Source organism: Hymenobacter persicinus (assembly GCF_004167665.1).
In the GTDB taxonomy this organism is placed as follows: domain Bacteria; phylum Bacteroidota; class Bacteroidia; order Cytophagales; family Hymenobacteraceae; genus Hymenobacter; species Hymenobacter persicinus.
Genome location: NZ_SEWE01000027.1, coordinates 1 through 57671, shown reverse-complemented (window position 1 = coordinate 57671; position 57671 = coordinate 1). Strand labels below are relative to the sequence as shown.

Below are 57671 nucleotides of genomic sequence, written 5' to 3'. Positions count from 1 at the left end.
GCTGCGGGAAGTGATTCGCATGATTCGCAGCGTGGTATCCGAAGGCCACAAAGTACTCGTGTTCAGCCAGTTTGTCAAACACCTGGACATTGTGCGGGCCTCGCTCGACGAGAAGCAGGTGGAGTATGCCTACCTCGACGGCAACACCCGGGACCGGCACAAAGAAGTGCTGCGCTTCCAGGAGTCCGAGGACCTGCGCGTGTTCCTGATTTCGCTCAAGGCCGGCGGCGTGGGCCTCAACCTCACCGCCGCCGACTACGTGTTCATCCTCGACCCGTGGTGGAACCCGGCCGTGGAAGCCCAGGCCGTGGACCGCGCCCACCGCATCGGGCAGCAGCGCACGGTGTTCACCTACAAGTTCATCAGCAAGAACACGGTAGAGGAGAAAATCCTGGCTTTGCAGAACAAGAAGATTCAGCTCGTCACCGACCTCATTACCACCGACGAGGCCATTATCAAGAGCCTGACCAAGGAGGATATCGAGGAGCTGCTGGGATAATGTCTAGGTGAAGCGCCGTTTGATTGGTTTCCCGGTCTGCTGTGTCCTGTTTAAGCAGCTTGCCTTGGGGGTTAGTCAGAGCAGGCTCCATAGCGGCCGCTTTTCCCTCTGATCCTGCACTGCCGCAAAGACGCACACTACGGCGGCACGGCGGGCAGCGGCGGAATGAGCGAAACAACCACCGGCCGGGGCCGGTTGCTGAGGGCACTGGCTTCCCCGCGCGTTGGCCCTACTCTTTTCCGCATGCTCCTTACCCTCCGCACTCCCGTTGCCCAGCCGCCCGCCCAGGTTATGGCGGGCTTCACCCGGGAGTTATTTCTGGCTTTGGCCCCCCCGTTTCCCCGGTTTAGCCTCCGCCGCTTCGACGGCTGCCGGCGGGGCGACCAAGTGGAAATTGAGCTGGTAACGGGGCCGCTGCGTCAGCGCTGGACCAGCCTGATTACCGACCACGGCCAGCGGCCCGATGGGACCCACTACTTTGTCGATGAAGGCCAGGTGCTGCCCGCCCCGCTGCGCTACTGGCGGCATCGCCACCTGATTGAGCCCGGTCCGGGTGGGGGCAGCGTGATTGTGGATGCCATTGAGTTTCGAACGGCCTCGGTGTTGCTCGATGCCCTGCTCTACCCGGCTATGTGGGCCCAGTTCGCCTACCGCAAGCCGATTTACCGCCGCTATTTCGGCCGACCTGAGGCGCGCTGATTGCGGTGGCTTACGGCGCTGCTTCGGGCGTTGCCGTATAGAGAGCCCGGCTAGTCCGCGTATCTTGTTGCTCTCCCGGTTTTCGCCTATGCTTTTCAGCGCTACCTCTGCCCGCCGCGTGCGGCTTTCCGCCTCCCTGTTTCTGACCGGGCTTTCCCTGCTCTTCAGCAGCTGCGGAGCCAGCCGCACGGCCTTCCGGTTTCAGCTCGCCCCACCACTTACCATAGCTTCGGCCACTACGGCGGAGCCCGCTTTCGTGGCTGAAGCTCCGAAAGCCGCCCGCCAGGCCCCACGCGCTACGCCGGCCCAGGTAACTCGATCAGCGCGGCGCCCGCTCCCCCAGCCGGTCCAAGCCAGGCTACTGGCGCGGATAGTACGTGAGCCCAGCGCCCGCCCGGCCATTCAGAGCCGGGCGGCGCAGCCCGCTGTTGCCGCAAGGAAAGCTACCTTCGGGCAGCTAGTCCGGGCACCCCGGCACGGCGCGGAAGTCGGGCTGGGCACCACGGTGTTGGGCGTACTCGGGCTGGTGGTGCTGCCCATTGCCCTGCTAGGCCTGCTGATCTGGGGTGGACCGGTGTGGGCCGTGCTGGCGGGCCTGGCGGGCCTGGCCGTGCTCGTGGCCTACCTCGACCCGTTTAAGTAGCGGCCGGCCCGGGCTTTGGGCGACAAAATCCGGTTGGCCCGGCGAATCCGAAAAATCCGGGGTTACCTTTGCAGTCCGCTTTTACATTTTCCTCGCCATGACTGCCATTGTCACCCTCAAGCCCGGTAAAGATCATTCCCTGCGTCGCTTCCACCCCTGGGTGTTTTCGGGCGCCATTGGCCGGATGCAGGGGCAGCCGCAGGAAGGTGAAATCGTGCTGGTACAGGCCTCTAACGGCGAGGTGCTGGGCATGGGCCACTACGCCCCCGGCTCCATTGCCGTGCGCATGCTGGCCTTCGGCCCCGAGGCCGCCGCGCCCGACGCCGCTTTCTGGGAAGAGAAAATCCGCAATGCCTACGCCCTGCGCCAGAATCTGGGCCTGACCGGCAGCGGCAATACCAACGTGTTTCGGCTGGCTCACGCCGAGGGCGACGGCCTGCCTGGCCTGATTATCGACGTATACGGCGACGTGGCCGTGGTGCAGGCCCACAGCGCGGGCATGTACCACGCCCGGCCCCAGATTGCCGCCGCCCTGCAGGCCGTGCTCGGCGACAAGCTCCGCGCCATCTACGACAAGAGCGCCGAGACCGTCCCCGCCAAAGCTGCGCCCGACGCCAAGAATGGCTACCTGTTTGGCGAAAGCACCGGCTCCGAGCACATCGTGCACGAAAACGGCCAGCCTTTCGCCGTGGACTGGGAAACGGGTCAGAAAACCGGCTTCTTCATCGACCAGCGCGACAACCGCCAGCTCTTGGCCCGCTACGCCCCGGGCCGCCGGGTGCTCAACACGTTCTGCTACACCGGCGGCTTCAGCTCCTACGCCCTGCAAGCCGGGGCAGAGCTGGTGCACTCCGTGGATAGCTCCAAGCGCGCCATTGAGCTGACCGAGCGCAACGCCACGCTGGCCGAGGAAGCCGGGGCACCCGCCGGCCGCCACGAAGCCTACGCCCAGGACGTGTTCACCTTCATGAAGGGCAGCCAGGAGCAGTACGACCTTATCGTGCTCGACCCACCGGCCTTTGCCAAGCACCTCTCGGCCCGCCACAACGCGCTGATGGGCTACAAGCGCCTCAACGCCGCCGGCATCCGTCAGATTGCCCCCGGCGGCCTGCTGTTTACCTTCTCCTGCTCCCAGGTGGTATCGGCCGAGCTGTTTGAGGGCGCCGTGCTGGCCGCCGCCATCGAGGCCGGGCGTCCGGCCCGCATCCTGCACCGCCTCACCCAGCCCGCCGACCACCCCGTGAGCCTGTTTCACCCCGAAGGCGAGTACCTGAAGGGGCTGGTGCTGGCCGTGGAGTAAGCGCCGCGTGACGCAATATTTCAGGCAGTTTTAGGTTAAAAGACCAGCCCGCAGCGGAAGCGAACAATTTGGCTCATTGGGTCAAGAGCGCCGTGGCGAACTACACGTCTTTATACTCTTCCAACTGCCTGAGGCAGGCTGCACTATGCGTCATTGGCTTATCCCTTCCGCGCTGGTTATCAGCGTACTTTTTACCGGTTGCCCCGCAGCCCAGGCCCAGCACTTCACCCTGGAAGCGGGCAGCGGACCGTGCATTGGCTTTACCGCGCTGGCGGCGCCCAAGGGCTTGCCGCCCAAAACCCGGCTGCTGCACCGGATCAGCACGGCTTTCTCGCTGGGTTTGCGCTACGAAGCCGGCCACTCTCTGACGGTGCTGGCCGTCAACAGCGCCGGGCTCACCCGCGGCGTCCGCAACGATGCCCTGGTCTGGCAGCGGACGGCCAACGGCGCGGTGGTGGGCTCCAACAGCGGCTCCGGCTCCATCCGAAGCGCGCCGGCCCACTTCACGCTCGGCAGCGGCTACGTGACGGCCGTGGGCGAGAAGCTCAAGCTTAGCGCCCTGGGCGGAATAGGTTACATGATTTCGGTGTCTACCGTTCCGCCGCCCCTGACCAGCATTGACCTGAGCCCCTTACCCGAGGAGCGGGTCGACTATGTGCTCAACCTAGAACACGTCCGCCAAGGCAACTGGGGCGTTTTCGCCGAAGCCCGGGCTGAGCTCCAGCTGAGCCGCCGCTCCTCGCTGGGCGTGACCGGGCGCTATTACCACGGCTTACGCACCATCGACCAGCTAAAATCGGAGCTTTTCCGTTACGTCAACACCCGCACCAACACGGTGGAGGACTACGACGTGGCCTTGCTCAACAAGGGCCGCTACGTGGCGCTGCGGGTTTCCTACGGCTACTCCTTGTAGCTTGCCGGGGTAAACCTGAATCCGCAGGTGCCCGGTCGACACGACTGGCGAAACCGCGGTCCGCCGCCGCTGTTACTACCTCGTGACCAAAAAACGAAGCCCCGCTCCCAAACAGCCCGCCGCCGTCATCGGGGCCGGTATTGCCGGCATTGCCACCGCCGTGCGCCTGGCCCTGAAAGGCCACCGCGTCACGGTATTCGAGGCCCAGGACACGTTCGGGGGCAAGATGCACCAGTTTAGCCTGCCCGGCGGCTACCGCTTCGACGCGGGCCCTTCGCTCTTTACCCTGCCTGCCCTGGTCGATGAGCTGTTTCGGCTGGCCGGGCGCGAGCCCCAGGAGCACTTCCGCTACCAACGCCTCGACCCGATAACCCAGTACTTTTTCGCCGACGGCACCCACCTCACGGCCTGGGCCGACGAGGAAAAGTTTGCCGCCGAGGTAGAAGCCAAGCTTGGCACCCCAGCCGCCGATGTGCTAACGTTTCTGCGCCGCAGCGGCCGGGCCTACGCGGCCACCGAAAGCACATTTCTGCGCAAGTCCCTGCACAAGGCCGCTACCTACTTCAGCCCCGACGTGCTCAAGGCCGTGGCGGCCCTGCCCGGGTTGGGCCTCACCAGCACCATGCACCAGCGCCACGCCAGCGCCTTTGCCGACCCGCGCCTGGTGCAGCTCTTCGACCGGTTTGCCACCTACAACGGCTCCGACCCCTACCAGGCCCCGGCCACGCTCAGCCTGATTCCCCACCTCGAGCACGGCATCGGCGCTTTTTACCCCGAAGGGGGCATCTACCGCATTGCCCAGAGCCTGGTGGAGCTGGCCGAGGAGCTGGGGGTGGAGTTCCGCTACCAGGAGCCGGTGGAAGAAATTCTGACGGCCGGCGGGCACGTGACGGGCCTGCGCACGGCCCGGGACGTGTACGACTTCGGCCTCGTGGTCAGCAACATGGACGTGGTGCCAACCTACCGCCGCCTGCTGCCCGGCCAGCCCGCACCCGAGCGCACCCTCGGCCAGCCCCGCTCCTCGTCGGCGCTGATTTTCTACTGGGGCGTGGCCCGGGAGTTTGCCGAGCTGGGCCTGCACAACATCTTTTTCTCCCAGGATTACCAGCAGGAATTCAAGGCCATCTTCCAGGAAAAAACCGTCAGCGCCGACCCCACGATATACGTCAATGTGACGTCCAAGCTCACGCCCACCGACGCCCCGGCAGGCCACGAAAACTGGTTTGTGATGGTGAACGTGCCCCACAACGAGGGCCAGGACTGGGATGCGCTAATCCAAACCACCCGCCGGGCCGTACTGGACAAGGCGAGCCGCACGCTGGGCACCGACGTGGAGGCCCTGCTGCGCGCCGAGCACGTCTGGGACCCGCGGGGCATTGAGCAGCGCACGTCCTCATTTGGCGGGGCGCTCTACGGCAGCTCGTCCAACAATGCCCTGGCCGCTTTCCTGCGACACCCCAACTTCTCAAGTAAGCTAGACGGGCTGTACTTTTGCGGGGGCAGCGTGCATCCCGGCGGCGGCATTCCGCTGTGCCTGCTGTCGGCCAAGATTGTCGCGGACCTTATTTGATTTTTGAGTGCTGGGGTAAAGGCTTGCCGTAGCTTGCACCCACATCCGGATTCGGGCGGCCAACTCCCGCAGGGTACGCTAACCCACTCTGTACCAATCAGCATTCACCCCCTTCACATTCAGCATTTGCCTTAATGCCTGTTCCCGAATCAACCCAACACCTGCCCGTACCCCCCGTGGCGCCCGATGCCCAGCGGCGCCGGCTGCGCGTGGCCCAGGCCATTCTGCTGCTGTTTCACACCACGGGCTTTTTAGGGTTGGCCTTTTCCCAGAATCCGGGCTTCTACCTGCAGTTTGTGCCCCTGAACCTGCTGCTCACGGCCCTGCTGCTGTGGCTGTTCCAACCCGACCGCGGCCCCATATTCAGCGTGTTCAGCGTGGTGGTTATGGCCGTGGGTTTCTTCGTGGAGGTCGTCGGCATCCAGACCGGTAAGCTGTTCGGGGTGTACGAGTACGGCGCCACGCTGGGCACCAAGTGGCTGGGCGTGCCGGTCATCATCGGGCTCAACTGGCTGCTGCTAACCTACATGACCGGTATTCTGGCCCGCTTCCTGCCCGTGCCGGGCTTCGTGCGGGCGCTGGTGGCGGCCGGGCTCATGGTGGGGATGGACGTCTGCATCGAGCCCGTGGCCGTGCATTATGACTTTTGGAGCTGGCAGTTCAACCGGATTCCACTGCAGAACTTCAAGGGCTGGTTTGCCGTTGCCCTGATTCTGCAGGTGTATTTCAACCGGACCGAGTTTGTGAAGCGCAACCCGCTGGTGCCGTTCGTGTATTTGCTCCAGCTGTTATTTTTCTTCGGTCTTGGTTGGCTTATTCGCTAACTTTCGACAGTCCGCTCTCCCGCTCCCTTACTATGAATCAAACTTTACGCGAAACCCTCCTGGAGGAGGCGCACGCGCTTTTTCAGACCCAGGGCATCAGCAAGCTGCCCCTGGAGCAAATTCTGAGTACGCTCGACGTTTCCCCCACCACCTTTCGCGAGATGTTCCGCGACAAGGACGACCTGGTCCTCCAAACCACCCAGTACGACATCGACCGGCAGAAGCGGGAGCACGCCCAGCTCTACCAGACCGTAACCAATCCCGTGGCCCGGCTGCTGAGTCTGCTTGAAATCGGTATCCGCGACCTGCGCAAGGTGAAGGCCCCCGACTACTTCTCCGACCTGATTCAGCATTATCCCCAGGCCTGGGAGCTTGGCCAGCAGCACCTGACCCAGTACTCCCAGCCCCAGCTCCACGCCCTGATCAACGAGGCCATTGTGCTCAAGGCCATGCGCGGCGACATCAACATCACGCTGGTCAGCAAAATCATTGTCGAGCAGCTGTTTATGATGCTCAACGAGCAGATTTTTCCGCCCAGCCGCTACGACGTGGCCGAGGTTTTCCGCAGCGTCTACCTGTACTACATTCGCGGCCTGTGCACCGAGGAAGGTCTGAAAGCAGCTTCGGCCTATTTCGCCCGCATGTAGCCACCCAGCCGTCACAACAACAACAAAAAAGAGGAGCCCGTGGGCTCCTCTTTTTTGTTGTGCTATCTGGTTAGCCAGCATTAGCTGATTGAAACGCGCACCTTTTTGGTGTACTCGCGCAGGGCATCCTTGAACTCCGAGCCGTGGTCCTTCATGTGGTTGAGGATGAAGATGGCGGCAAAGATGTGGGTAAGCTGCTCGCCGTCATCTTCGCCTTCCACCTCGAAGCCGGGCTTGCGCTCATCGAGCAGGGCTTCTTCGGCTTCGACCAGGCTGGCCAGCGTCTGCGACTCAACCAGGCGCTTAATGGCGGGGATTTTCATGGCTCGGCTTAGTTGAGGCTGAGTTTGCTCACCAGCTCGGCTACGGCTTCTTCCTTGCTGGCCGACACGGTGTCGAGCAGTTCGCCGTTGCGGAAAATAGCGAAGAAGGGCAGGGTCGTCACGTTGGCCAGCTTGCGGGCTTCGGGGCTGGTTTCGGCATTCACGTCGAGGAAGGCCACGCCCTGATTGTGCTCGGCTTCGGCCATGCGCTTGTACTTGGGCGAAAACAGGCGGCAGTTGCCGCACCAGTCGGCGTAATACTTAACAACTACTTTCTCGTTCGACTCGAGGATTTGCTTGAAGTCAGCGTCAGTGGCTTTGGTAACGGACATTACGAAATGTGATTTGCTTGAAGAAAGGCAGCCAGATAAGAACAGTTCTTATCTGGCTGCAAAGCTAAAGCACTTTGGGGGCAAAAAAGTTTGGCAGCGCATTAATTTACGGGCTGCCCCGTGCCCGCCGATTTTCAGCTTCCTGCCTTCCGCTGCCGTATGCCTTACCTTCTTGCCCTCGGCCTGGGCCTGCTGCTCACCGCCTGCTGCCCCGCCGACTCTTCCCTTACCGACCACGCCCGGGTCTTGGCGCCCCGTCCTATGCAGAACATCATTTTCTTTGGCAACAGCCTTACTGCCGGCTACCAGCTACCCGCCAGCGCCGCGTTTCCCACCCTGCTTCAGGCCCGCATCGACTCACTGCAGCTGCCCTACAAGGCGCTCAACTACGGGGTGAGCGGTGAAACCACCGCCGGGGGCCGGCAGCGGGTGGGCAGCGTGCTGGCCCGGCAGCCCGTCGACGTGTTTGTGCTGGAGCTGGGGGCCAACGACGGCCTGCGCGGCATTCCGGTGCGCGAAACCACCCAGAACCTGCAGGCCATCATCGACCAGGTACGGCTGAAGTACCCGCAGGCCCGCATCGTGCTGGTGGGACTGGAATTTCCCTTCGACCTCGGTCCTTTGGGCGGCCACCGGATGGCCCGCTACGCCCAGGACTTCAAGGCCCTGTTTCGGGAGCTGGCCGATAAAAACAGCCTCGACTTGGTACCCTTCCTGCTCCAGGGTGTGCTGGGCCGCCGCGAGCTGAACCTGGCCGACGGCGTGCATCCTAACGCGGCCGGCCAGAAAATCCTGGCCGACAACGTCTGGGCCGTGCTGGGCCCGGTGCTGGAGAGGTGAGGTGGTGAGTTGATGTTCTGGCGGCGCGGCTTCGTTCGCACGTTCTATCATGGCGAGCAACGCGAAGCAATCCGTCCCGAGCAATGCGCTGAACCTTGTAAACAGAAAAGCCCCGGCGTATGCATACGTCGGGGCTTTTTGCGGAAAAAGAGCTGGCTACATTTCCGAGGACGAATTGCCTCAGCTGGCGCCTCGCAATGCCAGGGCCAGCGCAACGACAACTCACCAGCTCAGCACTTCACTACTCCGCCGTGTACATCTTCTCGTAGTACTCGGTGGCCATGCGGTGCGACTCAAACTCGGGCTCCACTTCGCGCATGGCCGTTTTGGCCACGGCCAGGAATTGCTTCGGCTGGCCGTAGTACAGCGGAATGATTTCGTTTTCGAGCACGTCGAGCACGCCGGTGGCTTCGAGGTCGTCCTTCACGTGCTCGGCCTCGTTGAGGTTGGCCAAGGGCAGCAGGAAGCCGTTTTCGCCGTGGCGCACAAACTCCGGAATCCAGCCGTCGGGAATGCTCAGGCTCAGGCTGGCGTTCATGGCGGCCGTCATGCCGCTGGTGCCGGAGGCTTCGCGGGGAAAGCGCGGGGTATTCAGCCAGATGTCGGAGCCCTTTTTGAGCAGCGCCGAGAGGCCCAGCTCGTAGCCCGTCAGCACGGCGCAGTGCTTCAGATGGCGGGTTTTCTGGATGATGTCGTTGAACATGCCGATGGCGCCGTAGTCCTTGGGGTAGGGCTTGCCGGCCCAAATCACCTGCACCGGCCGGTCGGCCTGGGTCACGAGGCTCACAAACCGCTCAAAGTGGCGCAGAATCAGGTCGGCGCGCTTGTAGCCGGCGAAGCGGCGGGCCCAGACCACGGTCAGCACGTCCGGGTCGAGCAGGGTGCCGGTCTGGTCGGCCACGAAGGCAAACAGCTCCTTTTTCAGCTCCCGCTTACGAGCCAGCAGGGCCGCGTCGTCGCCAGCCTCCAGGGCCGCGTGCAGCTGCTCGTCGCGCCAGTAAGTGCCGTTCTGGGCGTTGGTAATCGGGATAATCGGGCAGATGCCTTCGTAGTGGCCCCACATTTCGTTGGCCACGATGCCGTGCACCTTCGACACGGCGTTGGCTTTGCGCGAGAAGCGCAGGGCCGTGAGCGTGTAGTTGAGAATGTCGTTGTGCTCCACCCGGGCCACGCGCCGGATTTCATCGGCGGGCACGGTGCCGAAGAAGGTCATGTCGGTGAGCAGCTTCATGGGGTGCTCCTCGTTGCCGGCCAGCTCGGGGGTGTGGGTCGTGAATACCAAGCGCTTCTGCACTTCCTGGAGGTTGCGGCCGTGCTTTTCGTAGAGGTAAAACGCCAGCGGCAGCCCGTGGCCCTCGTTGAGGTGGTAGGTGTCCACGCTCACGCCCAGCAGGTCGAGCAGCTTGCCGCCGCCCGCGCCCAGCACGATGGACTGGGCCACCCGCGCCGCCTGGTCGGCGTCGTAGAGGTGGTGGGTGATGGTGCGCGAGATGTAGTCGTTTTCGGGAATATCGGTGGTCAAAAAGAACATCGGGGCCGTGCCGAACGTGTCGGGAGCCAGGTACATGGCCTTTACTTTCACGTCGGCGCCGTGGATGGTGATGGGGAACACCAGGCCCGTGTCCTGCAGGAAGGAGTAGTACTTGTGGCGGAAGTCGGCCCGCATGGTCTGGTCCTCGTTGCGGCCCTGGTCGTAGTAGCCGAAGGTCCAGAGCATGCCGATACCAATCAGGTTCTGCTTAAGCTCGTAGGCCGAGCGCATGTGGGAGCCGGCCAGAAAGCCCAAGCCGCCGGAGTAGGTTTTCAGGGCTTGGTCCAGGGCAAACTCCATGGAGAAATAAGCGGCCTGCGGGGCAAATTCGGGGGCGGGAGCGTATGGTTTGAACTCGAAGGGCATGAGAAAAGGAGTAGATGTGAGGCCTCAGCCGGCGCCCGCGGCGGCCGGTTCGGGGCGCCAAGGTCCGTACAATCCGGGCTAAAAAAAAACCGGAATGCCGTGACCGTCAGGGCAAACGTTTGCACTGAGCCCAGTTCTATCGGCCGTCGAAACCTGGTCCCAGTTCGGGCGCCGACTACCGCCGACCGAGCTTTTTCCCTCACCGCGGGCCGCGGTGGCGTCAACAAGATTTTGGCATCTGTCCCAGCCCGGCCGGCCGGCTCTGAGGCGCTACTGCGCAGCTTCCAACCAGAGGCCCATAGGCCAGCATTCTTACCAAAACCAGCCCGACCGCCGTGCAGACCCGGTTCGCGGCGGGTACCGGACTTTTCTGAGTCAGCGGCTAACACGCGCGGCAGCAGCTACGGCACTTATTACCAATATTCAAACCAAATGATGTTTTTATTAACAAAATGATAATTTACCCGGCAACTATCAGGCTTTCGTTGCCCGGTAGCTTTGTTCCATCCTTCTTCCCCACCAACCACACTCTATGAGATTTTTCCCTCGTCTCTGGGCGGCTCCCTTGCTGGCCCTGGCTGTTTCGTGCGCTCAGCACGACTCCCCCCAGCCCCAGCTTGCCCCCGCAGCGGCCACCGGCACGGCCGCCGTGTCGTCGGCCGGCTTTCCCGAAGGCTTCGAAACCGGCACCAAGACGGCCTACACCGTGGGCTCGGTCACGCTGGGCTCCGGCTCCTGGACCCTCGACGACGCCCTGCTCGGCAACACCACCGCCGATGCCAAAACTGGCGCGCAGTCGGCCCGCATCCGCAACGTGGGCTCGTTGGCCATGAACTTTGATGCCACCACCGGCGCCGGCGTCGTGACCGTGGCCCACGCCGTGTACGGCACCGACGGCAGCAGCACCTGGGAGCTGTGGGCCAACACCAACGGCGGGGCCTACGCCAAGGTGGGCAGCACCGTCAGCACGAGCAGCAGCACGCTGAGTACGGCCTCGTTTACGGTGAATTTGAGCGGCAACGTGCGCCTGCAGGTGCGCAAAACATCGGGTGGCACCAACCGCATCAACATCGACAACATCACCGTGGAGCAGTACGGCGGCGGTGGGGGCGGGGGGGGCGGCACGGCCGGCACCAAGTTCCTGTTCGACGCCTCCCACGCCGAGCTGGCCGGCAACGCCGACTGGGCCCCGGACGTGGACGGCGGCCTGACCCCGCGCTTCCCGACCCCGGCGGCCTCGGGCATCACCGCCTCGACCTCGGAAACCTACTGGAGCGGCGCGCTGTCGGCCTGGGGCGTGGCGCTGGTGAAGCTGGGCAACTCGGTGGAAACCCTGCCCGCGGGCACGGCCATCACCTACGGCAACGCCTCGAACCCCCAGGATCTGGCCAACTACAGCGTGTTCGTGATTGACGAGCCCAACACGCTGTTCTCGGCCAGCGAGAAGGCGGCCATTGTGAACTTCGTGAAAAACGGCGGAGGCCTGTTCATGATTTCGGACCACAACATCTCGGACCGCAACAACGACGGCTACGACTCACCGGCCATCTGGAACGACCTGATGACCAACAACTCAGTGCAGGCCAACCCCTTCGGCTTCAGCATCGACCTGACCAACATCTCGGAGACGACCAGCAACGTGCTGACGGGCAGCAACCCGATTCTGAACGGCACCCAGGGCGTGGTCACACAGCTCAAGTACAGCAACGGGGCCACTATCACCAAGACCGCGGGCTCGGCGGCCACGCCGCTGATCTGGCGCTCCACCTCGGCCCAGGGCAGCACCAACATCATGTGCGCCAGCAGCACCTACGGCACCGGCCGCGTGGTGGTCGTGGCCGATTCCTCGCCGGCCGACGACGGCACGGGCAGCCCCGGCAACACGGTGTACCCGGGCTGGACGGAGCTGGCCAGCCACGCCCGCCTGCATATGAATGCCTCGCTCTGGCTGGCCAAGCAACAATAAATAAACTCCGCAACAAAAATCCCCGCAGCGCTCTTCGCCGCGGGGCTTTTTTGTGCCAAATCCGGCTGCAAACAGCGTTTTCAAAACTCATCCGGAAAGCAATATTGCACGCTGCGGCTGCTAAAGTTACCTTGCCGTGTCTCCGCGTTTTTGACCTGATTCCGCTCATGAAATTCCCGACCTTTCTGCCCCTGCTCGCCGGGGCGCTGCTGGCTACCGCCCCCCTGGCTACCACGGCCGCGGCCGTTTCCCCGCCGCCTGCCGCTGCGCCCGCTAAAGCCACCGGCGCCACCCGCATCGACCCAACCTTCTGGTGGGTGGGCATGAAAAACCCCAAGCTCCAGTTGCTGGTGCACAGCCCCGGCATTGCGGAAAGCAAGCTGACGCTGGCGGCCTACCCCGGCGTGACGCTGGAAGGCACCCAGAAGCTGGAAAGCTCAAACTACCTGGTCGTCAACCTCACGATTTCGTCCCAGACCAAACCGGGCAAGCTCAAGCTCAGCTTCGACGGGGGCAAAACCAAGCTCAAGTACGATTACGAGCTGCGGGCCCGTAGTACCGACCCCGCCCGCGTGCAGGGTCTCACCCAGGCCGACTTCATCTACATGCTGATGCCAGACCGGTTCAGCAACGGCGACCCGAAAAACGACGTGGTGCAGGGTATGCGCGCCCGCACCGTCTCCCGCGACACGATGTACGCCCGCCACGGCGGCGACATCCGCGGCATTCAAAACCACTTTGCCTACTTCAAGCAGTTGGGTGCCACGGCTATCTGGCCCACGCCCTTGGTGGAAAACGACATGCTCCGGGCCAGCTACCACGGCTACGCCGTGACCGACGGCTACAAGATTGACCCGCGCTACGGCACCAACGAGGAGTACACGCAGTTTGTGCGGGCCGCCCACCAGCAAGACCTGAAAGTGGTGCAGGATATTGTGCTCAACCACTGGGGCTCCTACCACTACCTGTTTCTGGACAAGCCCGGCGCCGACTGGTTCCACGCCTTTCCCACCTTCACCCGCTCGAACTACAACGCCTACGCCCTCAACGACCCCTACGGCTCGAAGCGCGACTACCAGCTCTTCAACGACGGCTGGTTCGACACGACGATGCCCGACGTGAACCAGAGCAACCCGCTGGTGGCTACTTACCTGATTCAGAACTTTCTGTGGTGGGTGGAATCTACGGGCCTCGACGGCTACCGCATCGACACCTTCCCGTATTCTGACCCGCAGTTTCTGATGGCCTGGGGCAAGGCCATGCAGGAGGAATATCCCAAGCTGGCCTTGTTCGGTGAGGCCTGGGAAGGCACCGAGGCCGAGCAAGCCTTCTTTGCCCAGAACATTCTGCCGCCCGTCAACGGCTTTAAGTCGAACCTGCCGGGCCTGCTCGACTTCCAGATCAGCTTCGCCATTCAGGACGCGCTGAAAACCGAGAATGGCGACCTGAGCAAACTCTACCACGCCCTGCAGGGCGACTGGCTCTACGTGGATGCCACCCGCAACGTGCCCTTCCTCGACAACCACGACATGAGCCGCTTCTACTCCGTCATCGGCGAGGACTTCAACAAGTTCAAGACCGGCATTGCCTGGCTGCTGACCCTGCGCGGCACGCCCCAGCTCTACTACGGCACCGAAGTGCTGATGAAGAACTTCGCCAACCCCGACGGCAAGGTGCGCGAAGACTTCCCCGGCGGCTGGCCCGGCGACAAAGTGAACTACTTCACTTCCCGGCCCGGCCTCGCCGGCGAGGCTTTCGACTACGTGAGCAAGCTGGCCACCTACCGCAAGACTCACCCCGTGCTGAGCAGCGGCAAGCTGATGCAGTTTATCCCCCAGGACGGCGTGTACACTTACTTCCGCTACAACGACCAGGGCGAGTGCGTGATGATAATGGCCAACAACACCAAGGAGGAGAAAACCGTGGACGGCAGCCGCTTCGCTGAGCGTCTCGGCGGTTTCCGGACGGGCACCGAGGTCGTTTCGGGCGCGGTGCTGCCGAATTTGGCCAGCTTCCGGGTGCCCGCCCACACGGCCTGGGTGGTAGAGCTGAAAAAGTAGCCGAAGCGGAACACTACCGGGATTTTTCGCGTCCTGAACTGTATGTATCTGTGGTGCTAACCCTTAATTTCCACTGCTCATGACTGACTTAACCGACAAAGTTGCCATCGTCACCGGAGCCAGCCGCGGTATCGGACGGGCCATTGCCCTGCTGCTGGCCATGCAGGGCGCCAAGGTTGTGTGCGTGGCCCGCACGGCCGAAGAGCTGGAAGAAGTAGCCCTCAAAACTGCCGGCCTGGCCATCACGGCCGACGTGTCGGATGAGGCTGACGCCCAGCATATCGTGGCCGAAACCATCCGCAACTTCGGCCGCATCGACATCCTGATCTGCAACGCCGGCGTGGGCTCGTTCAGTTTGCTCGAGCACTTCACCCTCGAAGAATGGGACCAGATGTTTGCCGTCAACGTGCGGGGCACGTTCCTGCTCTGCAAGGCCGTGTTGCCCTACCTCAAGGCCCAGCACGACGGCCACATCGTGGGCATTGCCTCCGACGTGAGCAAGCGCACCTTCCAGCACGGGGCCGCCTACGGGGCCAGCAAGTACGCCCAGGACGCGGTGCTGAGCTCCCTGCGCAAGGAAGTGCGCTCCTTCGGCATCAAGGTCACGACCATCTACCCGGGCCTGGTCGACACCTACTTCAACGACTCGAAGCCCGGCAACCCCGACACCGAGAAAACCCACCTCAAGCCCGCCGACATTGCCCAGGCCGTGCGCTACGTACTCGAAGCCCCCGCCCACGTCGTCGTCGACGAGCTCATGATTCACCCCCTCACGCAGGAGTATTAGCGGTGAAGTGGTGAGATAGTGAGATGGTGAGTTTTATGTTCGGGCGGCGCAAAACCGCGCCAACAGAACATAAAACTCACTATCTCACCACTTCACCATTTCACCATTGCCTATCTTCCCCGCCTCTATGAAGAAACTGCTCCTGCCGGCTGCGGCGGCTACGCTGGCCCTGGCCTCTTTCGCCTTTCCCTTTTCGCCCCCGACCACTGCCGTGACCGAACCTCTTGCCCTCGCGGACCCCAACACGACCGACGAAGTACCCCAGGATCATAAGCTGGTGATTTACCAGGTGATGACCCGCCTGTTTGGCAACAAGAAAACCCTGAACAAGCCCTACGGCACCGCGGCCGAAAACGGGGTGGGCAAGTTCAACGACATCACCGACAAGGCCCTGCAGGAAATCAAGAAGCTGGGGGCCTCCCACGTCTGGTACACCGGGGTGCTGGAGCACGCCACCATGACTGACCACAGCAAGGCCGGCGGCCCCGGCCCCGACGATGCCGACGTGGTGAAGGGCCGGGCCGGCTCGCCCTACGCCATCCGGGACTACTACGACATTGCCCCCGACCTGGCCGTGGACGTGAAAAACCGCAAGCAGGAGTTTGAGGCCCTGGTCAAGCGCACCCACGCCAACGGGCTCAAGGTCATTATTGACTTCATCCCGAACCACGTCGCGCGCTCCTACGCCTCCAACGCCAAGCCCGCCGGCACCGTGGACCTGGGCGAGAAAGACGACAAAAACAAGGCCTTCGCGCCCAACAACAACTTCTATTACCTGCCCGGCAAGGCCCTCGTGGTGCCCAAGGCCGGCAACCCGCTCGGGGCCGCGCTGGGCCCGAAGGAAGACGGCAAGTTCACGGAAAACCCCGCCAAGGCCACCGGCAACGACGTTTTCTCGGAAGCGCCGAAAGTGGACGACTGGTACGAAACCGTGAAGCTCAACTACGGCGTCGACTACCAGAACGGCCGCAAAGGGCACTTCGAGCCCATCCCCGACACTTGGCTGAAGATGCGCGACATCCTCGTGTACTGGGCCCAGAAAGACGTCGACGGCTTCCGCTGCGACATGGCCGAGATGGTGCCCATCGAGTTCTGGGGCTGGGTGATTCCGGAGGTGAAAAAGGTGAAGCCCGGCATCGTCTTTATGGGCGAGGCCTACAACCCCAAGGAGTATAAAAACTACCTCGAGAAGGGCAAATTCGACTACCTCTACGACAAGGTGGGCCTCTACGACGGCCTGCGCCGGCTGATGACCGGCTCGGGCACCACCGAAGACATTACCACCGTCTGGAGCAAGGAGAGCCGGGGCTTCGGCTCCCGGATGCTGCGCTTTCTGGAAAACCACGACGAGCAGCGCATTGCCTCCAAGCAGTTTGCCGGCGACGCGCGCACGGCCATTCCGGCCATGACCGTGTCGGCCACGCTGGGCTCGGGGCCGGTGATGGTGTATTTCGGCCAGGAAGTGGGGGAGCCCGCCAACGGGGCCGAGGGCTTCAGCAGCGCCGACGGCCGCACCTCCATCTTCGACTACTGGGGCGTGCCCGAGCACCAGAAGTGGATGAACGGCGGCAAGTTTGACGGCGGTAAGCTCGACTCGAATCAGAAAATGCTGCGCGACTTCTACGCCCGTTTGCTCAACCTGACCAGCACCAGCGACGCCATCCGCCGGGGCAAATTCTACGAGCTTCAGGACGCCAACAACCTGGGCAAGGAGTACGACCAGCGCCTCGTGTACAGCTACCTGCGCTACACCGACAAGCAGAAGCTGCTCATCATTGCCAACTTCAGCAAGGACAAAACCCTGAAGCCCACCATCGACATTCCCAAGCCCGCGCTGCTGGCCATGGGCCTCGACCCCGACAAGTTCTACACCTACACCGACCTGCTCAACAACGCCCCGGCCACCGAAAGCCTGACCCTGACGCTGCCCCCGCTGAGCGCCTACGTGCTGGAAATAAACCCCAAGTAGTACGGTCAGAATTTAGAGGGAGAGCTTAGCGCTTAAAATCGTTTCCGGCCTTTTCCTTCTGAGTTCTCCCCTCTACGTTCTCCGCTCTATTATTTAAGTTCTTCCCCAAAATTCCCCCAATGGCAACCAGCGTAGCGGCTCCGGCCCAAGAGACCCGCCAAAAACCCCGCCTGAGCTTCTGGCAGATCTGGAACATGAGCTTCGGCTTTCTGGGCATCCAGTTCGGCTTCGAGCTGCAGAATTCCAACGTCAGCCGCATCTTCGAAACCCTGGGCGCCAACAAGGACGACATTCCGATCCTCTGGATTGCCGCGCCCCTGACCGGCCTGCTAGTGCAGCCCATCATTGGCTACTTCTCCGACCGGACCTGGCATCCATTCTGGGGACGGCGCCGGCCTTACTTTGCCATCGGGGCTATTCTGGCCACGCTGGCCCTGTTTATCATGCCCAATTCCTCGGCCCTGTGGATGGCGGGCGGCATGCTCTGGATTCTGGATGCCAGCATCAACGTCAGCATGGAGCCGTTCCGGGCCTTCGTGGGCGACAAGCTGCCCAGTGAGCAGCGCACCAGCGGCTTTGCCATGCAGAGCTTCTTTATCGGGGTCGGCTCGGTCATTGCCGCGGCCCTGCCCTGGATTTTCAACAACTGGTTTCACCTCAGCAACACGGCCCCCAGCGGCGAGATTCCACCTTCGGTGAAGTGGGCTTTTTATGCCGGCGGCGTGGCCTTCATTCTGGCCGTGCTCTATACCGTGTTTACCTCCACCGAGACCCCGCCCGCCGACATGGAGGAGTTCCGGCGCGAAAATGCCCAGGTGGGCATTCTGGACGGCATCAAGGAGTCGTTCATGGGGGTGTTTCACATGCCCACGGCCATGCGCCAGCTGGCCATCGTGCAGTTCTTTACCTGGTTTGCCTTGTTCTCGATGTGGATTTACTCCACCAACGCCGTGACCAGCAACATCTACAACATGAAGGTGGATAATGGCCTCTACGCCAAGGTGGCCGGCTTCATCTCGGCCGCCCAGCAGCGGGCCACCACCGACAAGGACAAGAAGGAGCTGAGCTCTTTGCAAAACGACGTGAAGGAAATCAACCAGTTCCAGGCCGCCGACCCGTCCAAGATCATCACCATCAACATGGCCAACTACTACCTCACCCACGCCCCCGCCGAAGCCCGGGAGCAGGCTGAGCTGAAGCGGGTGCAGGCCGAGTACAACAACGGCGCCGACTGGCTGAGCTTGGCTTCTTCGGTGCGCAACGGCGTGGCGGCGCTGTTTGCCTTCATCATCCCGCTAATTGCCAGCCGTACCAGTCGGCGGCTCACCCACATGCTCTGCCTGCTCATCGGGGGCGTAGGGCTGCTGTCGTTGAAGATTATTTCCTCGCCCGAGCTGATTATGGTTTCGATGGCCATGGTGGGCGTAGCCTGGGCCAGCATTCTGAGCATGCCCTACGCCATTCTGGCCGGCTCCCTGCCCGCCAACCGGATGGGCTACTACATGGGCGTGTTCAACTTCTTTATCGTGATTCCGCAGATTGTGGCCGCCACGCTGCTGGGCTGGGCCACTATGCACCTGTTTCAGGGCAACACGCTCAATACCCTGGCCCTGGGCGGCGCATCGATGATTCTGGCGGGCCTGCTCACGCTTTGGGTCAAGGACAACGACGACGTGAAGCCCGGCGCCCAGATTATTGACTCGCCCGGCTACGACACGCCCACGGCCACCGTGCCCCGGGTGTAAGAAGCCGCGCCGAAGCTAAAAGAAGGCCGCTTTCCTCGTCGGAAAGCGGCCTTTTTCGCGGTTTCTGAGCTACAGTCCCGTTTCGAGCCAGTGCTGGGCGGGCGCTTCTTCGATGAACACCCGGATATTATCCGCCAGCTCGGGGCTCTGCATCCGCTCCCGAATGGTGGCCTGGTGGTAGGGCGTAACGAGGTAAGCCAGCCGGCGCGTGACGTGGGGCAGGGCCTGAGCTAATTGCGCCCGAAAATCGGTCAGTACCCACTCGAAGTCTTCGGCGCTGGCCAGGCCGCGGGTGCGCAGATCGATAAGCCAGCGGCCGGCCTCCAGGGGCTGGGCCATGGTCAGGGCCTGCTGGTAGCCCTCGCGGTGCTCCGGCGAGGAAACGGACCGGGTCCAGCGCAGAAACAGCGTCCGCAAGTCGGGGCGGTAGGTGAGGCGCAGGTAGGAAAGGTCGAGGCTGGGCAGGGGCATAAGGGCGAAAAGCAACGACGAAGATACAAGACCAACGGCGGGCCAGGAGGGTCCGGCGCAAAAAAGCCCGTTACTTTACGGAGCCGGCAGCCCCGCCCGGGGTGGCAAGTATGCCGGGGAAAGGATGATGGATTGATGAAACACCTGCTGTGTGGGCTGCTAAGCCTGTTCTTTTTTGCGGCCCGCGCCCAGTCGGGGGCCCAGCCCACCCGCGACGGCCTTGCCTGGACCGATGGGCAGCTGGTGCTGCTGCAAAACGGCGTGGCCCGGCCCGTTGGGCGGGAAGTGCGCCTGCCCAGCGGCGCCCGGGTGCTGCCCAGCGGCCGCGTAATTATGGCCAACGGCCGCCAGGGCCAGCTGCGGCCCGGCGACGGGGTAGACCCCAAAACCGGCGCCTGGTTTGCCCGCCGCGCCCAGAACCCCGACGGCACCACCTTCCTGCCCTTGCCCGTGCGCCTGGAGCTGCCCGCCGAATCCCTGGGCAAGGTATCCTCGAACGGGACGTCTACTACCAACCGACGCTACCACTACGAGCAGAAGCGGCAACGCGACAAAAACGGCCGCCGCCTCCCCGATGAGGAAGAGGACGATGACGACGACGATTAACACCGCTACTATTATCGCCAAAAAAAGCCCCTGACATGCGCTTTCAGGGGCTTTTTTGTCGGCAACAGGAGGGGAGCGGCTTACTTGGCTGCCATGCTTTTCTCCCGGACGGCCTTGAACTCGGAGCCGGGTTTCCACTGTGGGAAGGTCGTTTCCTGGGCCAGGCGCTGGCCCACGCGGAACAGCAGGCGCGCATCCTGCTCCATGCCCCGGTAGTCGGCCGTGGGGCTGTACTCGTCGGAGGGCTGGTGGTAGTTTTTGGCCTCAAACTCCTCGGCCCGCTGCTTGGCGTAGGCCTTGCCCTTCAGGCGGCTGTCGGCCTGGCCGCTGGCGTAGAGCGAGGGCACGCCCACGTGGGCAAAGCTGAAGTGGTCGGAGCGGAAGAAGTAGCCCTTGTCGGCGTTCTGGTCGGGCAGGATGTAGCGGTCCTGCTCCTGGGCCGCCGCCCGGGCATAGTCGTCCAGCTCCGACTGCCCGTAGCCGATAACGGTCAGGTCGCGCATGGGACCCATGGTGGGCAGGTCGTCCATGTTGAGGTCGGCCACGGTTTTGTTGACCGGAAACAGCGGGTGGGTGGCGTAGTACTTCGAGCCCAGCAGGCCCTGCTCTTCACCCGTCACGGCCAGAAACACGATGCTGCGCCCGGGCTTTTCCTTGGCCTGGGTGAAAGCTTTGGCAATGCTGAGCAAGGCCGCGCAGCCGCTGGCGTTGTCGGCCGCGCCGTTGTAAATCGAGTCCCCGTTGATGGCCGGCCCGATGCCCAGGTGGTCCCAGTGGGCCGAATACAGCACGTACTCGTTGGGCCGCGTCGCGCCGGGCAGCACCGCCACCACGTTCTTGGAGGTCTGGCGGCGCAGCTTGTTGGTGATGCTGGTGCTGATGCTCAGGCCAAGGGGCCGGGCCTTGAAGCCTTTTTGGTTGGCGGCGGCGTAGGCCTCGTCGTAGCTCTGGCCGGCGGCCTGGAACAGCTTTTTAGCCGCGTCCAGGGTTATCCAGCCTTCCAGAGTGCACTTGCTGGCGCCTTTGTCGGCGGTCTGGGTGCGCAGCTTGGCCCCGGAGTAGCTGCTTTGCACCACGCTCCAGGGGTAGGCCGCCGGCTTGGTGTCGTGGATGATGAGCAGGCCCGTGGCGCCCTGGCGGGCGGCCTCCTCGTATTTGTACATCCAGCGGCCGTAGTAGGTCATGGCGTGGCCTTTAAACATGGTCGTGTCGTTGCCCGCGTTGCCGGGGTCATTCACCAGCACCACCACCGTTTTGCCCTTCACGTCGAGGCCGGCGTAGTCGTTCCAGCCGTATTCGGGGGCCACCACGCCGTAGCCGGCAAACACCAGCGGGGAGTTGGTGACGGCTACTTTCTCCTTTTCCTGCTCGGTAAAGGCCATGTAGTCGGTTTTATAATTCAGCGTGAGCGGGGTCTTGCCGCCCGTGACCTGCATGGTGGGCGCGGGCATCCCGGTGATTTCCACCAGCGGCACGGCCTGAAAGTAGCTGCCGTCGGGCCCGGGCTTGAGGCCCAGTTTCTTGAACTCGGCGGCCAGGTAGTCGGTGGCTTTCTGCTCGCCCACGGTGAAGGGCTTGCGGCCCTGAAACTCGTCGGAGGCCAGCACCTTGATGTGGGCCCCGATGCCGGCGGCCGTGATGCCGTCGTTGGGTGAGGGCGCCACGGTGGTATCGGTGGGGGCCGTTTCGGCGGGGGAAGTGGCAGTAGCGGAATCGGCGGAGCGGCTCTGGCAGCTGGCCAGCAGCGTGAGCAGTACTGCCCCGGAGGCCAGCAGGGGAAAAGGAGAAAAGCGCATGAAGCAGGAAGGGAAAAAGTGCGGGAACAGGGTGCCAAGGTGCCGAAAAAGCGGCGTATTGCAAGCCGGCCGGCCGAGGGCAATGCTAGAATGGCCGCCGGCCCGGGCCATTCTTTTTCGCTGGATTTCCGGGGTTGGGGGCACAAAAACCGGGCTTGGTCTCGTTCAGCAGCCACGGCCCGCTTTTGCCTTCGGGCGACGCAGCCGCCGGGACGGGTCCGTGTCTCTTTCCCGCTTACCTTTCCGGTCGCAATTCTTCCCTATTTCCGCACTATGTTCAAAAACTCCCTCTTGCTGCTCTCCCTGGGCACGGCGCTGACCCTAAGCCCGGCCCTGGCCCAGCAGAAATCCGCGGCCAAAACCACTGGCCCCGTGACGGCGGCCGGCACCCGGCTGGTGGAAAAAGTAACCCGCCAGCCCGGCGAGCTGGTCATTCCCTACGAGAAGTACGTGCTGGCCAACGGCCTGACGCTCATCGTGACCGAGGACCACTCCGATCCGCTTACCCACGTCGACGTGACCTACCACGTGGGCTCGGCCCGGGAGCAGATCGGCAAGTCGGGCTTTGCCCACTTCTTCGAGCACATGATGTTTGAGGGCTCCGACCACGCCCCCCAGGGCACGTTTGATAAGCTCGTCATCGGCTCGGGCGGCACCAACAACGGCAGCACCAACCGGGACCGGACCAACTACTACGAAACCATCCCGAATAACCAGCTCGAGCGCGCCCTCTGGCTCGAAGCCGACCGCATGGGCTACCTGCTCGACGCCGTGACCCAGCCCCGCTTCGAGGTGCAGCGGGCCACGGTGAAAAACGAGCGGGGCCAGAACTACGACAACCGCCCCTACGGCCTGGTAAGCGAGTACACGGCCAAAAACCTGTACCCCTACGGCCACCCCTACAGCTGGCTGACCATCGGCTACCTCCAGGACCTGGACCGCTCCAACGTGCAGGATCTGAAAAACTTCTTCCTGCGCTGGTACGGCCCCAACAACGCCACGCTCACGGTGGGCGGCGACGTGCAGCCCGCCCAGGTGGTCACTATGGTCGAGAAATACTTCGGCTCCATCAAGCGCGGGCCGGCGGTGAAAAATAACGTGCTGCCCGCTCCCAAACTCACCCAGGACCGCTACGTGAGCTACACCGACAACGTGCGCTTCCCGATGCTGCAGATGGTGTTTCCGACAGTTCCGCAAAACCATCCCGATGAGCCGGCCCTCGACGCGCTGGCCGACATCATCGGCGGGGGCAAAAACTCCCTGCTTTACAAAAACCTGATCAAGTCCCAGCGGGCGGTGCAGGCCCGGGCCAGCCACCCCACGGCCGAACTGGCCGGCGAGTTTACGCTCAACGCCCTGGCCTTCCCCGGCAAGGGCCTCGACAGCCTCGAATACCGTATGCGGCAGAGCCTGGCCGAGTTTGAGCGCCGCGGCGTGACCGACGAAGACCTGCAGCGCTTCAAGGCCAGCCGGGAGTCGCAGCTGGTGAGCAGCCTGGCCAGCGTGAGCGGCAAGGTGAGCACCCTGGCCGAAAACCAGACCTACACCGGTAACCCCAACTACCTGACTGTGCAGGTGAAGCGCCTGCGCGCCCTGACCAAGGCCGACGTGCTGCGGGTGTACAATCAGTACATCAAGGGCAAAAAGGCCGTGGTCCTGAGCGTGCTGCCCAAGTCCGGCGACGCCAAGCCCAGCAAGCCCGACAACTTCACCATCTCCAAGGACGGCTACCAGGCCCCGGCCGACGAGTACAAGGGCCTGACCTACGTGAAAGGCCAGGACAAATTTGACCGCAACCAGATTCCGGCCGCCGGCCCCAACCCCGTCGTGACCGTGCCCGTGCTCTGGCAGGAAGGCTTTGCCAACGGCCTGCGCGTGATGGGCACCCGCAACACGGAAGTACCCGAGGTGAACCTGCTGCTCACCATCCGCGGCGGCCACCGCCTCGAGCAGAACGACCCCGGCAAGGCCGGCATTGCGGCCCTCACGGCGGCCATGCTCAACGAAGGCACCCAGAAATACACCAGTGAGCAGATTGCCGCCGCCCTCGAGCGGCTCGGCAGCAGCGTGCAGGTGGTGCCCGGCGCCGACAACACTACGGTGCAGGTGCGCAGCCTGACCAAGAACCTGCCCGCCACGCTGGCGCTGCTGGAAGAGAAGCTGATGCACCCGCGCTTCGACGCGGCTGACTTTGCCCGCCTCAAAAAGCAAACCCTGGAAGGCATTGCCAACCAGGCCACCCAGCCCGTGGTCATTGCCAACAACACCTACAACAGCCTGCTCTACGGCCCCGGCGACATCATGTCGGTGCCCGTGACGGGGACGGCTACCACGGTGCAGAGCCTCACGCTCGACGACGTGAAGCGGTTTTATGAGCAGAACTACGCGCCCAACCTTTCCCACTTGGTGGTAGTCGGCGACGTGGAGCAGAAGACGCTGGTGCCCCAGTTGGACTTCCTCAAAAACTGGACGCGCAAGAACGTGACCCTGCCCGCCGGCAACCCCGCGCCCCAGCCCGACAAAACCCGCATCTACTTCGTCAACAAGGACGGGGCGGCCCAGTCGGAAATCCGCATCGGCTATCTGGCCCTGCCCTACGATGCCACCGGCGACTACTACCGCGCCTACCTGACCAACTACCTGCTCGGCGGCGAGTTTACCAGCCGCATCAACCGCAACCTGCGCGAGGACAAGGGCTACACCTACGGCGCCTATTCCGGCTTCCGCGGCACCCGTTACACCGGGCCCTTCACCGCCCAGGCCGGCGTGCGTGCCGATGCCACCACGGCCTCGCTCACCGAGTTTGAGAAGGAGCTGAAAAACTTCCGCACCAGCGGCATCACCGACGAGGAGCTGAAAACCCTGCAAACCTCCATCGGGCAGAGCGACGCGCTGAAGTACGAAACCGGCCCCCAGAAAGCCGCCTTCCTGGCCCGCCTGCTCGATTACGACCTGCAGCCCGACTACGTGCAGCAGCAGAGCGCCATCCTGCGCGCCCTCAAGAAAGAGGACGTGCAGACCACGGCCCAGAAAGTGCTGCCCGTTGATAAAATGTACATCGTCGTGGTTGGCGACCGGGCCAAGGTATTCCCCAGCATCAGCACCCTGGGCTACGAAATCGTGGAAATGGACCTCAACGGCAACCGCCTGACCCCGGCGGCGCCGCTGGCCGTCCCCGCTACGGCTCCGACTGCCGTTCCCGCCGGTGAGGTGAAGAAGTCCAAGTCGAAAACCGAGGACGCGGAAGGCCGCAAAGCCAAGCGCAAGCTCAAAAAGGACGACAACAGCACCAAGGTCAAAGAGAAGGGCGAATAGCCCCCCGTATTACCCCGCTTGCAAAGCCCGGTTCCGCAGTTGGAGCCGGGCTTTTTTGCGCCGTAAGGTATCCGGCCCCGCTGGTCGTCTATGTACCCAGGGGCCGGCGCTGGTTTGTGGGCGGCTCGGTCAACTTTTCGCCAGGCCGCGGGTTTACTCCCGGTGGCCGGAAATTTTTCGGATTGCACGGGGCCGCGCTGGCCGCGCTACTATTAGGATACGAGGGTGTTTGGATTGTTGATTTCGCGGGGGTGGCGGGGGCTGTTGGGGTTAGGACTGAGTATGGCCGGCTTGAGCGCCGCGGCCCAGACGCCGGCCGATACCGTGGCCGGACCGCCGTCAGCTACGGCCAGCCGGCCGCTGGTGGGCTTGGGGACTCACCCGGCTCAGGACGTGGTGGACGTGTACCGGGCGCTGTTTCCCCGCTCCCGCGTGGCGGCCCACGACTCGCTGGCCCTGCAGCAGGGCGGCAAGTTTGTGTGGGTGATTCCGGCCGTGGGCTACACTCTGCAAACCCGGGGCCTGGTGCAGCTGTCGGGCAACGTGGCGTTCCGCCGGCCCGCGGCCAACATGTCGACGCTGATTGCGGCGCTGAGCTATACCCAGAACCGCCAGCTGATTTTCACGGCTACGCCCTCGGTCTGGGGCCGGGACAACCGCACCAACTGGATTGGCGACTGGCGCCTGATGCGCTACCCTCAGAGTACCTACGGCCTGGGCATGCACACCAGCACCGACCGGGCCGTGACGATGGACTACCAATACCTGCGCATCTACCAGAGCGTGCTGCGCAAGATCGGGGGCAACCTCTACGCCGGCCTGGGCTACCAGCTCGACTACCACTGGGACATTGAAAGCCGCGCCTCCACCCGGGAGGTGACCCGCATTTCGCACTACCCCTACGGCGTGGCCGGAAGCTCCACGTCCTCGGGGCCCACGCTGAGCGTGCTCTACGACAGCCGCGGCAACGCCATCAACCCGCTGGGTGGCAGCTACCTCAACACCGTGCTGCGGGCCAACACCCGCCACCTGGGCAGCAACTCCGACTACCAGACCCTGCTCGTCGATGCCCGCCGCTACCTCCGCCTCTCGCCCCACTCCCAGGATGTGCTGGCTTTGTGGAGCTATAACACCCTGACCCTGCATGGCAACCCGCCGTTTCTGGATTTGCCCAGCACCGGCTGGGACACTTACAGCAACCTGGGCCGGGGCTACATCCAGGGCCGGTTTCGGGGTAAAAACCTGCTCTACGCCGAGGCGGAGTACCGTTTCGGCATCACCCGCAACCACCTGCTGGGCGGCGTGGTGTTCGGTAACGCCCAGACCGTATCGGAAGACCTGCACCTGCTCTCCGGCACCCTGGCCACCCAGTTTGATAGGGTAGTGCCCGCCGCCGGAGCCGGCCTGCGCCTGAACCTGAATAAAGTCTCGCGCACCAACCTCTCCATCGACTACGCCCTGGGCGCCGACGGCTCCCGCGGGGTGGCTTTCAACCTGGGCGAAGTCTTCTAAAAAAGGGCCGGGGCCGCGAGGCGCTACCACTCCGGGTACGTTCCTGTGCGGCCCGTGCGGAACAATTTACCCCCGCTGCGTTGTCGTTTCAGTAGGGGAGGGGCATGCAGCCTTCGCGGCTTTAATGCGTATCTTTCCCGGGCCTGCAATGGGCCATTTTGGTGAACCGGAGAAATAATCTGTGCCTGTAACGACTACGAATGCGCCGGCCCTGGAGCAGGTTCTGGCCCAGCTGGATGCCTTTAAGCGCAAGTTTTACCTGAACCTGCTGGTGCGTGGCGCCCTGGTGGCGGGTGGGCTGTTGCTCACGCTGTTCGTGGTGCTGAACCTGCTCGAGTACTTTCTTTACCTGCCCACCTGGGTGCGCGGCGGCCTGCTGTTCGGCTTTCTGGGGCTGGTGGTTTACGCCTTCGTGCATTGGATCTGGCAGCCCCTGGCCGCCCTGACCAACCTGCGCCGTCTGCTCTCCGATGAGCAGGCCGCCGCCCGCGTGGGGGAGCTGTTTCCCCAGGTCCAGGACAAGCTGCTCAACGCCCTGCAGCTCCAGGGCCAGGCCCGCGAAAATGCCCTGATTGCCGCCAGCCTCGAGCAGCGCGCCGGTCAGCTCACCGGCCTCGAGTTTGCCCGCGGCATCAACATCACCACCCAGAGCCGGCCGCTGTGGAAGTATTTGGCCGTGCCCGCGGGCGTGATGGTGTTGCTGCTGCTGATCTGGCCGAGCCTGTTTGTGCAGGGCACCGACCGGATTCTGCACTACCGCCAGGCCTACGCCCCGCCGGCCCCGTTTCGGTTCGTTATCAAGAACAAAGACCTGAAAGCCTTCAAGAATGAGGACTTCAAGCTTGAAGTAGCCATCGAGGGCGAGGCGCTGCCCAACGAAATCAGCATCGAGTACGGGGGCCGGCAGCGCCGCCTGACCAAGGACGGCGCCAACTCGTTCAGCTACGAGTTCCGGCAGCTTCAGCGCGACGTTGAGTTTCAGCTCAGCGGCGCCGGCTTCACCTCCGACGACTACGACCTGACCGTGCAGGCCCGGCCCAACCTGCGCGACTTCGCCGTGCACGTTACGTACCCCGCCTATATCGGCAAGCCCGCCGAAACCATCCGCAACTCCGGCAACCTCACCGTGCCCGAGGGCAGCACCGTGCGCTGGGACTTCGCCACCGAGGCCACCGACCAGCTTCAGCTGCTATTCCAGAACCCGGACGAAACCGTGACGGCCACCGAGGCCGACGACCAGTTCCAGGTCACGCGCCGCATCCTGCGTAGCCAGCAGTACGCCGTGCGCCTGCAAAACGCGGCCAGCCTCAACCGGGACCCGATGCAGTACCAGATAACGGCCATTCCCGACCAGGTGCCGGAAATCACCGTCGAGAGCTTCGCCGACACGACCTCGTTGCGCTACCTGGCTTTGGGCGGCACCGTCCGCGACGACTACGGCCTGTCCCGCCTGCAGCTGCACTACCGCGTCACGTCGAAAGTCCGGCCGAACACCGATTACAAGGCCCGCGCCCTGGCCCTGCAAAGCGGCCCCAGCCAGAGCTATACCTACCAGTGGGACCTGGCCCCGCTGGGCATGAAGCCCGGTGACCGGCTCGAATACTTCGTGCAGGTCTGGGACAACGACGGCGTGCACGGCCCCAAGTCGGCGCGGACCCGGGCGGCGGAGTTCCGGTTGCCCTCCAAGACCGAGCTGCGCCAGCAGCTGGCCTCGCAGTCGGCCTCGGTGCAGAGCCAGCTGAGCAAGTCCCAGGAGCAGAGCAAGAAGATGGAGCGGGAGCTGGCCAAGGCCTCCGACAAGCTCAAAACCAAGCGGGAGCTCAACTTCCAGGACCGCAAGCAGCTGCAGGACATGCTCGAGCAGAAAAAGCAGATGGACGAGCAGATTTCGGACATGAAGAAGCTGTTTGAGCAGCTCAACCAGCAGCAGGACCAGCTCGACCCCAAAAGCCAGGAGCTGGCCGAAAAGGCCAAGGAGCTCCAGAAGCTGATGGACTCGTTGCTCGACCCCGAAACCAAGAAGCTCTACGAGCAGCTCCAGAAGCTGCTGCAGGAGCAGAAGGCCCCCGACGTAGAGATGCAGAAGCTCATGAAGCAGCTCGAAAACAAGGAAAACACCCTGCAAAAAGAGCTGGAGCGGGCCCTCGAGATGTTCAAGCAGCTCCAGTACGAGCAGAAGCAGGAGCAGGCCACCGAGAAGCTCGAGCAGCTGGCTCAGGAGCAGGAAAAGCTGGCCGAGCAGACCGAGAAAAACGATAAGGACAACCAGCCCAAGGGCGACGACAAAAAGCAGCAGCAGCAAAAGCAGGAGGAGCTCAAGCAGAAGCAGGCCGAGCAGAAGCAGGACTTCGAGGACATCAAGAAGGACCTCAGCGACCTGAAGAAAATGGACCAGCAGCTGGAAAACCAGAACGGGGCCGACGAGATGAAGCAGGAGCAGCAGCAGATCGACGAGCAGCAGCAGGACAGCGAGGAGCAGCTAAGCAAAAACCAGAACAAGAAAGCCAGCCAAAGCCAGCAAAAAGCCGCCCAGCAGATGAAGCAGATGGCTCAGAAGATGCGCCAGCAGCAGCAGGACGACGAGAATGACCAGAAGCAGGAGAACATCGACGACCTGCGCGACATCCTCGAAAACCTGCTCAAGCTCAGCTTCGACCAGGAAGGGCTGATGAAGCAGTTCCGGCAGGTCGACCAGACCGACCCGCGCTTCGTGCAGCTGGGCCAGAACCAGCGCAAGCTCCGCGACGACGCGGCCGTGATTCAGGACTCGCTCTATGCCCTGGCCAAGCGCGTGTCCCAGATTCAGAGCTTCGTGACCCGGGAAGTGGGGGAGATGAACGGCCGCATGGACGAGTCCCTGGACCAGATCCGGCAGCGCAACGTGCCCCGGGCCACCGGCAGCCAGCAGTTGGCCATGACCAGCATGAACAACCTGGCGCTGATGCTTAACGACGCCCTGCAGCAGATGCAGCAGGAGCAGCGCGAGTCCCAGCAGGCCCAGCAGCAGGGCGGGGGCAAACCCGGTAAAAAGAAGAAAAAGGGCAGCTCGGCCGGCGACGGACAGATGGGCCGCATGCAGCAGCAACTCAACCAGCAGATTCAGCAGCTCCAGCAGAGCGGCAAGACCGGCCGGGCCCTGAGCGAGGACCTGGCCAAGCTCGCCGCCCAGCAGCAGATGCTGCGCGAAGCCCTCAAGGAGCTCGATAAACTCCAGGAAAAAGGCGGCAAGGCCGGCAAGGATGGCAAGGGTCAGGATGGGGCCGGCGGCACCGGCGACGTGAAGAAATTAATGGAACAAACCGAAACTGACCTCGTAAACAAGCGGCTAACGGAGCAGACTGTGCTGCGTCAGCGTCAAATCCTTACCCGTTTGCTGGAAGTCGAGAAATCGGCCCGGGAGCGGGACCAGGACGAGAAACGTGAGGCGCAGTCGGCCCAGACCCGCCCGCCGGTATTTCCGCCCGCTTTCGACAAGTATAAGCAGCAGAAAAACCGGCAAACGGAGCTGTTGCGTACAGTACCACCGGCCCTCACGCCGTACTATCAGCGGGAGGTGAGTGAATATTTTCAGAAAATGAAATAGCGTTCCGCTAATTTTACCGCCCGCTCTCCTTTAAGCCACCTATGAAACAGGTCAAAATTCAGGTTCCTTCCCTTGTTGAGAATATCCGTGTTGTGGAAAGTTTCATCGATAACTCGAAAGAAACCTTTCATATCGAAGATGATATCTATGGCAACATCATGGTTGCTGTCACGGAAGCCGTGAATAACGCCATCCGCCACGGCAACAAATTCGACAAGGACAAAAATGTCTACCTGTCGCTGTACGTGAACAAGGACCGGGTGAAGTTTGAAGTAGAGGACGAGGGCGACGGCTTCGACTACGACAACCTGCTCGACCCCACCGCACCCGAAAACCTGGAAAACCCCGGGGGCCGCGGTATCTTCCTGATCCGTCACCTCGCCGACGAAGTGGAGTTCAACAAGGACGGCCGCAATGTGCAGCTCACGTTCTTCCTGGCGCCCACCACCGCCGACGAGCCTTCCGATACCGTTTCTTCCGAAACTGCGGCATGAACCAACACCCTCCCGGAACCGAGGATGAGATGAACGAAGGCTTGCCCGAGCAGTCGTCCGAATCGCACGGCATTGAGTTTTTGGTGGAAGATGTGGATTTCGAGCTGGCCGAGGCTGAGTCGCTCACGTCCTGGATTGAGCGCATTGCTGCCGTGCACGAGCACGAAATCGTGCAGCTCACCTACATCTTCTGCTCCGACGAATATCTGCACCGCGTCAATGTCGAGTACCTCGACCACGACACCTATACCGACGTCATCACCTTCGATAACGCCGACGACGCCGACATCATTGAAGGCGATATCTTTATCAGCGTGGAGCGGGTGCGGGAAAATGCCCAGCAGCTGGGCCTGGCTTTCCACGACGAGCTGCACCGCGTGATGATTCACGGCGTACTCCACCTGCTGGGCTACGCCGATAAGGATCTGCTCAGCCAGACGGCCATGCGCAAGAAGGAGGACTACTGCCTGTCGCTGCGCACCTTTTAACTCTGCCGGCCTCAGCCCCGCCGAAAACCACCCTAAACGCCCGCGGCCCCGCGGGCGTTTTTGTTTCTCAGCCCTCCGCCGAAACTTCCGGGGCCGGCTTTGGGGTTGGCGCAGTATCTTCCCCATTGCCGTATGTCTGCTACCCCATCTGCCCCGCTAAGTCTTCCCGGCCGGGCCCTGGACTTCTACCTGAGCCAGGGCTACTACCGGATGCACCAGGACCTGTTTACCTGCCGGTTTCTGCCCATTGAGGGCGGCGTGTATACCGTGCACTGGCTGCGCCTGGCCCTGGCCAACGTGCACTACGGCCCCGAGCAGCGCCGGCTGCTGCGGCTAGGGGAGCGGTTTACGGTCACGCTCCGGCCTTTTGAGCTCACGGCCGAGCTGGAGGCGCTCTACGCGGCCTACCGGGCGTCCATTACCTTCGATGCCCCGCCCACGGTGGAGGCTTTTCTGCTGGCCGGGGCCACCCACAACGTATTTGACACCAGCGTGCTGGAAGTGCGCGACGGCACCCGCCTGATTGCGGCCGGCATCTTCGACAGCGGGCACCGCAGCCTGGCCGGTATCATGAACTTCTACGACCCGGCCTACCGCAAATACAGCCTGGGCAAGCTGCTGATGCTGCTCAAAATCGAGCATGCCCGCAGCCAGCAACACGAGTACTACTACCCCGGCTACGTGGTCCACAACTACCCTAAGTTCGACTACAAGCTCTTCGCCTGCCCCGCCGCCACGGAAGTGTTCGACAGCCTGCTGCGACGGTGGCGGCCCTTCTCCTGGGAGGAAGTCAACCGCCAAGCCGCTGACCTGCTGGATGATTGGCAGCAAGAGCCCTGGGCCGAGAAAGACGAGGGCTAAACGGGACGCGCGCATAAAAGCCGCTAAGTGCGTATCTTTGCGCACGTTTTGAGCGGGTTGCGCCGGCTTTCCCTGCCTACTTTTCCAGCGCAACGTCCGCTTCCGGCGGGCGTTTTTGGTTTCCGGGGCCGCGCGAACTTTGTGGTTCGCCTTTCCTGTTAGCCTCCAACGCCTGATTTGCTTACCTGCTCACGCGCGCCGCTTGGCGCGCTACTGCTCCCCGCTATGTTTCAGCAAGAAGAATACGATGTCATTGTAGTAGGAGCCGGCCACGCCGGCTGCGAAGCCGCCGCCGCCGCCGCCAACCTGGGCTCGAAGGTGCTGCTGGTGACGATGAACATGAACACCATCGCCCAGATGTCGTGCAACCCGGCCATGGGCGGGGTGGCCAAGGGCCAGATTGTGCGCGAAGTCGACGCGCTGGGCGGGCAGTCGGGTATCATCACCGACAAGACCATGATTCAGTTCCGGATGCTGAACCGCTCGAAGGGTCCCGCCATGTGGAGCCCCCGGGCGCAGTCGGACCGCATGCGCTTTGCCGAGGAGTGGCGCACCACGCTCGAGCAAACCCTGAATGTGGACTTCTGGCAGGAATCCGTCACGGGCATCGTGGTGGAAAATGACACCGTGGTGGGCGTCAAAACCCAGCTCGGCATCGAGTTTCGGGGCAAGTCGGTGGTGCTCACCAACGGCACGTTCCTGAACGGCCTGATTCACATCGGCGAGAAAAACTTCGGCGGCGGCCGCGCGGCCGAGAAGAAAAGCACCGGCATCACCGAGCAGCTTCTGGAACTGGGCTTCGAAACGGGCCGGATGAAAACCGGCACCCCGCCCCGCGTCGACGGCCGCAGCCTCGACTACTCCAAGATGGAGGAGCAGGGCGGCGACGAGGTGCCCAGCAAGTTCAGCTACCTCGACACGCCCCGGCTGGTGAAGCAGCGCCCGTGCTACATCACCTACACCAATGCGGAAGTCCACGAAATTCTAAAGGAAGGCTTCGAGAAGTCGCCGATGTTCCAGGGCCGCATCAAGGGCCTGGGGCCGCGGTACTGCCCGAGCGTGGAAGACAAAATCAACCGCTTCGCCGACAAGGACCGCCACCAGATTTTCGTGGAGCCCGAGGGCAGCAGCACGGTGGAAATGTACATCAACGGCTTTAGCTCGTCATTGCCCGAAGACGTGCAGTACCGCGCCCTGCGCAAGATTGCCGGCTTCGAAAACGCCAAGATGTTCCGCCCCGGCTACGCCATTGAGTACGACTTCTTCCCGCCGACCCAGCTCAGCCTGACGCTGGAAACCAAGCGGGTGAAAAACCTCTACTTCGCCGGCCAGATCAACGGCACCACGGGCTACGAGGAAGCCGCCTGCCAGGGCCTGATGGCCGGTATCAACGCCCACAACAAGGTACACGGCCGGGAACCCTTCATTCTGAAAAGGAGCGAGGCCTACATCGGCGTGCTCATCGACGACCTCGTGAACAAGGGTACCGACGAGCCCTACCGTATGTTCACCAGCCGCGCCGAGCACCGCATTCTGCTGCGCCAGGACAACGCCGACCTGCGCCTGACGCCCCTGGGCCACGCCCTGGGTTTGGCTTCGGACGAGCGGCTGTTCCGGGTGGAACAGAAGCAGCGCGAAACGACGGAAGTGGTGGAGCTGCTGAAGAACTTTGCCATCGAGCCCAGTGAAATCAACGCCTTGCTGGAAGAGCTGGGCTCGGCCACCCTGCACGAGCGGACCCGGGCCATCAACCTGCTGCGCCGGCCTAACCTGGAGCTCGAGCACCTGACCCGCACCCTGCCGAATCTGACCCTGGCCCTGGCCCCCTACCAGCCTGACAGCCTCGAGCAGGCCGTTATTGCCATCAAGTACGAGTCGTATATTGAGAAGGAAAACCAGCAGGCGGCCCGGGTGGCCGAGCTGGAAAACTTCGTCATCCAGGGCCGCCTCGACTACCAGCAGATGCCGGCTTTGTCGCACGAGGCCCGCGAAAAGCTGCTCAAGGTGCAGCCCGAAACCATCGGCCAGGCCGCCCGCATCAGCGGGGTGTCGCCGGCCGACATTTCGGTGCTGATGGTGTACCTTGGGCGGTAATTATGAATTGAGAATTCTGAATTATACATTCTGAACGGGTACCCACCCCGCGTGGGCAGCCTCCCAATCCAGAATTCATAATTCAGAATTCATAATTGAACACAGTGTACGAACGAGTAGAAACGTGCCCGGTATGCGGCAAAACCGACTTCCGCAACAAGCTGGTGGTCGAGGATAAGTCGGTGAGCAAGGAAAGCTTTGCCATTGTGCAGTGCAACGCCTGCACGTTCCAGTTCACCAACCCCCGGCCCGGCGTGGCCGATATCGGGCGCTACTACGAGTCCGACGACTACGTGTCGCACAACAGCGCGGCTACGGGCGTCATCAACCAGGCTTACCGGGTCGCGCGCTTCTTTACCATGCGCCGCAAGGTGGCGTTGCTCAACAAGCTGGCCCCGCGCAAGGGCAAGCTGCTCGACTACGGCTGCGGCACGGGGCACTTTCTGGCCGCGGCCCGCACCGACGGCTGGCAGGTAAGCGGCTACGAGCCCAGTCCCCGGGCCCGGGAGGAAGCCACCCAGCGCGTGGGGCAGCCCATCGGCTCCGAGAGCCTCGTGCACTTCCAGCAAGGCTCCTTCGACGCCATTACGCTCTGGCACGTGCTCGAGCACATTCACACCCTCAACGAGACGCTCCAGCAGCTGGTAAGCCTGCTCAAGCCCGACGGCGTGCTCATCATTGCGGTGCCCAACGTGGAAAGCCTCGACGCCCAGCACTACCGCCAGGACTGGGCCGCCTACGACGTGCCTCGCCACCTCTACCACTTCAGCCCCAAAACCATGAAGCAGCTGCTCAAAAAGCACAAGCTCACGGTGCGGGAAATGCTGCCCCTGCCCCTGGATGCCTACTACGTGAGCATGCTCAGCGAGAAGCACAAGGCCGAGCGCGGCGGCGGACTGCTCACGGTGCTCAAGGCCGGCTACAAGTCGAATAAGTTTGCCCAGGAGCATGACGGGCTGTATTCGAGCGTGATTTACGTGGCTGCGGCCCAACGCTAAGCTGCCGTGGCCGCGCCTGCCTTGCCCTTGCTGCTGCTGCTGGTCGGAATGCGGCTGGCGGCGCACAGGGTAGGGGAGGGGCTTACGCCCAGAGAGTCATCCCGTTGGGTTTTGGCCGCCCCGGTGCCTTCCCGGCCCCTATACCAGCGCGGCACCCCCGCCGTTTGGTTGCCGGATACGGCCAAGGCCACCGCTGCCCGGCCCGACACGGTGCAGGTGCAGCCGGCGGCCGGGGCCCTGACGCCCGACGAAGACGAGAAACTAACCCGGAAATCGGCGCTTCACATTGTGGGCGCCATTGCCGTTCTTACCCTGACCACTTTGCTGCTCTACAATGTCCGCTCGCGCTAATCTGCTGTTTTTGCTTTCCGCCGGGGCCGGCCTGAGCGGCTGCGCGACCATCAGCTCGCCCCAGGGCGGCCCGCGCGACCTGACGCCGCCCAAGCTGGTGAGCACCTCCCCGGCCAACGGGGCTCGCAACGTGAAGCAGCAGTCGGTGCGGCTCGAGTTTTCGGAGCCCGTTCAGCTCAAGGACCTCAGCAAAAACCTGCTCGTGGCCCCGCTGCTCACCGACAACAAGTACCAGATTCGGGAGGAGCGCTCCGCCTTTACCCTGCTTTTCGAGAAGCCCTTCGAGCCCAACACCACCTACTCGTTCAACTTTCGCGACGCCGTGGTCGACATTACGGAAAGCAACAAGGCTTCCCGGGTGAGCTTGGCCTTCAGCACCGGCGCCCGCCTCGATTCGGGTTCGGTGAAGGGCACGGCCATCATGCGGCTCACTAACCAGCCCGCCAGCGAAGTGTCGGTGGTGCTCTACCCCGAGGCCGACACGCTCAACGTGCGCCGGGGCAAGCCCTACTACTTGGTCCAAACCGATAAAGCCGGCGCCTACGCCCTGCAAAATGTCAAGACCGGCCGCTACCGCATCTACGCCCTGGCCGATAAAAACCAGAACGGCCGATACGACGAAGGGGAGCAGATTGGCTACCTGCCCGAACTGGTGACCGTGCGCCCCGTCCTGGACTCGGTGAACTTCGTGCTCGTGCGCCCCGATGCCCGCCGGGCTCTGATAACCGGACAGCAAGGCACGTTCAACCAATTTAAGGTTAGCCTCAACGAAGGCGTGCAGCAGGCCGTGCTGACGCCTTTCGCCCCCGCTACTCCCGCGGCCGTGGCCACGCTCAACAACGGCGTCACCATCACCGACAAGGGCCGGACCATCCTGCTCTCGCGCACGCCAGCTCTTACGGAAGGTCGCTACGTGCTGGCCGCCACCGACAGCGTGGGCAATACCGGCCGCGACACCATCAACGTGCGCTTTCCGGGCAATGCCCCGAGCCGGCGCCCGGCGGCCTACAACGTGGAAGGCAGCCCCCGGGCCGTGTACCGGCAGGGGCTGGTAAAATACCAGTTCACTGACCCGCTGCAGCCCCTGACGCCGGGCAAAACCGTGGGCACGCTGGTGGAAGACTCGCTCACGCGTCGGCCGCTGCGGACGCCCCAGGAAGCCACGCTCAGCCCCGACCGGACGGTGCTCACCGTGGTGCTCAACACCCGGGCCCGGAAAACGGTGACGCTGAACCTGGACAGCACGGCGGTAGTATCGGCGACCGGGCAGCGCCTGGGGCTGAAACCGCTGCGGATGGCCGTCACGGAAGAGTCGCCGTTTGGCAGCCTGGCCGGCACCATCCAAACCAAGTACAAGCGCTACCAGCTTCAGCTCGTCGATGCCAGCTACCAGCCCGTGGCCGTGCTCGACAGCCCCAAGGGCACCTTCCGCTTCGACAACCTGATTCCGGGCACCTACCGCATCCGGGTGCTGATTGACGCCGACGGCAACGGTACCTGGCGGGGCGGCGACCCTAAGCTGCTCGTGCTGCCCGAGCCCGTGTACGTGGCGCCCCAGACGGTGCAGGTGCGCGCCAACTGGGAAGTAAGCGACATCAAAGTAGCCTTCTAGCTTTTCTCGCGGCCTCGGGGCCGACTCTTTGCCGTCCAGCGGCCTTCGGTAGCTCCGGGGGCCGCTGGTCTGTTTAGGGCCCTTGCCGACGACAGCAGGTCTGTTAACACCCAGTGCGGGCAGGCTAGGTCGCGCCAGCTGTCGGTTGAGGTTGGCCCGCTAGTTACGGCGGGGTTCAGTAGCGCCGGCGGCCTTCCACGGCTCTGGCACCAACACTGGAGCAAAGGGCGTCATTTGGTCCGACATCAGCCGTCGGGTTCCCAGCCCCAAAAGATGTCCACAATGGGGGGCTTATGCCTCAGGGAGCTAGCGTATTTTCCCCACTTTTTCCACAGCTTTTTCCACGGGCTTAGCGGCGCCGGGCGTAATCTGTGGATAACAATGGGGAAACCTGGGGACAACCCGTGGACAAATAGCGGATAAGTTTTTTTGGCGCTTTCCCCTCCCTAGCAGCCCAGCTTATCCACCCAGCCGATGTGGACAGCAGTGGAAAACTTTCCCTCAAAAACGGGCTAATCCACACCGCGCAAAACCTGTGGATTGGGGATTCGTGGATAACGCTGTGGATTGGGGATAATCGAAATAATAGCTTGATAAACAATTGTTTAGTATCAACACCCCCTGTTGATAGACGGTGCATAAACCGGGACTTGTACACAAGTTTTCAGCCCTGTTTATAACTCCGGCGCCTTATCCACTTTTGCACAGCCCTAACGAGTGGGGATTAAAAAATTCTTTTAAATAAAATCTTTTAAAAAGTTATTAACCGTGTGGATAAACGAGCCGGCCGCCAAAAAATGAAAAGTGGGCGGTTCACGTTTTCCCGGCGGCCTCGGCCAGGCCGAAGCCGCCGTCGGCGCTGGGCCGCTGGCTCAGAAGTTGGGGCGGCTTGCGGGGCTGGGGCGGGAGTTGGGGAGCTACTGGAAGCGCTGGAGCCGAACAAGCAGGGCCGGAACGGCTCGAGGGTGCTCAAATGGACCTCAAGGGTCTGAAAATCACTATATAAACGTGCCGAGTTATCCACTTATCCACAAGCGTGGGCGTGGATAAGCGCCGAAACCGACCCCAAACCGTTCGGGCAGCGTATACAGGCCACTCCCCTGCCCCATGCCCCCGTTCGACTACACCCTGGATTTTCATCAGACTGACTTTCGCCGCCATCCGGAGCTGTACCGCGTGGGCAAGGGCGAGCAGGGCGTGCTGCTGGTCGAGCCCTACAAGTCGGAGATTCTGCCCCACTGGCGGTTTCGCACCCCGGATATTGCCCGCGAGTCGTCGGAGTTGATTTACGCGCAGTTTCTAGCTTACCTCGACGCCCAGGATTTTGTGGGCGCCGACATGGCCCGCAAGTTCCTGCAGATGGGCTTTACGCGGGCCCGGCGCTACGCCAACCACCGCGGCGGCAAGAAGTACGATGGGCCCGTGCCCGACGACAAGAAGGGGCAGAGCGGGGCCCACGGCCGAGCCGAGCTGCCCCGCACGCCCGAAGACCCCGAAAAGGCGGCCGCAGCGGCCATCTTTAAGCGCAAATGGGACGAGGCCCAGCACCACCCCGAGTACGTCCGGCAGATGGCCAATTTCAAGGCCCGCTACGGCAAGTAGATTCCCGAACCCCTACCTTTAACTCCGAAACCTCAACCCCAGGCTATGCAAACCTCCCAACCACAACCTACCAGTACCGAAGAAAACGAAATCGTTCTTGGCGTCGGCATGGGCCCGCTGAAGTTCGGCACCTCCCAGGACGAGGTCCGCGCCCTGATGGGCGAGCCCGAAGAAATTGAAGAGTCGGAAGACGACGACGAGTTTGAGCACCAGGCCTGGAACTACCTAGAGGAAGGCTACTCTCTGTACTTCGACCGCGAAGACGACTACCGCCTGAGCTGCATCGAAACCGACCACCCCGGCCTGCGCATCTTCGGCGAGCCGATTCACGGCAAGAGCGTGCAGCAAATCCAGGAGCTGATGAGCCGCCACGGCCTGAGCTCGACGGAAATGGAGAAGATGGAAGAAGGTGCCGTGCGCCTGTCCTACGAAAAGGAAATGATTGACCTTTACTTTGACGAAGATCAACTGCAGTTCGTCAATTTCGGCGTCTTCATCAACGACGACCTCGAAGTGCAGTGGCCCGCCTAAATCCGAGTTATCCACAAAAACGGCGCTTTTAGCTGTGGATAAGTGGGTAAAAGGCTTACAATCCGCCGGTTTGGTGGATAACTTTTGGGCTTCGGCTCAAAAAATTGGCAATGAGTAACCGGCTGACCAACCGCGGTTTACTAAAAAAGCCGGCTCCCTTGGGGGCCGGCTTTTTTGTGTCATTCCAAGAAGCGCTACCGTTACATAAAGGCCCGGAAGAGCAGGAACAGCCCGCCGGCCAGCGTCATCGTGACGGGCAGGGTGAGCACCCAGGCCAGGGCAATGTTGCGCACCATCTGGGGGTTCAGGTTCTTGATGCCGCGGTTGGCCACCATGGAGCCTGCAATGGCCGACGACAGCACGTGGGTTGTGCTGGTGGGCAGGCCGGCGAAGGTGGAAACCCCAATCATAGTAGCGGCTACCAGCTCCGAGGAAGCACCCTGGGCGTACGTCAGGTGCTCCTTGCCGATCCGCTCCCCGATGGTTTTCACGATGCGCTTCCAGCCCACCATCGTGCCGATACCCAGCGAGAGGGCCACCATCAGCGAAACCTGCCACGGGGCGTAGTCGGTGAAGGTGCGCATCTGGGTGATGCTGCTTTCAAACAGCTTACGGTCGGCGGTGCTCAAGGGCACCTTTTCGCTGGCCGTAAGTTTTTTCGAACGGTTGTGCAGCAGCAGAATGGCCTTGCGAATCTCGAAGCGCGCCTGCTCAGGCAGCTGCTTAACGTCGGTTCTACCGGCAAAAATCTGGTCCAGAGCGTTGGTCTGGGTGCGAATGTCGGCCAGCAGCTTCTGGTCAGCCTCGCCCAGGCCGGTGGCATTCACCTTGTTCATCACCAGCTCCACGTTGGCCAGCGAGTCGCGCATGTCCAGGGGGTTGAGCTTCTGGTTGAGGGCAAAGTGCACGGGCACGATGCCAATCAGAATCAGCATAATCAGGCCCACGCCCTTCTGCCCGTCGTTGGAGCCGTGGAAGAAGCTCACCAGCGTGCAGGTGGCAATCAGGATCAGGCGAATCCAAAGGGGCGGGGGCTTGCGCTTGTGGGGCTCCTTGAAGATGCCCTTGTTGGCCACGAAGCGCTTGAGCAGGAACATCAGAATGATGGTGAGCGAGAAGCCGAAGATGGGGCTGATCAGCAGGGCCGCCATGGTTTCGCCGGCCTTGCCCCAGTTCACGGCGGCGTTATTCGACTCGGGTAGCAGGGAGTAGGCAATGCCAACACCCAGAATGGACCCGATCAGGGCGTGCGAAGAAGAGGAGGGCAGGCCGTAGTACCAGGTGCCCACGTTCCAGATGATGGCCGCCACAATCAGGGAGCCGACCATGGCAATGCCGTGGTAGACGTTTTGATCCACGAGACTTTCGACGGGCAGCAGGTACACGATGCCCATGGCCACGGCAATGCCGCCGGTGAGCACGCCGATGAAGTTCCAGAAGCCCGACCAGACCACGGCCACCCAGGGCCGCAGGGCATTGGTGTAAATGACGGTAGCCACGGCGTTGGCCGTGTCGTGGAAACCGTTGACGAATTCGAAGGCACAGGCCGCAACTAGACACAAAATCAGTAGCAGCAGCACATGAGGCTCTAAGCCAAACATAAGGGGGGAATTAATGAGAAATCGGTTTTCATGACTCCAAAGGTACTGTGGCCCTTAGGCGGGGCAAGATTATGAAATTGTTACGCCAAATAGCGACAAGCCCGGATTTGCTTGCGCTTAACGCAGGAATCAAACCGGGGTTGGACCCGGCGGTAAAACCCTGAGCGTAAAGCCCCGGGGCGCCGCCGCCACCGGCTATATCCGCAATTGGCAGCCGGGTCAGTGCCAAACCCTGCCGGCTTGTGCTACTTTTGTCCATGTACCGAAACGTAAAGGCATTCTTTGCTTTCGACGACTGACTACTTCCCTCGTACGCATATGAGCAACGCCCCGCAGAAAACGGCCGCCACTACCACCGAAGGCACGTTGGCCGACATCGTCTCGCACGCCAAAGAATACGGCTTCGTGTTTCCGTCCTCCGAAATCTATGATGGCCTGGCTGCCGTCTACGACTACGGCCCCAACGGCGTGGAGCTCAAAAACAACCTCAAGCAGCTCTGGTGGAAGGCCATGACCCAGCTCAATCAGAACGTGGTGGGCATCGACGCGGCCATCTTCATGCACCCGCTGACCTGGAAAGCCTCCGGCCACGTTGACGGCTTCTCCGACCCGATGATTGACAACCTCGACAGCAAGAAGCGCTACCGCGCCGACGTGCTGCTCGAAGACAAGGCTGCCGAATACGAAAAGAACGGCGAAATAGCCCGGGCCGAAACCCTGCTGGCCGAAATGGGCCGCCTGCTCACGGCCGAGGACCTGGCCGGCGTCAAGCAGCTCATCATCGACGAGCAGATCCTGTGCCCGGTGAGCAAGACCGGCAACTGGACCGACGTGCGCCAGTTCAACCTGATGTTCTCAACCCAGGTGGGCGCCGTGGCCGACGACTCCAGCAAGATCTACCTGCGCCCCGAAACGGCCCAGGGCATCTTCGTCAACTTTTTGAACGTGCAGAAGTCGGCCCGGCAGAAGGTGCCCTTCGGCATTGCCCAGATCGGCAAGGCCTTCCGTAACGAGATTGTGGCCCGCCAGTTCATCTTCCGCATGCGGGAGTTTGAGCAGATGGAAATGCAGTTCTTCGTGCGCCCCGGCACCGAGGGCGAGTGGTACAACGTGTGGAAGGAAACCCGCCGCCGCTGGCACGAGGCCCTGGGTCTGCCCGCCGACAAGCTCCGCTTCCACGACCACGACAAGCTGGCCCACTACGCCAAGGCCGCCGTCGACATCGAGTTTGAATTTCCCTTCGGCTTCAAGGAAATCGAGGGCATCCACTCCCGCTCCGACTTCGACTTGACCCAGCACCAGACCCTGAGCCGCAAAAAGCAGAACTACTTCGACAACGACGTCAATCCCGAAACCGGCAAGCCCTACGGCAACTACGTGCCCTACGTGGTGGAAACCTCGGTGGGCGCCGACCGGCTGTTCCTGGCCACCCTCTGCCAGGCCTTCCAGGAAGAAACCATCGTCGAGGGCGAAGGGGAAGAGCAGAAAACCAAGACCCGCAAGCTGCTGCGCCTGCACCCGGCCGTGGCCCCGGTGAAAGCCGCCATCTTCCCGCTGGTGAAAAAGGATGGTCTGCCCGAGAAGGCCAACGAAATCTACAACTCCCTGCGCCACGACTTCCGCCTGGTAGTCGAGGAAAAGGACTCTATCGGCACGCGCTACACCCGCCAGGACCTCATCGGCACGCCGTTCTGCATTGCCGTCGACCACCAGACCCTGGAAGACAACACCGTGACGGTGCGCCACCGCGACTCCCGGGAGCAGACCCGCATGGCCATTGCCGACCTGCGCAGCTACATCGGGGAGGCCGTGAGCTTCTCCCGCATTTTCGAGAAGCTGTAAGCTTTACCAGCTTGCTTAAAACCAAAAGCGGCCCCGGAAATATTCCGGGGCCGCTTTTTTTCGGGGTGGGTGGTGGAAATCGGGGTGGGTGAAGCTTAGCTGCCGCTCAGCCAGGCCGAAGCCTCGCGGCGGGAAGTGAAGTAGTTGAACTCAATCTGGTCGGAGCCGAGCGTGGCGCCGATGCTGGGCAGGTAGGAGCCAATCTGGTACTGGTACTGGCCCTCGGTGAGCACCGCAGCAATGAAGATGGGGTGGGGCAACTCGGCGGGCAGCGCCCGGGCCAGGGGCTCGAGCACCCACTCGTCGGTATCGTCGACGGATGGGGCATTGCGCTTGAGGTCGAGCAGGAGCTTGCCCACGTTCTGACGCAGCATCTCTTCGAGGGCCACCTGGTACGCCTGTCCGAAGGAAACCGTCAGTTGGCTGGCGCTGTAGCTCAGGTGCAGCATGTCGGTGCCCGGGGCGTAGGTAACCGAGGCGTCAGGATTTTGGTAGAGAGTCATGCCAGAGTAGCCAAAATGGGGACGTCGATTCTGACTCTACAGCCGGCGTCGGAACGGATGAGCAAAGTACGGCTTGTACGGGAAAGTTAGTATCTAAAGTTTTCTATATTCATAAGCAATTCAGGCAGTTAGTAAACATTAGGAGCAGAGTTAAAGTTTTTCCTCTCTAAAGCCAAGCGGCCAGCTCCGCTCCTGCCAGCGGTTCATTGCGTACCTTTGCTGCATTTTAGCAGCCTAATGTGGAGTAAACTCGCGCTTTTCGTTATTAAAAACCGCCGACTGCTCATCGGGCTGCTGGCCGTTATTACGGTTTTTATGGCCTGGGAGGCCCGCAAGGTCGAAATGACCTACGACTTTGCCCAGGTCGTGAGCCCCGACGACCCGGACATGGTCTACTTCCAGCGGTTTAAAAAGACCTTTGGGGAGGACGGCAACGTGCTGGTGCTGGGTATGCAGGACAGCAGCATCTACCGGCTCGGCAACTTCAACGAGCTGCGCACCCTGACCGACACGCTGGCCAAGGTGCCGGGCGTGAGCGGGGTGCTGTCGGTGACCAAGCTGCCCAAGCTGGCCAAGGACACAGCCACCCAGAGCTTCAGCGCGGCGCCCATCTTCCGCAATTTTCCCCAAACCCAGGCCGAACTCGACTCCCTGATGCGGGTGGTCAACCAGCAGGAATTCTATAAGGGTCAGCTCATTAGCCCGCGGACCGGGGCCACGCTGCTGGCCCTGACCATGGACCCGAAGTACCTGAACTCCTCGAAGCGCCAAGCCGTGATGGACCAGATTCTGGGCCACGCCGAGCAGTTCACCAAGAAAACCGGCATCCGCCTGCACTACGCCGGCCTGCCCTACGTGCGCTCCACGATGACCTCGAAGGTGGCCGGGGAAATGAAGTTCTTCGTGATGCTCACGGTGCTGATGATGGCGGCCACGCTGTTCATGTTTTTCCGCACCTGGGCCGCCGTGGTCTTCCCGATTCTGGTGGTGCTGGTGGTCGTGGTCTGGTGCGTGGGCTCCATGGTGCTCATGGGCTTTAAGATTAACCTGCTCACGGGCCTGATTCCGAGTATTCTCATCGTCATCGGCATTCCCAACTGCACTTACCTGCTCAGCCGCTACCACTACGACTACCGCAAATCCGGCAACCAGATGCTGGCCATGACGCGCGTAATCCGCAAAATCGGGCTCGTCACGCTGATGAACAACACCACGACGGCCATCGGCTTTTTCGTGTTCTGCTTCACCAACATCACCATTCTCTACCAGTTCGGGCTGGTGGCCACCATCAACATTTTCGTGGCCTTCATCATCTCGTTTATCCTGATTCCGGCGGTGTTCACCTACCTGCCCCCGCCCACGCCCAAGCAGCTCGAGCACCTCGAAGCCAAGCCCCTGACCAAGCTGCTCGAGTTTTTCGACCACCTAGTGCTGGAGCGCCGCGGCTCGGTCTACATCGTGGCCGTGGCCCTGGCGGCGGTGTCGGTGCTGGGTATCCGGCGCATCGAGTCGGTGTCGTACATGGTCGATGACTTGCCCAAGGACAGCTCCGTCAACAGTGACCTGAAGTTCTTTGAGCAGCATTTTAACGGCGTGATGCCCCTGGAAATCGTCATCGACACGGGCAAGAAGCAGGGTATCATGAAGCTCAAGAACCTGGAGAAAATTGACCGGTTCGAGAAGTTTCTGCGCACCCAGCCCGTGCTGACCACGCCGGTGAGCATCGTCACGTTCCTGAAGGCCTCCACCCAGACTTTCTACAACGACAACCCCGACTACTACCGCCTGCCCGACAATTCGGAGAAAAACTTCATTCTGAGCTACCTGAGCCACTCCCGAGGCAAAGCCGAGGCGCTGCCGGCCACCGGCAAGGCGCCGGCCGGCGGGGTGATGGTCGACAAGCTCATTCGCTCCTTCACCGACTCCACCGGCCAGCGGGCCCGGATATCGCTGAAGATTGCCGATATCGGTAGCCACAACCTCGACACGCTGATCCACAACAAGATCGAGCCCCAGATCAAGGAAATTTTCAACGGCACGGGCATGACCGTGAAGCTCACCGGGACCACCATTCTCTTCACCAAGGGCAATGAGTACCTGATCAACATGCTCAAGGAAAGCCTGATCATTGCCTTCGTGCTGGTGGGCCTGGTCGTGCTGATTCTGTTCCGCAGCATCCGGGCCGTGTTCTTTACCCTGCTGCCCAACTTCGTCACCCTGCTGCTCACCGGCGGCCTGATGGGCTTTTTCGGGATTCCGCTCAAGCCCAGCACGGCCCTGATTTTCAGCATTGCCCTGGGCATCGACGGCGACAACAGTATCCACTTGCTGGCCAAGTTCCGCCAGGAAATGGCCGTGAACGGGCAGCGGGTGCGGGCCGCCATCAGCACCACGCTCTCGGAGGCCGGCACCAGCATGATTTACACCAGCATTGTGCTGTTTCTGGGCTTTTCGGTGTTCGCCTTCTCGGAGTTCGGCGGTACCAAGGCCCTGGGCCTGCTCATGTCGGCGAGCCTGCTGATTACCAACTTCTCCAACCTGATTCTGCTGCCCTGCCTGCTCGTCACCTTCGAGCACGGCAAGGACGAAACCATTGACCCCACGCTGCTGCGCCACTACGACGACTCCTACCACGAGGAAGACGACGACGTGGAGCTCAACCTGGACCGCATCAAAGTACAGCCCAAGCTGAACGGCTAAAGCTCAATTTACCCGTCATGCTGAGCAGAGCGCAGCATCTCGCGTGCTGACACAGGATTACAAATCTGACGTCAGCACGCGAGATTCCTCGGCTTCGCTCGGAATGACGTTCTGATACAACCGCCCCCCAACAATGAACTACCCCGAATTCAAGCAGCCGCTCAACTATGGTCAGGTCGGCACCGATATCCTGGCCTGGTGGAAGCAGAACGGCATCTTTGAGAAGAGCGTGAGTACCCGCGAGGGGCAGCCCACGTTCGTGTTTTACGAGGGCCCGCCCTCGGCCAACGGCGCCCCCGGCATCCACCACGTGATGGCGCGCACCGTGAAAGACATCTTCTGCCGCTACCAGACCCTGCTGGGCAAGCAGGTGCCCCGCAAGGGCGGCTGGGACACCCACGGCCTGCCCATCGAGCTGCAGGTAGAGAAGGAGCTGGGCATCACCAAGGAGGATATCGGCAAGAAAATCAGCATCGAGGACTACAACCAGCGCTGCCGGGAAACCGTCATGCGCTTCAAGGCCCAGTGGGACGACCTGACCGAGAAAATGGGCTACTGGGTCGACCTCGACGACCCCTACATCACCTTCGAGCCCGAGTACATCGAAAGCTGCTGGGCCCTGCTCAAAAAGCTCTACGACAAGGGCTATCTGTACAAGGGCTACACCATCCAGCCCTACTCCCCGGCCGCCGGCACGGGCCTCAGCTCCCACGAGCTCAACCAGCCCGGCACCTACCGCGACGTGAAGGATACGACCGTGGTAGCCCAGTTCCGGGTGAAGCGCGACGAGAAGTCGGAGCCGCTGTTTGCCAATATGACCCTGGACGAGGTGCCCCTGGCCCAGCTCTACGGCGACGATAACGCCCAGCCCGAGGTGTTCATCCTGGCCTGGACGACTACGCCCTGGACCCTGCCCGCCAATACCGGCCTGGCCGTGGGCCCGAAGATTCCCTACGTGCTGGTGCGCACCTTCAACCCCTACACCTACGCGCCCATCCGGGTGGTGCTGGCCGAGGCCTTGGTGAGCCGCTACTTCGCCGAGAAGGGCAAGGACGCCTCATTCGAAGACTTCAAGCCCGGCGACAAAGTGCTGCCCTGGCGCGTGGAAGCCAATTTCAAAGGCTCCGACCTGGTCGGCATCAACTACGAGCGGTTATTCGGCCAGGACAAAGGATTCCCGGCGTTTGAAGGGCAGGAGCGGGCCTTCCGCGTCATCCCCGGCGACTTCGTGACCACCGAGGACGGTACCGGCATCGTGCACATCTCGCCCACCTTCGGTGCCGACGACTTCCGCGTGGCCCAGCTGGCCGGCGTGCCCGCCCTGATGGTGGCCGACGACGAAGGCAAGCTCGGCCCCATCGTGGACCGCACCGGCCGCTATGTCAAGCAAATGGGCGAATTTGGTGGCCGCTGGGTGAAAAACTACGACGGCCACGACGAGTCCGGTGCCGACTACAAAACCCTCGACGAGAGCATCGTCATCCGCATGAAGGGCGACGGCACGGCCTTCAAGGTGGAGAAGTACGAGCACACCTATCCGCACTGCTGGCGCACCGACAAGCCCGTGCTCTACTACCCGCTCGACTCCTGGTTTATCAAGACCACGGCGGTGAAGGACCGACTCATCGAGCTCAACAAGACCATCAACTGGCAGCCCGCCAGCACCGGCTCCGGACGCTTCGGCAACTGGCTGGAAAACCTGGTGGACTGGAACCTGAGCCGTTCCCGCTACTGGGGCACGCCTCTGCCCATCTGGCGCACCCAGGACGGCTCGGAGGAAATCTGCATCGGCTCCATCGACCAGCTCAAGGCGGAAATTGACAAGGCCGTGGCGGCCGAAGTCATGACCCACAACCCCTACGCCAACGGCGAAAAGGTGGACCTGCACCGCCCCTACGTGGACGACATCTTCCTGGTGAGCCCCAGCGGGGAGCCCATGTACCGGGAGCCCGACCTCATCGACGTGTGGTTCGACTCCGGCGCCATGCCCTACGCCCAGTGGCACTACCCGCTGGAAAACGAGGAGAAATTCCAGAAGAATTTCCCCGCCGACTTCATTGCCGAAGGCGTGGACCAGACCCGCGGCTGGTTCTTCACCCTGCACGCGCTGGCCGTGATGCTGGAGGATTCGGTGGCCTACAAAAACGTGATGGCCAACGGTCTGGTGCTCGACAAGAACGGCAACAAGATGAGCAAGCGCCTCGGCAACGCCATCGACCCGTTCACGACCATCAGCCAGTTCGGCCCCGACGCCACCCGCTGGTACATGATTGCCAACGCCCAGCCCTGGGACAACCTCAAGTTCGACCTCAACGGCATCACCGAGGTGCAGCGCCGCTTCTTCGGCACGCTGTTCAATACCTACTCGTTCTACGCCCTCTACGCCAACCTCGACGGCTTCCAGGCCTCCGAAACCGGCCGCGTGCCCCACGCCGAGCTCAGCGAGCTGGACCGCTGGATCCTGAGCAAGCTCCAGTCCTTGGTGCTCGAAGCGCGCGGCTACTACGATGGCTACGACCCGACCAAAGCGGCCCGGGCCATCCAGGATTTCGTGACGGACCAGCTCTCCAACTGGCACGTGCGCCTCTCGCGCCGCCGCTTCTGGAAGGGCGAGCTGACTACCGACAAGCGCGCGGCCTACGAAACCCTGCAGGAATGCCTGAGCACGGTGGCCCAGCTGATGGCGCCCATCGCTCCGTTCTTCGCCGAATGGCTCTACAAGAACCTCACCGACGGCCTGCGGGCGGCGGGCGTGGCCGAGAATAGCCTGTTTGCCCCCGAATCCGTCCATCTGACGCTCCTGGTGCAGGCCGACGAGGCTCGCATCGACAAGGCCCTGGAAGAGCGCATGGAGCTGGCCCAGCGGATTTCTTCGCTCACCCACTCGTTGCGCAAGAAGTCGGTGCTGAAGGTGCGCCAGCCCCTGCAGCGCATCCTGGTGCCGGTGCTCAACGACACGACCCGGGAACAGGTCGGCAAGGTGGAAGACCTGATCTGCGCCGAGGTGAACGTGAAGCACGTGGAGTTCCTCGACGACACCAGCGGGGTGCTGGTCAAGTCGGTGAAGCCCAACTTCAAGCGCCTGGGCCAGCAGTACGGTCCGAAGCTGAAGGTAGTCGGGGCCCGCATTCAGCAGATGACGGCCGAAGAAATCAGCACCCTGGAAAAAACCGGCCAGCTGACCGTCGACGTCGAGGGCGAAACCTACACCCTGGCTCCCGACGACGTGGAAATCCGCACCGATGATTTGCCCGGCTGGCTCGTCGCCACCGACGGCCCGCTCACCGTGGCCCTCGACGTGACCCTGACCGACGAGCTGCGCCAGGAAGGTGTGGCCCGGGAGCTGGTCAACCGCCTGCAGAACCTGCGCAAGGACAGCGGCCTGGAAGTCCAGGACAAAATCCGAGTGGTGCTGGGCGCCCAGCCCGAGCTGGAAGCGGCCGTGCAGAGCTTCGGCAGCTACATCCGGGAGGAAATTCAGGCCCTGGCCCTCGATTTCGCGCCCGAAATCAGCGGCGGCGCGGTGCTTGAATTCGACGACTACTCGGTGCCTGTGCAGCTGCAAGTCGCAAACAACTGAGTCTGAGGTGCCAACCGGCTTTGTAAAAAGGCTGGTTGGCACACCGGCGCACAAAGCGTTTTCCCGGCTCCCGAATCCGGCCCAAAAGGGCACAAAACGCCCGAAAAAAACATACCGACGCGCGCGCAGTCCGTTTGGGCCGCGGCGTTGGGAAGTCTAAAATTCTGCGTCCCTTTGTGCCAGGAGAGGGGAGAGGTTCCGAGGCTGACAACGCGTCAGGCCCGAAGTCTCACTTCTCCTTGTTCACCTCTCCTTTTCCTAGAAATGAAGTACTGGAAATACTACCTCGTCGCGCTGCTGGTCATCGCCGTCGACCAACTCTCGAAGTGGGGCGTGCACACCTACATGAGCCGCTACGAGGAAATTCACCTGATTGGCGACTGGTTTAAGCTTCATTACACGCTCAATCCGGGCATGGCTTTCGGCGTGGAGCTGCCGCCGCCCTACGGCAAGATTTTGCTGACCAGCTTCCGCCTGGTGGCCATGGTGGGCGGTATCTACTACATTCACAAGCTGTGGAAGGAGCGGGCCAATACCGGCTTTATTCTCTGCGTGGCCCTGATTCTGGGCGGGGCCGTGGGCAACCTGATTGACTCGATTTTCTACGGCATCATCTACAACAACGCCCCGCTCGATGCGCCCACGCCCTGGTTTCACGGTCAGGTTATCGATATGCTGTACCTGGACCTCTACGAAGGCATTCTGCCCGCCAGTTGGCCTCTGATTGGCGGTACCCACCTCTCGCTGTGGCCCATCTTCAACATTGCTGACTCGGCCATCTTCATCGGCGTGGTGCTGATTCTGCTCAACCAGAACCGCTTTTTCAGCCACGAAAACGCCCACCCACTGGCTGCCGACGACCAAGCTGCCGCCGAAGCCCGCCACGACGCGGAAACCTCGGAAATAGCGTCTTAAAAGCTGAATTTTCTCAGGCCAAACGGCCGGCTGAAGCATTTCAGCTGGCCGATTGCGTTAGGTCCGAACGGTGTAGAGACGCATAGTTGCGTCGCCCGTTGAACGACAATCGTTGTGGTGGCACCGACGATGAGACGCAACTATGCGTCTCTACAAGCCCTATCTTTACCGGAGCCCTCCTCCAATCTACGTCCCGTGCCCGACCCGATTCTTTCCGTTTCCAACCTCACGATTGACTTCCAGTCGCACCGCGGCAACGTGCGGGCCGTGAATGACGTGTCTTTCGACCTGCACCGCGGCGAAACTTTGGCCATCGTGGGTGAATCGGGCTCCGGTAAATCGGTGACTTCACTGGCGCTGATGGGTCTGATTCCAATGCCCCCGGGCCAGCTGGTGAGCGGCACAGCCCGGTTTCAGTCGGAAGCCTTGGGTGCCGTCGATTTGCTCCAGCTGACCGACAAGCAACTGCAAAAAGTGCGCGGCAACGACATCGGGATGATTTTCCAGGAGCCCATGACCTCCCTAAACCCGGTGTATACCTGCGGCAGCCAGGTGGTGGAAGCCCTGCGCCTGCACACCAATCTGAGCCAGAAAGAGGCTGAGGCGCGCACCTTGGAGCTGTTTACCATGGCCCAGCTGCCCCGGCCCGAGAAAATCCTCAAAGCCTACCCCCACGAAATCAGCGGGGGCCAGAAGCAGCGCGTGATGATTGCCATGGCCATGGCCTGCAACCCGGCCATCCTGATTGCCGACGAACCCACCACTGCCCTCGACGTGACCGTGCAGGCCCGCATGCTCCGGCTTATCGACGAGCTGCGCCGCCAGCACGACACGGCCGTGCTCTTCATCACCCACGACTTGGGCGTGGTGGCCGAAATTGCCGACCGGATCCTGGTCATGTATCGGGGGCGGGTGGTGGAGCAGGGCCCGGTGCTCGATATTTTCACCAATCCCCAGCACCCCTACACCAAGGGTTTACTGGCCTGCCGCCCCAAGCTTTCGGTGGGCAAAAAGTGGCTGCCCGTGGTGGCCGACTTCATGGCCGAGGACGCGGCCGGCAATCTGATTGAGAAAATTGTCCATCCCGCGCCCGAAAGCTCCGCTTTGGCCGTAACTGCTAGCTCTGATAACATTTCCCTCCAAACCACCAAAACGTTCCCCGTGGAACAAAATGAGGCCGTTTTGGCCGGGGAAACCAACGTCGCCGCCGCCTCGCCGGCCAGGAGCGGGGCAGTTGCGCCGCAGGGAAATTCGGCCGCCACGCTGCTGGAAGTCTCCGACCTGAACGTGCACTTTCCCATCCGCAAGGGGTTCTTCAATTGCCACCCCGAATTCGTGCGGGCCGTCGACGGCGTGAGCTTCGACATCTTTCCCGGCGAAACCGTGGGGCTGGTGGGCGAGTCGGGCTGCGGCAAAACCACCCTGGGCCGGGCTCTGCTGCGGCTGGTGGAACCAACGGCGGGCCGGATTCTGTTCGAAGGCACGGATCTGGCGGCGTTGCCCGCCGGGGAGCTGCGCAAACGGCGTAAGGATTTCCAGATGGTGTTTCAGGACCCGTATGCGGCCCTCAACCCCATGCTGACCGTGGGCGAGGCCATTCTGGAGCCGATGCGCGTGCACCGCGTGGGCGGCACCAAAACCCAGCAGAAAGCCCGGGTCCTGGAGCTGCTGCAGACCGTGGGTTTGAAGGAAGAGCACTACCTGCGCTACCCACACGAGTTTTCGGGTGGGCAGCGCCAGCGTATCTGCATTGCTCGGGCCTTAGCTTTGCAGCCCAAGTGCATCATCTGCGACGAATCCGTGTCAGCCCTCGACGTGTCGGTGCAGGCGCAGGTGCTGAATCTGCTCAACCAGCTTAAGCGCGACCTGGGCATCACCTACCTGTTCATCACCCACGATTTGTCGGTGGCCCGCTTTATGTCGGACCGACTGCTGGTCATGCGGCAGGGGCAGATTGTGGAAAGTGGCCCCGCGGCCGAGGTCTACGCCAACCCCCGGCACGAGTACACCCGCCAGCTGCTGGCCGCCATTCCCAAAGACGAGCCCGCCGATATCCGGGCCGCCGTGGCCAGCCGGGCCTAGCAACAAAGGCAGCGGGAGGGAAGCCGCCTGATATCCGGCGTAACCCAACCGTAGCGCCATTTTTGCCGCCTGAAATAGTTATTCGCCGATATATTCCGTATCATCTTCCTAAGGCCTGGCTCAACCGGGTCTTAGTACATTCACTTCGGCAAGCCTGCCAACACCGGCTTGCTTCCTTTAACCCACGCCGCCTGCGAAAAAGACAACCACTGGCGGCCCTCATTTTCTGATGAAAGAAAAAGACGATTCCGCTGCCCCCCGCGCCTCCCGCGCGAAGGCACCCCGCGGTGAGCAAGCCGCTCCCGCCCAGATTACCAAAGACCTCGTGTTTCGCGTCTTCCGCGACAACCCCGGCAAAGTCTTCGCCTACCGCCAGCTTTCCCGCCGTCTCGGCGTGACCACCAAGGAGCAGCGCGAGGACGTGTTTGCCCACCTCAAGGCCCTCAAGAACTCCGGCCAGCTCACGCTACTCCAGAACGATGACTACCGCCTCACCGATGCCGGGGCCGCCTTCTCGGCTACCATGCCCGCCAGCAGCCGCCAGCCGCGCAATCCGGACAACATTCCGGTGCCCGCCCGCCGCAGCGGCCGGCCCATCGAAACCGAGTTTGGCCAAGACCCGCTGGTGCACCGTCGCCGCGGCGCTGGCTTCGACTTCCCCGACGCCGACGAGCCCGAGGTAGCCCGCCGCCCCGCCGCCCGCGAAACCGGTGACACTATCATTGGCACCGTGTCCTTGGCCACCAGCAATTTTGCCTTCATCATCTCCGAGGAAAGCGAAACCGATGTGCGCGTGTTTACCGACCGGCTTAAGTTTGCCATGCACGGCGACACGGTGCGCCTGCGCCTGCGCGGCTCCCGCGACGGCCGCCCCGTCGGCGACGTGGTGGAAGTCATCAAGCGGGTGCGCCCCGAAGTGGTGGGCCGCCTACAGATCCAGGGCGGCATCGGCTTCGTGAAGCCCGACAACCGCAAGCTCTACTTCGACGTGTTCGTACCCTACGAAAACCTGAAGGGTGCCAACAACGGCGAGAAGGTGCTGGTCCGCATCACTGAGTTTCCCGAAGACCCACACCGTTCTCCCACGGGAGAAGTGGTGCGCAGCTTCGGGCAGGCCGGCGGCAACGAGGCCGAAATCAACGCCATCATGGCCGAGTTCGACCTGCCGTTTGAGTTCTCGCCCGAAGTGGAGGCCGAGTCGGAATCCATGTCTGAGGTAATTCCGGCGGCCGAAATCAAGCGCCGCCGCGACTTCCGCAACATCACCACCTTCACCATCGACCCGGCCGACGCTAAGGACTTCGACGATGCGCTCAGCATCCGGCAGCTGGAAAACGGCCACTGGGAAATCGGCGTCCACATTGCCGACGTGACCCACTACGTGCGGCCCGGCACCGAGCTGGAGCGCGAGGCCAAGCACCGCGCCACGTCGGTTTACCTCGTCGACCGCGTGATTCCGATGCTGCCCGAGCGCCTCTCCAACGGCCTCTGCTCCCTGCGGCCCAACGAGGACAAGCTCACCTTCTCGGCCGTGTTTGAGCTCGACGAGAAGGGCAAGCTCTACGATTCGTGGTTCGGCAAAACCATCATTCACTCCGACCGCCGCTTCTCCTACGAGGAGGCCCAGGAGCGCATCGAGAACGGCTTCGGCGACTACGCCGACGAAATCGTGCTGATGAACAGCATTGCCAAAAAGCTCTGCTCGGCCCGCTTCAAGGCCGGGGCCATCAGCTTCGAAACCCAGGAAGTGAAGTTCCGCCTCGACGAGAACGGCAAGCCCCTGGGCGTGTACGTGAAGGAGCGCAAGGACGCCCACAAGATGATTGAGGAGTTTATGCTGCTGGCCAACCGCAAGGTGGCCGAGTTTGTCTTCAAGCTCAAAAGCCGTAAGCCCCGCATGACCATGGTGTACCGGGTGCACGAAGCTCCGGACCCGGACCGCCTCGAGAACTTTGCCGTTTTCGCCCAGAAGTTTGGCCACACCCTGGACCTGACCAACCCCAAAAAGCTCAGCACCGAGCTCAACGACCTCTCCACCGAAGTCATTGGCAAGCCCGAGCAGAACGTGATTCAGACCCTGGCCGTGCGCACCATGTCCAAGGCCATCTACACCACCGAGCCCATGGGGCACTTTGGTCTGGCTTTCGAACACTATTCGCACTTTACCTCGCCCATCCGCCGGTATCCGGACATGATGGCCCACCGCCTGCTCGAGCACTACCTCGAAGGCGGCGGCAACGTGGAAGTGGCGCCGGTGGAGGAGGAGTGCAAGCACTCCTCGGGCCGGGAGAAAGTAGCCGCCTCGGCCGAGCGGGCCAGCATCAAATACAAGCAGGTCGAGTTCATGTCGGAGGTGATTGGCGAGACCTTCACCGGCGTGGTGTCGGGCCTGACGGAGCGCGGTCTGTACGTCGAAATCGAGGAGAACAAGTGCGAAGGCATGATTCGCCTCAGCGACATTCCCGGCGACACCTTCGAGCTCGACAAGGACAACTACCGCATCGTGGGCCGCGGCTCCAAGCGCATCATCCAGTTCGGCGACGAGCTGCAGGTGATTGTGAAAGCCGCCAACCTGCTCGACCGCACTATCGACTTCGAGCTGGTCGACAACCGGCCCGACCACGTGAAGCAGCGCGAGCTGCAGGAGCGCCGCGAAAACAGCCGCCCCCGCGGCTACCGCCCCGAGCAGAGCCGCGGCGGCCGGCCCGGCGGGAAGAGTGGCAAAGGCGGTAAAAGCAGTGGCGGCGGTGGCCGTCGGCGCTAAGCCCTAGCCCATCAAACTATAGAAAGCCCCGACGTGAACCCACGCCGGGGCTTTCTGCTTTCCGAAGGATTGCGGGCAAGTCGGGGCAACTGCCTCGCACAAAACCGGCGTCCCGCGGTTTCCTCCGTACCTTTCCATCTGAACCGTACCCGCTCCTCCGTGGACCTTTCTTACTTCTCTGACAAACTCACCGCCGGCCTGACGCAGCTGCACTACGGCGACCAGCCCACCGCCCTCTACGAGCCCATCCGCTACATCATGGACCTGGGCGGCAAACGGATCCGGCCCCTGCTCACCCTGCTCGGTGCCCACGCCTTCACCGACGACCTCGCCCCCGTGCTGAAGCCCGCCCTGGGCGTGGAGGTGTTCCACAACTTCACCCTGCTCCACGACGACATCATGGACCAGGCCCCGCTGCGCCGGGGCCAGCCCACGGTGCACGAGAAGTGGAATGCCAACGTGGCCATCCTCAGCGGCGACGTGATGCTGGTGCGGGCCTACGAGCTGTTTTTCGACATCCGGCCCGAGCTGCTGCCCACCATCCTGCGCCGCTTCTCGCAGACGGCCGCCGAAGTCTGCGAGGGCCAGCAGTGGGACATGAACTTCGAAACCGAAACTACGGTCAGCATCGCCCAGTACCTCGACATGATCCGGCTCAAGACGGCCGTGCTGCTGGGCTTTGCTCTGGAGCTGGGCGCCCGGCTCGGCGGGGCCTCGGCCGAAGATGCCGACCACCTGCGCCAGTTCGGCACCGATATCGGTCTGGCCTTCCAGCTCCGCGACGACCTGCTCGACGTCTACGGCGACGCGGCCACCTTCGGCAAGCGCGTCGGCGGCGACATTGTGAGTGACAAGAAAACCTTCCTGCTGCTCACCGCCCAGGCCCAGGCCAACGACGCCCAGCGTGCCACCCTGGCCCGCTACATCGGTCAGCCCGTCGCGGAGGCGGAGGCAAAAGTCCAGGCCGTACGAGCCATCTACGACGAGCTCAGCATCCGGCCCCAGACCGAGGTGCTCATCAACGACTACTTCCAGGACGCCCTGCACCACCTCGAGCGGGTGGGGGCACCTGCCGCCCGCAAGGAGCCGCTGCGGCAACTGGCCCTGCAACTGATGGAGCGGGAAAGCTAGGCCCGGTTTTTACGTCGTTTTAGCCCCGCTGCTGCATCTTCGGCCTTAAGCGGCGCCGTTACCGCTTTCCTGCGCTGTCGGTTCAGCAGAGACCTCCAAAACTCTTTCTTTTTCTCTTCTTCCCCGCACATGCTCACTCTCGACGCCACGCTGGTGCTGCTGGCCCTCACGGCCTGTATTTCGATGTACGCCTGGTCCAACCACGAACTGATGGAAAGCTGGATCATGCGGCCCTACGTGGTGCGCCGGCACAACGAGTGGTACCGCCTGCTTACCTCCGGCTTCCTGCACGCCAACTGGCCCCACCTTATCTTCAACATGTTTGCCTTCTACTCCTTCGGGAAAGCCGTGCAAAACATCTTCGTGGGCCTGGGCGGCGTCACGACTGGCCTGCTGCAGTTTCTGGCCCTGTACCTGGGCGGCATTATCGTTTCGGACCTGCCGACTTACTTCCGCCACCGCAACGACCCGGACTACCGCAGCCTCGGCGCCTCGGGCGGGGTGGCCGCCGTTATCTTCGCCGGTATCATGTTTAATCCGGTTGCGCCCAAGGGCCAAGGCATTATCATCTTCCCGATTCCCTTTCCCATCCAGCCCTTCATCTTCGGCTTTCTCTACCTAGCGTATTCCTACTATCAGGGCCGCCGCTCCGGCGACAACATCAATCACGATGCCCACTTCTACGGGGCTCTCTACGGTGTCGTGCTGGCGCTGCTATTCTACCCCGCAGTGGCTGGCCATTTCTGGCGGCAAATCCAACTTTATCTATTTTAAGATGTTGATTATCAATTAATTGTGATGTAAAAAAGCCTGCAATTATATCTATATTCCCGCGTCGTGCGTAAAGAGCGGCATACTCCCTTTTCCACTCTTCTACACCTGACTCGCCATGAACAAGCTCGTTTCCTTCACCAACCGCCTGCCCCTGGCCGCCCTGCTGCTGACGCTGACCGTAGCCATGTCTTCCTGCAGCCGCTACAACGCCAACGGCAGCCTCGCCACCTGGGGCTACGTCCTGCTGGCCCTCGATATCCTGGCCATGCTTGACGTATTTCGTCAGCCCTGGTCTATTGGCAAAAAACTGCTGTGGGCTGCCATCATCTTTATTTTCCCCCTCGGTGGCCTGATCATCTACTACCTGTTTGCCGGCCGCGGCAAAGCCAGCGTGTAGATTAGGCTCCCGCAGCCAAACAAGAAGGCCCGACGCTCCCCAGCGTCGGGCCTT

Annotated in this window: 43 protein-coding genes (1 of these 43 running past the window's edge); 36 read left to right on the top strand and 7 right to left on the bottom strand. The window is 62.3% G+C overall.

Going from position 1 to position 57671, the window contains the following annotated elements:
• From EWM57_RS13365 to EWM57_RS13330, 8 genes are all read left to right on the top strand, one after another.
• Positions 1–499: the 3' end of a DEAD/DEAH box helicase gene (locus EWM57_RS13365; RefSeq protein WP_129921655.1), read on the top strand. 2468 nt of this gene lie to the left of the window's left edge; 499 of the gene's 2967 nt are visible here — the last part of the coding sequence; its start codon lies beyond the left edge, outside the window; the stop codon is at positions 497–499.
• A 243-nt stretch (positions 500–742) separates the two neighbouring features.
• Positions 743–1198 (top strand): SRPBCC family protein, encoded by a 456-nt coding sequence (locus EWM57_RS13360; RefSeq protein ID WP_129921654.1) that lies wholly within the window; start codon positions 743–745, stop codon positions 1196–1198.
• An 88-nt stretch (positions 1199–1286) separates the two neighbouring features.
• A complete protein-coding gene (locus EWM57_RS13355) occupies positions 1287–1841 on the top strand; it encodes a hypothetical protein (RefSeq protein WP_129921653.1) in 555 nt (184 codons plus the stop codon).
• 97 nt (positions 1842–1938) lie between these two features.
• A complete protein-coding gene (locus EWM57_RS13350) occupies positions 1939–3141 on the top strand; it encodes a class I SAM-dependent rRNA methyltransferase (RefSeq protein ID WP_129921652.1) in 1203 nt (400 codons plus the stop codon).
• Between the two features lie 145 nt (positions 3142–3286).
• Positions 3287–4054: a hypothetical protein gene (locus EWM57_RS13345; RefSeq protein WP_129921651.1), complete on the top strand. Its 768-nt coding sequence runs from the start codon at positions 3287–3289 to the stop codon at positions 4052–4054.
• Positions 4055–4136: 82 nt separating this feature from the next.
• A complete protein-coding gene (gene crtD / locus EWM57_RS13340) occupies positions 4137–5624 on the top strand; it encodes a 1-hydroxycarotenoid 3,4-desaturase CrtD (RefSeq protein ID WP_129921650.1) in 1488 nt (495 codons plus the stop codon).
• A gap of 134 nt (positions 5625–5758) precedes the next feature.
• Positions 5759–6448, top strand: a complete 690-nt coding sequence (locus tag EWM57_RS13335) for a carotenoid biosynthesis protein (RefSeq protein WP_129921649.1) — start codon at positions 5759–5761, stop codon at positions 6446–6448.
• Positions 6449–6480: 32 nt separating this feature from the next.
• The gene (locus EWM57_RS13330) at positions 6481–7095 is read left to right on the top strand and encodes a TetR/AcrR family transcriptional regulator (RefSeq protein ID WP_129921648.1); all 615 of its coding nucleotides are present in this window, start codon (positions 6481–6483) and stop codon (positions 7093–7095) included.
• A gap of 80 nt (positions 7096–7175) precedes the next feature.
• On the opposite strand, the gene EWM57_RS13325 is transcribed toward EWM57_RS13330, so the two are convergent.
• Together EWM57_RS13325 and EWM57_RS13320 are read right to left on the bottom strand one after the other, a co-directional pair.
• Positions 7176–7418, bottom strand: a complete 243-nt coding sequence (locus EWM57_RS13325) for a DUF6952 family protein (protein ID WP_129921647.1) — start codon at positions 7416–7418, stop codon at positions 7176–7178.
• Positions 7419–7426: 8 nt separating this feature from the next.
• Positions 7427–7750, bottom strand: coding sequence for a thioredoxin family protein (locus EWM57_RS13320; RefSeq protein WP_129921646.1), 324 nt, complete (start codon positions 7748–7750; stop codon positions 7427–7429).
• A 159-nt stretch (positions 7751–7909) separates the two neighbouring features.
• Between EWM57_RS13320 and EWM57_RS13315 the strand changes: the two genes are divergently transcribed.
• A complete protein-coding gene (locus EWM57_RS13315) occupies positions 7910–8590 on the top strand; it encodes an arylesterase (protein ID WP_242510060.1) in 681 nt (226 codons plus the stop codon).
• Positions 8591–8831: 241 nt separating this feature from the next.
• Here EWM57_RS13315 and glgP read toward each other — a convergent pair whose 3' ends face one another.
• Positions 8832–10487, bottom strand: coding sequence for an alpha-glucan family phosphorylase (gene glgP / locus EWM57_RS13310; RefSeq protein ID WP_129921645.1), 1656 nt, complete (start codon positions 10485–10487; stop codon positions 8832–8834).
• Positions 10488–11019: 532 nt separating this feature from the next.
• On the opposite strand from glgP, the gene EWM57_RS13305 reads away from it, so the two are divergent.
• The 5 genes from EWM57_RS13305 to EWM57_RS13285 all read left to right on the top strand — a co-directional run bounded on the left by EWM57_RS13305 (position 11020) and on the right by EWM57_RS13285 (position 19014).
• Positions 11020–12453, top strand: a complete 1434-nt coding sequence (locus EWM57_RS13305; RefSeq protein ID WP_129921644.1) for a hydrolase — start codon at positions 11020–11022, stop codon at positions 12451–12453.
• A gap of 167 nt (positions 12454–12620) precedes the next feature.
• Complete coding sequence (locus EWM57_RS13300; protein WP_129921643.1) at positions 12621–14513, top strand: alpha-amylase family glycosyl hydrolase; 1893 nt, start codon at positions 12621–12623, stop codon at positions 14511–14513.
• Positions 14514–14592: 79 nt separating this feature from the next.
• The gene (locus EWM57_RS13295) at positions 14593–15300 is read left to right on the top strand and encodes an SDR family oxidoreductase (protein ID WP_129921642.1); all 708 of its coding nucleotides are present in this window, start codon (positions 14593–14595) and stop codon (positions 15298–15300) included.
• 127 nt (positions 15301–15427) lie between these two features.
• On the top strand, positions 15428–17269 hold the full coding sequence (locus EWM57_RS13290) for an alpha-amylase family glycosyl hydrolase (protein WP_129921641.1): 1842 nt from the start codon (positions 15428–15430) through the stop codon (positions 17267–17269).
• A 119-nt stretch (positions 17270–17388) separates the two neighbouring features.
• The gene (locus EWM57_RS13285) at positions 17389–19014 is read left to right on the top strand and encodes an MFS transporter (RefSeq protein WP_129921640.1); all 1626 of its coding nucleotides are present in this window, start codon (positions 17389–17391) and stop codon (positions 19012–19014) included.
• Between the two features lie 69 nt (positions 19015–19083).
• On the opposite strand, the gene EWM57_RS13280 is transcribed toward EWM57_RS13285, so the two are convergent.
• Entirely contained in the window at positions 19084–19485 is a 402-nt protein-coding gene (locus tag EWM57_RS13280; RefSeq protein WP_129921639.1) for a hypothetical protein, read from the bottom strand.
• Positions 19486–19620: 135 nt separating this feature from the next.
• Between EWM57_RS13280 and EWM57_RS13275 the strand changes: the two genes are divergently transcribed.
• Positions 19621–20091 carry a DUF6799 domain-containing protein gene (locus tag EWM57_RS13275; RefSeq protein WP_129921638.1) on the top strand — a complete coding sequence of 157 codons (471 nt, stop codon included), beginning with the start codon at positions 19621–19623 and terminating at the stop codon, positions 20089–20091.
• A gap of 80 nt (positions 20092–20171) precedes the next feature.
• On the opposite strand, the gene EWM57_RS13270 is transcribed toward EWM57_RS13275, so the two are convergent.
• Positions 20172–21887: a M28 family metallopeptidase gene (locus EWM57_RS13270; RefSeq protein WP_129921637.1), complete on the bottom strand. Its 1716-nt coding sequence runs from the start codon at positions 21885–21887 to the stop codon at positions 20172–20174.
• 273 nt (positions 21888–22160) lie between these two features.
• On the opposite strand from EWM57_RS13270, the gene EWM57_RS13265 reads away from it, so the two are divergent.
• The 12 genes from EWM57_RS13265 to EWM57_RS13210 all read left to right on the top strand — a co-directional run bounded on the left by EWM57_RS13265 (position 22161) and on the right by EWM57_RS13210 (position 39328).
• Positions 22161–25202, top strand: a complete 3042-nt coding sequence (locus EWM57_RS13265; RefSeq protein ID WP_129921636.1) for a M16 family metallopeptidase — start codon at positions 22161–22163, stop codon at positions 25200–25202.
• A gap of 282 nt (positions 25203–25484) precedes the next feature.
• Positions 25485–26714, top strand: a complete 1230-nt coding sequence (locus EWM57_RS13260) for a BamA/TamA family outer membrane protein (RefSeq protein ID WP_129921635.1) — start codon at positions 25485–25487, stop codon at positions 26712–26714.
• A gap of 181 nt (positions 26715–26895) precedes the next feature.
• Positions 26896–30297, top strand: coding sequence for a DUF4175 family protein (locus tag EWM57_RS13255; protein ID WP_129921634.1), 3402 nt, complete (start codon positions 26896–26898; stop codon positions 30295–30297).
• Positions 30298–30338: 41 nt separating this feature from the next.
• Positions 30339–30791 (top strand): ATP-binding protein, encoded by a 453-nt coding sequence (locus EWM57_RS13250; RefSeq protein ID WP_129921633.1) that lies wholly within the window; start codon positions 30339–30341, stop codon positions 30789–30791.
• Complete coding sequence (gene ybeY / locus EWM57_RS13245) at positions 30788–31279, top strand: rRNA maturation RNase YbeY (RefSeq protein WP_129921632.1); 492 nt, start codon at positions 30788–30790, stop codon at positions 31277–31279. The genes EWM57_RS13250 and ybeY overlap by 4 nt, the downstream gene beginning before the upstream one ends.
• 132 nt (positions 31280–31411) lie before the next feature.
• Positions 31412–32140, top strand: a complete 729-nt coding sequence (locus EWM57_RS13240; RefSeq protein WP_129921631.1) for a GNAT family N-acetyltransferase — start codon at positions 31412–31414, stop codon at positions 32138–32140.
• A 225-nt stretch (positions 32141–32365) separates the two neighbouring features.
• Positions 32366–34234: a tRNA uridine-5-carboxymethylaminomethyl(34) synthesis enzyme MnmG gene (mnmG, locus tag EWM57_RS13235; protein ID WP_129921630.1), complete on the top strand. Its 1869-nt coding sequence runs from the start codon at positions 32366–32368 to the stop codon at positions 34232–34234.
• A 104-nt stretch (positions 34235–34338) separates the two neighbouring features.
• On the top strand, positions 34339–35232 hold the full coding sequence (locus tag EWM57_RS13230) for a class I SAM-dependent methyltransferase (protein WP_129921629.1): 894 nt from the start codon (positions 34339–34341) through the stop codon (positions 35230–35232).
• A gap of 111 nt (positions 35233–35343) precedes the next feature.
• On the top strand, positions 35344–35583 hold the full coding sequence (locus EWM57_RS13225; RefSeq protein ID WP_129921628.1) for a hypothetical protein: 240 nt from the start codon (positions 35344–35346) through the stop codon (positions 35581–35583).
• On the top strand, positions 35567–37195 hold the full coding sequence (locus tag EWM57_RS13220; RefSeq protein ID WP_129921627.1) for an Ig-like domain-containing domain: 1629 nt from the start codon (positions 35567–35569) through the stop codon (positions 37193–37195). Before EWM57_RS13225 ends, EWM57_RS13220 begins: the two co-directional genes overlap by 17 nt.
• A 1107-nt stretch (positions 37196–38302) precedes the next feature.
• Positions 38303–38797, top strand: coding sequence for a DUF4385 domain-containing protein (locus EWM57_RS13215; protein WP_165370511.1), 495 nt, complete (start codon positions 38303–38305; stop codon positions 38795–38797).
• A gap of 45 nt (positions 38798–38842) precedes the next feature.
• A complete protein-coding gene (locus tag EWM57_RS13210; protein WP_129921626.1) occupies positions 38843–39328 on the top strand; it encodes a hypothetical protein in 486 nt (161 codons plus the stop codon).
• Positions 39329–39528: 200 nt separating this feature from the next.
• Here the strand turns inward: EWM57_RS13210 and EWM57_RS13205 are convergent, their stop codons facing one another.
• A complete protein-coding gene (locus EWM57_RS13205) occupies positions 39529–40929 on the bottom strand; it encodes an inorganic phosphate transporter (protein ID WP_129921625.1) in 1401 nt (466 codons plus the stop codon).
• A gap of 318 nt (positions 40930–41247) precedes the next feature.
• On the opposite strand from EWM57_RS13205, the gene EWM57_RS13200 reads away from it, so the two are divergent.
• Positions 41248–42771, top strand: coding sequence for a glycine--tRNA ligase (locus EWM57_RS13200; RefSeq protein ID WP_129921624.1), 1524 nt, complete (start codon positions 41248–41250; stop codon positions 42769–42771).
• A gap of 95 nt (positions 42772–42866) precedes the next feature.
• Here the strand turns inward: EWM57_RS13200 and EWM57_RS13195 are convergent, their stop codons facing one another.
• Positions 42867–43274, bottom strand: a complete 408-nt coding sequence (locus EWM57_RS13195) for a hypothetical protein (protein WP_129921623.1) — start codon at positions 43272–43274, stop codon at positions 42867–42869.
• 237 nt (positions 43275–43511) lie between these two features.
• Between EWM57_RS13195 and EWM57_RS13190 the strand changes: the two genes are divergently transcribed.
• The 8 genes from EWM57_RS13190 to EWM57_RS13155 all read left to right on the top strand — a co-directional run bounded on the left by EWM57_RS13190 (position 43512) and on the right by EWM57_RS13155 (position 57617).
• Complete coding sequence (locus tag EWM57_RS13190) at positions 43512–45974, top strand: efflux RND transporter permease subunit (protein ID WP_129921622.1); 2463 nt, start codon at positions 43512–43514, stop codon at positions 45972–45974.
• 133 nt (positions 45975–46107) lie between these two features.
• On the top strand, positions 46108–49554 hold the full coding sequence (ileS, locus tag EWM57_RS13185; protein ID WP_129921621.1) for an isoleucine--tRNA ligase: 3447 nt from the start codon (positions 46108–46110) through the stop codon (positions 49552–49554).
• Between the two features lie 264 nt (positions 49555–49818).
• Positions 49819–50469 carry a lipoprotein signal peptidase gene (locus EWM57_RS13180; RefSeq protein ID WP_129921620.1) on the top strand — a complete coding sequence of 217 codons (651 nt, stop codon included), beginning with the start codon at positions 49819–49821 and terminating at the stop codon, positions 50467–50469.
• Positions 50470–50664: 195 nt separating this feature from the next.
• Positions 50665–52551, top strand: coding sequence for an ABC transporter ATP-binding protein (locus tag EWM57_RS13175; RefSeq protein WP_242510059.1), 1887 nt, complete (start codon positions 50665–50667; stop codon positions 52549–52551).
• 229 nt (positions 52552–52780) lie between these two features.
• Positions 52781–55315: a ribonuclease R gene (rnr, locus tag EWM57_RS13170; RefSeq protein WP_129921618.1), complete on the top strand. Its 2535-nt coding sequence runs from the start codon at positions 52781–52783 to the stop codon at positions 55313–55315.
• A 159-nt stretch (positions 55316–55474) separates the two neighbouring features.
• Positions 55475–56446, top strand: coding sequence for a polyprenyl synthetase family protein (locus EWM57_RS13165; RefSeq protein ID WP_129921617.1), 972 nt, complete (start codon positions 55475–55477; stop codon positions 56444–56446).
• A gap of 129 nt (positions 56447–56575) precedes the next feature.
• Complete coding sequence (locus EWM57_RS13160; RefSeq protein ID WP_129921616.1) at positions 56576–57220, top strand: rhomboid family intramembrane serine protease; 645 nt, start codon at positions 56576–56578, stop codon at positions 57218–57220.
• Positions 57221–57335: 115 nt separating this feature from the next.
• Complete coding sequence (locus EWM57_RS13155; protein WP_129921615.1) at positions 57336–57617, top strand: PLD nuclease N-terminal domain-containing protein; 282 nt, start codon at positions 57336–57338, stop codon at positions 57615–57617.
• Positions 57618–57671 lie beyond the last annotated feature (54 nt).

Coding starts and splice junctions, on each gene's coding strand:
- EWM57_RS13280 (WP_129921639.1), bottom strand. CDS start 19,485: ATGCCCCTGCCCAGCCTCGACCTTTCCTACCTGCGCCTCACCTACCGC.
- EWM57_RS13265 (WP_129921636.1), top strand. CDS start 22,161: ATGTTCAAAAACTCCCTCTTGCTGCTCTCCCTGGGCACGGCGCTGACC.
- rnr (WP_129921618.1), top strand. CDS start 52,781: ATGAAAGAAAAAGACGATTCCGCTGCCCCCCGCGCCTCCCGCGCGAAG.
- EWM57_RS13355 (WP_129921653.1), top strand. CDS start 1,287: ATGCTTTTCAGCGCTACCTCTGCCCGCCGCGTGCGGCTTTCCGCCTCC.
- ileS (WP_129921621.1), top strand. CDS start 46,108: ATGAACTACCCCGAATTCAAGCAGCCGCTCAACTATGGTCAGGTCGGC.
- EWM57_RS13220 (WP_129921627.1), top strand. CDS start 35,567: ATGTCCGCTCGCGCTAATCTGCTGTTTTTGCTTTCCGCCGGGGCCGGC.
- EWM57_RS13360 (WP_129921654.1), top strand. CDS start 743: ATGCTCCTTACCCTCCGCACTCCCGTTGCCCAGCCGCCCGCCCAGGTT.
- EWM57_RS13160 (WP_129921616.1), top strand. CDS start 56,576: ATGCTCACTCTCGACGCCACGCTGGTGCTGCTGGCCCTCACGGCCTGT.
- glgP (WP_129921645.1), bottom strand. CDS start 10,487: ATGCCCTTCGAGTTCAAACCATACGCTCCCGCCCCCGAATTTGCCCCG.
- ybeY (WP_129921632.1), top strand. CDS start 30,788: ATGAACCAACACCCTCCCGGAACCGAGGATGAGATGAACGAAGGCTTG.
- EWM57_RS13200 (WP_129921624.1), top strand. CDS start 41,248: ATGAGCAACGCCCCGCAGAAAACGGCCGCCACTACCACCGAAGGCACG.
- EWM57_RS13270 (WP_129921637.1), bottom strand. CDS start 21,887: ATGCGCTTTTCTCCTTTTCCCCTGCTGGCCTCCGGGGCAGTACTGCTC.
- EWM57_RS13335 (WP_129921649.1), top strand. CDS start 5,759: ATGCCTGTTCCCGAATCAACCCAACACCTGCCCGTACCCCCCGTGGCG.
- EWM57_RS13290 (WP_129921641.1), top strand. CDS start 15,428: ATGAAGAAACTGCTCCTGCCGGCTGCGGCGGCTACGCTGGCCCTGGCC.
- EWM57_RS13190 (WP_129921622.1), top strand. CDS start 43,512: ATGTGGAGTAAACTCGCGCTTTTCGTTATTAAAAACCGCCGACTGCTC.
- EWM57_RS13215 (WP_165370511.1), top strand. CDS start 38,303: ATGCCCCCGTTCGACTACACCCTGGATTTTCATCAGACTGACTTTCGC.
- mnmG (WP_129921630.1), top strand. CDS start 32,366: ATGTTTCAGCAAGAAGAATACGATGTCATTGTAGTAGGAGCCGGCCAC.
- EWM57_RS13320 (WP_129921646.1), bottom strand. CDS start 7,750: ATGTCCGTTACCAAAGCCACTGACGCTGACTTCAAGCAAATCCTCGAG.
- EWM57_RS13180 (WP_129921620.1), top strand. CDS start 49,819: ATGAAGTACTGGAAATACTACCTCGTCGCGCTGCTGGTCATCGCCGTC.
- EWM57_RS13210 (WP_129921626.1), top strand. CDS start 38,843: ATGCAAACCTCCCAACCACAACCTACCAGTACCGAAGAAAACGAAATC.
- EWM57_RS13195 (WP_129921623.1), bottom strand. CDS start 43,274: ATGACTCTCTACCAAAATCCTGACGCCTCGGTTACCTACGCCCCGGGC.
- EWM57_RS13240 (WP_129921631.1), top strand. CDS start 31,412: ATGTCTGCTACCCCATCTGCCCCGCTAAGTCTTCCCGGCCGGGCCCTG.
- EWM57_RS13350 (WP_129921652.1), top strand. CDS start 1,939: ATGACTGCCATTGTCACCCTCAAGCCCGGTAAAGATCATTCCCTGCGT.
- EWM57_RS13305 (WP_129921644.1), top strand. CDS start 11,020: ATGAGATTTTTCCCTCGTCTCTGGGCGGCTCCCTTGCTGGCCCTGGCT.
- EWM57_RS13250 (WP_129921633.1), top strand. CDS start 30,339: ATGAAACAGGTCAAAATTCAGGTTCCTTCCCTTGTTGAGAATATCCGT.
- EWM57_RS13325 (WP_129921647.1), bottom strand. CDS start 7,418: ATGAAAATCCCCGCCATTAAGCGCCTGGTTGAGTCGCAGACGCTGGCC.
- EWM57_RS13330 (WP_129921648.1), top strand. CDS start 6,481: ATGAATCAAACTTTACGCGAAACCCTCCTGGAGGAGGCGCACGCGCTT.
- EWM57_RS13275 (WP_129921638.1), top strand. CDS start 19,621: ATGAAACACCTGCTGTGTGGGCTGCTAAGCCTGTTCTTTTTTGCGGCC.
- EWM57_RS13315 (WP_242510060.1), top strand. CDS start 7,910: ATGCCTTACCTTCTTGCCCTCGGCCTGGGCCTGCTGCTCACCGCCTGC.
- EWM57_RS13260 (WP_129921635.1), top strand. CDS start 25,485: ATGGCCGGCTTGAGCGCCGCGGCCCAGACGCCGGCCGATACCGTGGCC.
- EWM57_RS13295 (WP_129921642.1), top strand. CDS start 14,593: ATGACTGACTTAACCGACAAAGTTGCCATCGTCACCGGAGCCAGCCGC.
- EWM57_RS13285 (WP_129921640.1), top strand. CDS start 17,389: ATGGCAACCAGCGTAGCGGCTCCGGCCCAAGAGACCCGCCAAAAACCC.
- EWM57_RS13345 (WP_129921651.1), top strand. CDS start 3,287: ATGCGTCATTGGCTTATCCCTTCCGCGCTGGTTATCAGCGTACTTTTT.
- EWM57_RS13205 (WP_129921625.1), bottom strand. CDS start 40,929: ATGTTTGGCTTAGAGCCTCATGTGCTGCTGCTACTGATTTTGTGTCTA.
- EWM57_RS13300 (WP_129921643.1), top strand. CDS start 12,621: ATGAAATTCCCGACCTTTCTGCCCCTGCTCGCCGGGGCGCTGCTGGCT.
- EWM57_RS13155 (WP_129921615.1), top strand. CDS start 57,336: ATGAACAAGCTCGTTTCCTTCACCAACCGCCTGCCCCTGGCCGCCCTG.